The 51,029-nt window shown below is 68.4% G+C and carries 51 protein-coding genes; 18 read left to right on the top strand and 33 right to left on the bottom strand.

Features of this window, described 5'->3' with window-relative positions; all coding sequences use genetic code 11:
* Positions 1 to 75: 75 nt before the first annotated feature.
* From AC1DGE_RS15415 to AC1DGE_RS15395, 5 genes are all read right to left on the bottom strand, one after another.
* Positions 76 to 1,770: an ABC transporter family substrate-binding protein gene (locus tag AC1DGE_RS15415; protein WP_476909661.1), complete on the bottom strand. Its 1,695-nt coding sequence runs from the start codon at positions 1,768 to 1,770 to the stop codon at positions 76 to 78.
* 53 nt (positions 1,771 to 1,823) lie between these two features.
* On the bottom strand, positions 1,824 to 4,076 hold the full coding sequence (locus tag AC1DGE_RS15410; protein WP_441419231.1) for an ABC transporter ATP-binding protein: 2,253 nt from the start codon (positions 4,074 to 4,076) through the stop codon (positions 1,824 to 1,826).
* On the bottom strand, positions 4,073 to 5,038 hold the full coding sequence (locus tag AC1DGE_RS15405; RefSeq protein ID WP_476893399.1) for an ABC transporter permease: 966 nt from the start codon (positions 5,036 to 5,038) through the stop codon (positions 4,073 to 4,075). The genes AC1DGE_RS15410 and AC1DGE_RS15405 overlap by 4 nt, the downstream gene beginning before the upstream one ends.
* Positions 5,039 to 5,040: 2 nt before the next feature.
* Positions 5,041 to 6,027 carry an ABC transporter permease gene (locus AC1DGE_RS15400; RefSeq protein ID WP_441419229.1) on the bottom strand — a complete coding sequence of 329 codons (987 nt, stop codon included), beginning with the start codon at positions 6,025 to 6,027 and terminating at the stop codon, positions 5,041 to 5,043.
* A 365-nt stretch (positions 6,028 to 6,392) separates the two neighbouring features.
* A complete protein-coding gene (locus AC1DGE_RS15395; RefSeq protein WP_476917744.1) occupies positions 6,393 to 7,046 on the bottom strand; it encodes a TetR/AcrR family transcriptional regulator in 654 nt (217 codons plus the stop codon).
* 126 nt (positions 7,047 to 7,172) lie between these two features.
* Here AC1DGE_RS15395 and AC1DGE_RS15390 point away from each other — a divergent pair, with 126 nt between their 5' ends.
* From AC1DGE_RS15390 to AC1DGE_RS15380, 3 genes are all read left to right on the top strand, one after another.
* Positions 7,173 to 7,736: an NAD(P)H-dependent oxidoreductase gene (locus AC1DGE_RS15390; RefSeq protein ID WP_175323502.1), complete on the top strand. Its 564-nt coding sequence runs from the start codon at positions 7,173 to 7,175 to the stop codon at positions 7,734 to 7,736.
* A gap of 131 nt (positions 7,737 to 7,867) precedes the next feature.
* A complete protein-coding gene (locus tag AC1DGE_RS15385; RefSeq protein WP_476917743.1) occupies positions 7,868 to 9,160 on the top strand; it encodes an aminotransferase-like domain-containing protein in 1,293 nt (430 codons plus the stop codon).
* A 64-nt stretch (positions 9,161 to 9,224) separates the two neighbouring features.
* Positions 9,225 to 9,656, top strand: coding sequence for a universal stress protein (locus AC1DGE_RS15380; RefSeq protein ID WP_175323500.1), 432 nt, complete (start codon positions 9,225 to 9,227; stop codon positions 9,654 to 9,656).
* A gap of 59 nt (positions 9,657 to 9,715) precedes the next feature.
* On the opposite strand, the gene AC1DGE_RS15375 is transcribed toward AC1DGE_RS15380, so the two are convergent.
* On the bottom strand, positions 9,716 to 11,305 hold the full coding sequence (locus AC1DGE_RS15375; protein WP_476917742.1) for an AMP-binding protein: 1,590 nt from the start codon (positions 11,303 to 11,305) through the stop codon (positions 9,716 to 9,718).
* Between the two features lie 225 nt (positions 11,306 to 11,530).
* Here AC1DGE_RS15375 and AC1DGE_RS15370 point away from each other — a divergent pair, with 225 nt between their 5' ends.
* Positions 11,531 to 11,878 (top strand): hypothetical protein, encoded by a 348-nt coding sequence (locus AC1DGE_RS15370; RefSeq protein WP_441419224.1) that lies wholly within the window; start codon positions 11,531 to 11,533, stop codon positions 11,876 to 11,878.
* 195 nt (positions 11,879 to 12,073) lie between these two features.
* Here AC1DGE_RS15370 and AC1DGE_RS15365 read toward each other — a convergent pair whose 3' ends face one another.
* From AC1DGE_RS15365 to AC1DGE_RS15350, 4 genes are all read right to left on the bottom strand, one after another.
* The gene (locus AC1DGE_RS15365; RefSeq protein WP_476917741.1) at positions 12,074 to 13,609 is read right to left on the bottom strand and encodes a dihydrolipoamide acetyltransferase family protein; all 1,536 of its coding nucleotides are present in this window, start codon (positions 13,607 to 13,609) and stop codon (positions 12,074 to 12,076) included.
* Positions 13,610 to 13,620: 11 nt separating this feature from the next.
* Positions 13,621 to 14,601 carry an alpha-ketoacid dehydrogenase subunit beta gene (locus tag AC1DGE_RS15360; RefSeq protein ID WP_476917740.1) on the bottom strand — a complete coding sequence of 327 codons (981 nt, stop codon included), beginning with the start codon at positions 14,599 to 14,601 and terminating at the stop codon, positions 13,621 to 13,623.
* Positions 14,598 to 15,887 carry a thiamine pyrophosphate-dependent dehydrogenase E1 component subunit alpha gene (locus AC1DGE_RS15355; protein ID WP_476917739.1) on the bottom strand — a complete coding sequence of 430 codons (1,290 nt, stop codon included), beginning with the start codon at positions 15,885 to 15,887 and terminating at the stop codon, positions 14,598 to 14,600. The genes AC1DGE_RS15360 and AC1DGE_RS15355 overlap by 4 nt, the downstream gene beginning before the upstream one ends.
* Before the next feature lie 147 nt (positions 15,888 to 16,034).
* Complete coding sequence (locus tag AC1DGE_RS15350) at positions 16,035 to 17,153, bottom strand: histidinol-phosphate transaminase (RefSeq protein WP_476917738.1); 1,119 nt, start codon at positions 17,151 to 17,153, stop codon at positions 16,035 to 16,037.
* 59 nt (positions 17,154 to 17,212) lie between these two features.
* On the opposite strand from AC1DGE_RS15350, the gene AC1DGE_RS15345 reads away from it, so the two are divergent.
* Positions 17,213 to 17,641: a phage holin family protein gene (locus AC1DGE_RS15345; RefSeq protein WP_441419219.1), complete on the top strand. Its 429-nt coding sequence runs from the start codon at positions 17,213 to 17,215 to the stop codon at positions 17,639 to 17,641.
* A 44-nt stretch (positions 17,642 to 17,685) separates the two neighbouring features.
* Here AC1DGE_RS15345 and AC1DGE_RS15340 read toward each other — a convergent pair whose 3' ends face one another.
* Positions 17,686 to 19,155 (bottom strand): hypothetical protein, encoded by a 1,470-nt coding sequence (locus AC1DGE_RS15340; protein ID WP_476917737.1) that lies wholly within the window; start codon positions 19,153 to 19,155, stop codon positions 17,686 to 17,688.
* Complete coding sequence (locus AC1DGE_RS15335) at positions 19,155 to 19,451, bottom strand: hypothetical protein (protein WP_441419217.1); 297 nt, start codon at positions 19,449 to 19,451, stop codon at positions 19,155 to 19,157. The genes AC1DGE_RS15340 and AC1DGE_RS15335 overlap by 1 nt, the downstream gene beginning before the upstream one ends.
* A gap of 198 nt (positions 19,452 to 19,649) precedes the next feature.
* On the opposite strand from AC1DGE_RS15335, the gene purB reads away from it, so the two are divergent.
* From purB to AC1DGE_RS15315, 4 genes are all read left to right on the top strand, one after another.
* Complete coding sequence (gene purB / locus AC1DGE_RS15330; protein WP_476917736.1) at positions 19,650 to 21,092, top strand: adenylosuccinate lyase; 1,443 nt, start codon at positions 19,650 to 19,652, stop codon at positions 21,090 to 21,092.
* A gap of 109 nt (positions 21,093 to 21,201) precedes the next feature.
* On the top strand, positions 21,202 to 22,116 hold the full coding sequence (locus tag AC1DGE_RS15325) for an endonuclease/exonuclease/phosphatase family protein (protein ID WP_441419215.1): 915 nt from the start codon (positions 21,202 to 21,204) through the stop codon (positions 22,114 to 22,116).
* A gap of 66 nt (positions 22,117 to 22,182) precedes the next feature.
* Positions 22,183 to 22,863 (top strand): histidine phosphatase family protein, encoded by a 681-nt coding sequence (locus AC1DGE_RS15320; RefSeq protein ID WP_476917735.1) that lies wholly within the window; start codon positions 22,183 to 22,185, stop codon positions 22,861 to 22,863.
* Between the two features lie 160 nt (positions 22,864 to 23,023).
* Positions 23,024 to 23,527: a GNAT family N-acetyltransferase gene (locus tag AC1DGE_RS15315; RefSeq protein WP_476917734.1), complete on the top strand. Its 504-nt coding sequence runs from the start codon at positions 23,024 to 23,026 to the stop codon at positions 23,525 to 23,527.
* Positions 23,528 to 23,596: 69 nt separating this feature from the next.
* On the opposite strand, the gene AC1DGE_RS15310 is transcribed toward AC1DGE_RS15315, so the two are convergent.
* The 4 genes from AC1DGE_RS15310 to AC1DGE_RS15295 form a co-directional block, all read right to left on the bottom strand.
* Entirely contained in the window at positions 23,597 to 23,989 is a 393-nt protein-coding gene (locus AC1DGE_RS15310) for a nuclear transport factor 2 family protein (protein WP_441419212.1), read from the bottom strand.
* A gap of 116 nt (positions 23,990 to 24,105) precedes the next feature.
* Complete coding sequence (locus AC1DGE_RS15305) at positions 24,106 to 25,296, bottom strand: 4-hydroxybenzoate 3-monooxygenase (protein ID WP_476909668.1); 1,191 nt, start codon at positions 25,294 to 25,296, stop codon at positions 24,106 to 24,108.
* A gap of 118 nt (positions 25,297 to 25,414) precedes the next feature.
* Positions 25,415 to 26,194 carry an IclR family transcriptional regulator gene (locus AC1DGE_RS15300; protein WP_476917733.1) on the bottom strand — a complete coding sequence of 260 codons (780 nt, stop codon included), beginning with the start codon at positions 26,192 to 26,194 and terminating at the stop codon, positions 25,415 to 25,417.
* Positions 26,195 to 26,229: 35 nt separating this feature from the next.
* Positions 26,230 to 27,282 (bottom strand): FUSC family protein, encoded by a 1,053-nt coding sequence (locus AC1DGE_RS15295; protein ID WP_476917746.1) that lies wholly within the window; start codon positions 27,280 to 27,282, stop codon positions 26,230 to 26,232.
* A gap of 210 nt (positions 27,283 to 27,492) precedes the next feature.
* Between AC1DGE_RS15295 and mscL the strand changes: the two genes are divergently transcribed.
* Positions 27,493 to 28,020 (top strand): large conductance mechanosensitive channel protein MscL, encoded by a 528-nt coding sequence (gene mscL / locus AC1DGE_RS15290; protein ID WP_476917732.1) that lies wholly within the window; start codon positions 27,493 to 27,495, stop codon positions 28,018 to 28,020.
* A gap of 107 nt (positions 28,021 to 28,127) precedes the next feature.
* Here mscL and AC1DGE_RS15285 read toward each other — a convergent pair whose 3' ends face one another.
* Positions 28,128 to 29,087 carry a diacylglycerol/lipid kinase family protein gene (locus AC1DGE_RS15285; RefSeq protein WP_476917731.1) on the bottom strand — a complete coding sequence of 320 codons (960 nt, stop codon included), beginning with the start codon at positions 29,085 to 29,087 and terminating at the stop codon, positions 28,128 to 28,130.
* A gap of 212 nt (positions 29,088 to 29,299) precedes the next feature.
* Here AC1DGE_RS15285 and AC1DGE_RS15280 point away from each other — a divergent pair, with 212 nt between their 5' ends.
* Positions 29,300 to 29,533, top strand: coding sequence for a hypothetical protein (locus AC1DGE_RS15280; RefSeq protein WP_476917730.1), 234 nt, complete (start codon positions 29,300 to 29,302; stop codon positions 29,531 to 29,533).
* 295 nt (positions 29,534 to 29,828) lie between these two features.
* A complete protein-coding gene (locus AC1DGE_RS15275; protein ID WP_476917729.1) occupies positions 29,829 to 30,272 on the top strand; it encodes a hypothetical protein in 444 nt (147 codons plus the stop codon).
* Between the two features lie 22 nt (positions 30,273 to 30,294).
* On the opposite strand, the gene AC1DGE_RS15270 is transcribed toward AC1DGE_RS15275, so the two are convergent.
* From AC1DGE_RS15270 to AC1DGE_RS15215, 12 genes are all read right to left on the bottom strand, one after another.
* Entirely contained in the window at positions 30,295 to 31,113 is an 819-nt protein-coding gene (locus tag AC1DGE_RS15270) for an IclR family transcriptional regulator domain-containing protein (RefSeq protein ID WP_476909673.1), read from the bottom strand.
* A gap of 105 nt (positions 31,114 to 31,218) precedes the next feature.
* Positions 31,219 to 31,893 (bottom strand): 3-oxoacid CoA-transferase subunit B, encoded by a 675-nt coding sequence (locus AC1DGE_RS15265; protein ID WP_476917728.1) that lies wholly within the window; start codon positions 31,891 to 31,893, stop codon positions 31,219 to 31,221.
* On the bottom strand, positions 31,893 to 32,552 hold the full coding sequence (locus AC1DGE_RS15260; protein WP_175323478.1) for a 3-oxoacid CoA-transferase subunit A: 660 nt from the start codon (positions 32,550 to 32,552) through the stop codon (positions 31,893 to 31,895). The genes AC1DGE_RS15265 and AC1DGE_RS15260 overlap by 1 nt, the downstream gene beginning before the upstream one ends.
* A 4-nt stretch (positions 32,553 to 32,556) precedes the next feature.
* The gene (locus tag AC1DGE_RS15255; protein WP_476917727.1) at positions 32,557 to 33,768 is read right to left on the bottom strand and encodes a thiolase family protein; all 1,212 of its coding nucleotides are present in this window, start codon (positions 33,766 to 33,768) and stop codon (positions 32,557 to 32,559) included.
* An 82-nt stretch (positions 33,769 to 33,850) separates the two neighbouring features.
* Positions 33,851 to 34,312, bottom strand: a complete 462-nt coding sequence (pcaC, locus tag AC1DGE_RS15250; RefSeq protein WP_476909675.1) for a 4-carboxymuconolactone decarboxylase — start codon at positions 34,310 to 34,312, stop codon at positions 33,851 to 33,853.
* Positions 34,309 to 35,127, bottom strand: coding sequence for an alpha/beta fold hydrolase (locus AC1DGE_RS15245; RefSeq protein WP_441419201.1), 819 nt, complete (start codon positions 35,125 to 35,127; stop codon positions 34,309 to 34,311). Before AC1DGE_RS15245 ends, pcaC begins: the two co-directional genes overlap by 4 nt.
* Entirely contained in the window at positions 35,120 to 36,604 is a 1,485-nt protein-coding gene (locus AC1DGE_RS15240; protein WP_441419200.1) for a lyase family protein, read from the bottom strand. The genes AC1DGE_RS15245 and AC1DGE_RS15240 overlap by 8 nt, the downstream gene beginning before the upstream one ends.
* Positions 36,601 to 37,212, bottom strand: coding sequence for a protocatechuate 3,4-dioxygenase subunit alpha (gene pcaG, locus AC1DGE_RS15235; RefSeq protein WP_441419199.1), 612 nt, complete (start codon positions 37,210 to 37,212; stop codon positions 36,601 to 36,603). The genes AC1DGE_RS15240 and pcaG overlap by 4 nt, the downstream gene beginning before the upstream one ends.
* On the bottom strand, positions 37,205 to 38,113 hold the full coding sequence (gene pcaH / locus AC1DGE_RS15230; protein ID WP_441419198.1) for a protocatechuate 3,4-dioxygenase subunit beta: 909 nt from the start codon (positions 38,111 to 38,113) through the stop codon (positions 37,205 to 37,207). Before pcaH ends, pcaG begins: the two co-directional genes overlap by 8 nt.
* A 45-nt stretch (positions 38,114 to 38,158) precedes the next feature.
* Entirely contained in the window at positions 38,159 to 40,129 is a 1,971-nt protein-coding gene (locus tag AC1DGE_RS15225; protein ID WP_441419197.1) for a sugar phosphate isomerase/epimerase and 4-hydroxyphenylpyruvate domain-containing protein, read from the bottom strand.
* A complete protein-coding gene (locus AC1DGE_RS15220) occupies positions 40,129 to 41,010 on the bottom strand; it encodes a shikimate dehydrogenase (protein WP_441419196.1) in 882 nt (293 codons plus the stop codon). Before AC1DGE_RS15220 ends, AC1DGE_RS15225 begins: the two co-directional genes overlap by 1 nt.
* Positions 41,011 to 41,136: 126 nt before the next feature.
* Positions 41,137 to 41,979, bottom strand: a complete 843-nt coding sequence (locus tag AC1DGE_RS15215; protein ID WP_441419195.1) for an IclR family transcriptional regulator — start codon at positions 41,977 to 41,979, stop codon at positions 41,137 to 41,139.
* A 226-nt stretch (positions 41,980 to 42,205) separates the two neighbouring features.
* Between AC1DGE_RS15215 and AC1DGE_RS15210 the strand changes: the two genes are divergently transcribed.
* Positions 42,206 to 43,525: an MFS transporter gene (locus AC1DGE_RS15210; RefSeq protein WP_441419194.1), complete on the top strand. Its 1,320-nt coding sequence runs from the start codon at positions 42,206 to 42,208 to the stop codon at positions 43,523 to 43,525.
* Positions 43,526 to 43,684: 159 nt separating this feature from the next.
* Here AC1DGE_RS15210 and AC1DGE_RS15205 read toward each other — a convergent pair whose 3' ends face one another.
* On the bottom strand, positions 43,685 to 44,761 hold the full coding sequence (locus tag AC1DGE_RS15205) for an ATP-dependent DNA ligase (protein ID WP_476893378.1): 1,077 nt from the start codon (positions 44,759 to 44,761) through the stop codon (positions 43,685 to 43,687).
* Between the two features lie 270 nt (positions 44,762 to 45,031).
* Between AC1DGE_RS15205 and AC1DGE_RS15200 the strand changes: the two genes are divergently transcribed.
* On the top strand, positions 45,032 to 45,268 hold the full coding sequence (locus AC1DGE_RS15200) for a hypothetical protein (RefSeq protein ID WP_441419192.1): 237 nt from the start codon (positions 45,032 to 45,034) through the stop codon (positions 45,266 to 45,268).
* Between the two features lie 4 nt (positions 45,269 to 45,272).
* On the opposite strand, the gene AC1DGE_RS15195 is transcribed toward AC1DGE_RS15200, so the two are convergent.
* The 3 genes from AC1DGE_RS15195 to AC1DGE_RS15185 are packed head-to-tail and all read right to left on the bottom strand — an operon-like array spanning position 45,273 to position 46,953.
* Positions 45,273 to 45,560: a MoaD/ThiS family protein gene (locus AC1DGE_RS15195; RefSeq protein WP_441419191.1), complete on the bottom strand. Its 288-nt coding sequence runs from the start codon at positions 45,558 to 45,560 to the stop codon at positions 45,273 to 45,275.
* 8 nt (positions 45,561 to 45,568) lie between these two features.
* Positions 45,569 to 46,702 carry a WD40/YVTN/BNR-like repeat-containing protein gene (locus tag AC1DGE_RS15190; RefSeq protein WP_476917726.1) on the bottom strand — a complete coding sequence of 378 codons (1,134 nt, stop codon included), beginning with the start codon at positions 46,700 to 46,702 and terminating at the stop codon, positions 45,569 to 45,571.
* A 50-nt stretch (positions 46,703 to 46,752) separates the two neighbouring features.
* Positions 46,753 to 46,953, bottom strand: coding sequence for a hypothetical protein (locus AC1DGE_RS15185; protein ID WP_441419189.1), 201 nt, complete (start codon positions 46,951 to 46,953; stop codon positions 46,753 to 46,755).
* Between the two features lie 102 nt (positions 46,954 to 47,055).
* Between AC1DGE_RS15185 and AC1DGE_RS15180 the strand changes: the two genes are divergently transcribed.
* From AC1DGE_RS15180 to AC1DGE_RS15165, 4 genes are all read left to right on the top strand, one after another.
* Positions 47,056 to 47,565, top strand: coding sequence for a universal stress protein (locus AC1DGE_RS15180; RefSeq protein ID WP_476917725.1), 510 nt, complete (start codon positions 47,056 to 47,058; stop codon positions 47,563 to 47,565).
* Positions 47,566 to 47,799: 234 nt separating this feature from the next.
* Positions 47,800 to 48,147: a metal-sensitive transcriptional regulator gene (locus AC1DGE_RS15175; RefSeq protein WP_476909681.1), complete on the top strand. Its 348-nt coding sequence runs from the start codon at positions 47,800 to 47,802 to the stop codon at positions 48,145 to 48,147.
* 73 nt (positions 48,148 to 48,220) lie between these two features.
* Positions 48,221 to 48,451 carry a heavy-metal-associated domain-containing protein gene (locus tag AC1DGE_RS15170; RefSeq protein WP_175323461.1) on the top strand — a complete coding sequence of 77 codons (231 nt, stop codon included), beginning with the start codon at positions 48,221 to 48,223 and terminating at the stop codon, positions 48,449 to 48,451.
* Between the two features lie 137 nt (positions 48,452 to 48,588).
* Positions 48,589 to 50,796, top strand: coding sequence for a heavy metal translocating P-type ATPase (locus AC1DGE_RS15165; protein WP_476917745.1), 2,208 nt, complete (start codon positions 48,589 to 48,591; stop codon positions 50,794 to 50,796).
* The last annotated feature ends 233 nt before the right edge of the window (positions 50,797 to 51,029 follow it).

The raw sequence follows: 51,029 nt of genomic DNA, 5'->3' as shown, positions 1-51,029 counted from the left end.
GGCGACCCTCCCCCGCAKAGTGGGGAGGGTCGCCTGGATTGCTGCCCTAGGTGAGGGAGCGTCGGAAGGGAAGGCTTACTTCTGCCAGCCGACGAGGCTCCAGTCCGGGGTCTGGAACAGGGACGCGCCATAGTTGGCAAGGCCCGTGCGTGCGAAGTAGATCTGCGGGCCGTTCATGATGACGCCCATGGAGAAGTACTTCGCCATGTGCTTCTTCTCGACCTCCATGGCGGCCTTGTTGCGCTGGGCATCGTCCTGGATGGAAGCGAGGTCCTTGATTTCCTTGTCCAGTTCGGCGTCGCCGAGCTGGTTTTCGTTGGTCTTGGAATCGTAGAACTGCTTCACACCTGAGGTTGCGTCCGAGCCCACGGTGTAGCCGCTGATGGTGAGCTGGAAGTCGCGGCTGCCCACAACCTTGCCGAAGTCGGCGTCGCCGCGCTGGTCGATGCCGACGTCCATGCCGGCGGCCTGGAGCTGCTTCTGCAGGGTCTGCACGGTGGCGAGCGAGGTGGGGTCGTCACCGAAGTTGGTGATCTTGAAGGAGACGGGCTTTCCGGCCTTCTCCATGATGCCCTTGGCGTTGGGGGCGTAGCCGGCCTCGGTCAGGGCCTTCTTCGCCGCGTCGGCGCCAACATCCTTGACCGGGTAGTTGTCCTGGTAGTACTTGGAGAACGGCATCAGCATCATCGATCCTGAGCTTTCCTCTTCCCAGTTCAAGCCACCGAAGCGCACGGCGCGGATGGCCGGGCGGTCGACGGCGGTGAAGATCGCCTTGCGGACGGCGACGTCGGTCAGCGGGGCCTTCAGGGCGTTGAGGTTCAGGCCGCCGGCGAACAGACGCTGGCCGCGGCGGACCTCGGAGTTCTTGGAGCCTTCGAGCTGCTTGTACTTGGTCAGCGTGCGGCCGTCAGCCATGTCGATCTCGCCGTTCTTGAACGCTGCAATCTCGGCGCTGGCCTCGAGCTGGCGGAAGACCACCTTTTCCAGAACCGGCTTTTCGCCCCACCACTTGTCGTTCGGGACCATGGTGACGGTCTTCGCCGCGGAGTCGAACTTGTCGACCTTGAACGGGCCGGCCATCCACTCGGGGTGCATCTGGCCGGAGAACCCGGTGTTGAAGAGCTCCGGCGTGTTGACGGTCTGCGGGATGAAGCCGCCGAAGATGTCGCTCAGCGGGTAGACCGGCTGGGTGGTGGTGGCAATGACTTCCTTGTCGCTGCTGCCGGCCTTGACGGAGTCGATGAACTCGTAGGCACCGGACGAGACAATGTCGATGTCCTTGTTCTTGCCGTTGAGCATCTTCCAGGTGTTGACGAAGGTAGCGGCGTTGATGGGGGTGCCATCGTTGTACACGGCCTTCGGGTTGATCTTGATGGTGATGGTCTGCTTGCCATCCTTGACCTCACTCTTGAAGTCTTCGCAGAAGTTTTTGTTCAGGTTCGCGGTGCCGTCGAAGTCGAGCTTCCAGCAGCCCACGTAACCGGCTTCGTCGATCGGGTAGTGCAGCTCGGTGTTGTCCGCGGAGTTACCCGCATTGGAGAAGCCGTTGAAGTCCGGGCCGATGTTGCCGACCGGCAGGGTCACGGTGCCGCCCTGCTTCAGTTCGTCGGCCTTCTTGGCGTTGACGCTGACGAGCTTGTTGAGGTCGCCGTTGGCGTCCTGGGCCTTGGCGCTCTCGGCGGTCGTGGTGGCGCCGCCTCCGCCGCATCCGGTCAGCGCGAGGGCTGCCACTACGGCGGCCACCCCGCCGATCTTGGTCAGATTCTTCATAATGATCCCCTTCATTTTTGGTGCGAGTTGTGGTTCAGGTGCGGTTTGGTGCGTCAGAGGGACTCGTGGACAACCAACATGTCCGCGTCCAGTTCGCCGTCCGGGTAGAAACAGGCGAATTGCTGGTCTGTGGAGGCCGACGGCGAGGCGTCGGTCCGGGGGCCGGTGGCCGGGGCAGGCGCCGTCGCGGTTTCCAGCGGCGGCTCCAGGGTCAGGCACTTTTCCTGCTTGGCGGCCGGGAGTGCGGCGAAGACCGGGCAGCGGGTGGCGAAGTTGCAGCCCTTCGGCGCATCGAGCGGCGACGGCAGGTCGCCCTGCAGGATAATGCGTTCGCGGGTGCGCTCCAGCTGCGGGTCCGGCACCGGGATGGCGGAGAGCAGGGCGCGGGTGTAGGGGTGGCGCGGGTTGTCGAAGACGCTGTCGACGTCCCCGATTTCCACGATTTTGCCCAGGTACATCACGGCCACACGGTTGGAGATGTGGCGCACCACGGACAGGTCGTGGGCCACCATCAGGTAGCTCAGCCCGAGTTCGGCGCGGAGTTGGTCGAGCAGGTTGATGACGCCGGCCTGGACGGAGACATCCAGCGCGGACACCGGTTCGTCCAGGACCACGAGTTTGGGGTTCACCGCCAGGGCGCGGGCGATGCCGATGCGCTGGCGCTGGCCGCCGGAGAACTGGTTCGGGAAGCGGTTGACGTGGTCCGGCTGGAGGCCCACGAGCTCCATCAGCTCCATGATCCGCTTCCGGATCGCAGGCTTGGCCATCCCGGAGTTCTCCAGCGGCTCGGCCAGCACCTCGTAGACGGTGAAGCGCGGATCCAGGGCGCCGGTGGGGTCCTGGAACACCATCTGGAGTTCCTTGCGCATGGCGGCCTTGGTCTTGGCGTCCGAGGCGGCTTTGTTGCTCAGGCCGCCGATCGTCACCTCGCCGTCCTGGTCGCGGTGGAATTCCATGATTTCCAGCAGCGTGGTGGTCTTGCCGCAGCCGGACTCGCCCACGATCGAGAAGCATTCGCCCTCGCGGATGTCGAAGCTCAGGCCGTCCACGGCCTTGACCGTGCCGATCCGGCGCTTGAGCAGGGCGCCCTTCATCAGCGGGAAGTGCTTCTTGACGTCCTTGAGCTCCAGGACAGCCTTGCGCTCGGCCCGGGGCACCGCGTCGAACCGGGAGACGGGCACCGCGGGGGCGTGGAAGATTTCGTGGACGTCCACCTCGGTGGCAAGGGAATCGGTTTTGATGCAGGCGGCCTTGTGCTCCAGGGTGCCGTCGCCGGTGCCGCTGACCGGCCAGAGCTCGGGTTCGCCCTGCAGGCAGGCCTCGCTGACCAGCGGGCAGCGCGGGGCGAAGGAGCAGCCGGTGGGCGCGTGGATGAGGTTCGGCGGGATGCCCTCGATCGGCACCAGCGAGGTCTTCTCGGCCACGTCGACGCGGGGAACGGCGCCCAGCAGCCCCATGGTGTAGGGCATCCTGGGGTTGTAGTAGATGTCGTCGACGCTGCCGGTCTCCACCGGCTTGCCGGCGTACATCACCATGATGTCGTCGGCCATTCCGGCCACGACGCCCAGGTCGTGCGTGATCATCACGACGGCGGCGCCGGTTTCCTCCTGCGCGGTGTGCAGCACCTCGAGCACCTGCGCCTGGATGGTGACGTCGAGCGCCGTCGTCGGCTCATCCGCGATCAGAACGCGCGGGTTGTTGGCAATCGCGATGGCGATCATCACCCGCTGGCGCATACCGCCGGAGAATTCGTGCGGGAAGGCCTTGAGCCGGTCCTTGGGGCTGGGAATGCCCACCATGCCCAGGAGTTCGACGGCGCGGGCCTCCTTGGCCTGCTTGCTCATGGTCGGGTTGTGCACCGTGAGCGCCTCGATGATCTGGTTGCCTACGGTGTAGACCGGGGTCAGCGAGGACAACGGGTCCTGGAAGACCATGGCCAGCTCGTTGCCGCGGTAGCGGCACATGGCCTTGTCGCTGAGCCCCAACAGTTCCTGGCCCTTGAGCCGGACGGAGCCGGTGACCTCGGCGGTATCCGGCAGCAGGCCCATGATGGCCATCGAGGTGACGGACTTGCCCGAGCCGGATTCGCCGACGATCCCGAGGGTCTTTCCCGGCATCAGGTCGAAGTCGATGCCGCGCACAGCGTGCACCACGCCGTTCTCGGTGTTGAAGCGGACGTTGAGGTCGCGGACGGAGAGCACGGCACCCGCCGGCGCATCTGCGTAGTGCCCGCCGGCGGTGTGCAGGCCGGCCACGTGCAGCCGTTCGGCGGTGCTGAGGTCGGTGGCGGTGGTATCGCTGCTCATGAGGTCTTCTTCTTTTCCTTGGCGCTGCCAATGGAGCTGGAGCTGGGATCGAACGCGTCACGGAGACCGTCGTTCATCATGGCGAGCGAACCGGTCAGCAGGAACATCACGGTCAGCGGCACCCAGAACATCCACGGGAAGGTGGAGACCTGGGAGGTCGCCTGGCCGATCAGCACGCCCAGGCTCACATCCGGGACCTTGATGCCGATGCCGATGAAGGAGAACGCGACCTCGGCGAGGATGGCGCCGGTCACGCCGCGGGTGATGTCCAGGACCAGCAGCGAACCGATATTCGGCACGAGGTGGCGCCAGACGATGCGGCGCGCGGGGATGCCCATGTACTGGGCGGCTTTGACGAAGTCGCGCTGCATGAGCGACATCGAGAGCGAGCGGATCAGGCGGGCGGTGCCCATCCAGTTGAAGATCAGCAGGACGATGATCAGCAGCAGCCAGCTGGGGAGGTTCTGCTGCAGCCCGTTGCCGCCGCCGCTCGTGGCCACGGCCACGACCAGGAGGGCCGGCATCATGATCAGGGCTTCCAGGATGAACAGCATCACCTTGTCGACCTTGCCGCCGAAGTAGGCCATGGTGCAGCCGTACACCGCGGCGATCAGCACTGACACGAGGCCGACGACCAGGCCGATCAGGATCGAGACCCGGGTCCCTTCCACGGTCAGGGCGTACAGGTCGATGCCGGCCTGGGAGGTGCCCAGCAGGTGCTCCGAGGAAGGGCCCATGCCGATGTTGAAGGGGTCGATCGTCTCCTTGTCCCAGCTGGAGAAAATCCCGCCGATCAGGGACAGCACGGTGAGCAGGACGAAGATCGCCAGGCCGGTCACGGCGGTCTTGTTGCGCAGGAAGCGCCGCACGATGATCCGCGACTTCGCGATCACGACGTCGTTGTTCTCGATCTTGGCTTCTTCCGCGACGGCGGCCGGATCGATGGCGTTCAAGTTCGTCATGGCTACTGCACCCGCACTCTCGGGTCGACAAGGGTGGTGGCGAAGTCGGCGAGGATCGCCCCGATCGCGAAGATCACGGAGCCGTAGGCGAGTGTCGCCGTGGCCGCGTTGACATCCTGCAGCGCGATCGCGTCGATGCTCCAGGAGCCGACGCCGTGCCAGGCGAAGATCTTCTCGGCGAAGAAGCCGCCGGCGAAGATGGCCGGGATGGTGAAGGCGATGCTCTGCGCCACCGGGATGAACGAGACCCGCAGGGCGTGCCGGCTGATGGCCTGGTTGCGGGTGAGGCCCTTGGCCCGGGCGGTGCGGACGAAGTCGGCGTTGACGTTGTCCAGCAGGTACTGGCGCTGGGCGATCTGGTAGGCGCCCCAGCCCACGATCGTGATCGCGAAGGTCGGCACGGCGTAGTGGGCCATCATGTCGACGAACTGCACCCAGCCGTCACCGTCCAGCCCGGGTGTGGAGATGCCGGTGACGAAAAAGATCCGGTCGCCCACGGTTTCGTTGATGTTGATGGCGCCGAGCTGTACCAGGAAGTAGGCGATCGGGGCCGGCACGATGTACACGAGGTAGCTGTACGAGGTGATCGCGCGGTCGGAGAACTTGTACTGCCGGGCCGCGGTGTAGACGCCGAGGGCGACGCCGATGATCAGGGTGAGGATGATCGAAGCCAGGAACAGCCGGGTGGAGATCCAGACCCGGTCGCCGAACTCGGCGTTCACGAAGGCGCCGTTGGGGCTGCGTCCCCAGTCCCAGCGCGTGACGATTCCGGTGAGCCAGTCCACGTAGCGTTCCCAAGGGCTCAGGGCCGGGTCCAGTCCTTTGAGCCGGAAGGAGTTGGCAACCTGTTCCGGCGTGGGGCGCGGAATTTTTTCCTGCTCCAGCAGCGCCGGCTGCAGGCTGGTGACCGCCAGGAAATACCCGGCGCTGGTGGTCAGGAAAATCATGAATGCATACGTGACGGCACGTTTGGCAAGGTATCGGAGCATGGGGCTAGTTCAGGATCGCCGTGGTCTGCGCGGTTCCGGAGGCCACCGCACGGGCTGGGCCAGCCTGTCCGCAGGCCGGGGTCGTTACAACATTCACAGCGTGGATCCTTCCGTCGTCCCCCCCATAAGGCAGCGGGGTGTCCGCTGCCGATCCGGGATCTCGGCCAGCGGGTGCCTGGCCCCCCGCAGGCCTTGCGGCCAGCCCAGCCGGGCTATGTTGCGGGTCACATTCCAGAGGAAACTACCACATAGAAATTGCGGGGAGGCGCGCGAAAGGGGGCGAAACGGTATGCCCACTACCAGATYGTTATGAATAACTCATTTGAATTGATTTGACTTGGCAGTCTCCGCGCGGGTCGGCTAGCCTACGCGCCGCGCACCACCCGGGTGGCCAGCTCCCGCCAGGACTCAACCAGCCGGTCCGGGGCGACCCCGTGGACCCGCACCGCATGCAGGATGCGCTCCGGCTCGAGGGTCACGCTCAGGGCGCCCGCCATCAGCCAGGGATCCGCGCTGACCCCGGCTTCGCGCAGCAGCAGTTCCAGATGCCGGTGCCAGAGCACGGCGGCGGGCACATCGAACCGGTTGTGGGCGGACGCATCCGCGGCGCGGGCGAGTTCACCAAATTCCAGCACCCAGGCAATCCGTTCCGCGCCACAGGCAATCAGCCGTTCCGGGGGCGGCGCACCGGGCCCCAGCGGCGGCGGCCCGAACATGAACCGGCCCTGGAACTGCGCCTCGGCATCACTGAGCAGGCTCATCATGAGTCCCGCCCGACTGCCGAAGCGCCGGAAGACGGTCCCCTTGCCCACGCCGGCGCGCCCGGCCAGGGACGCCATGGTGAGGCCGTCCGCCCCGCACTCCTCAATCAATTCCCGGGCGGCCCGGAGCAACAATTCACGGTTGCGGGCGGCATCCCGGCGTTCAGACTCGGCCGCGCCCCGGACGCCGGGACGATTACCGGAGTGGGCCGGGGGGTCGTCTGCTTGCCCGCCGGGCCGAATTGGGATGAGGCTCACAACGCCCATTCTAGCCCCGGGGGAATAATAAGCGGACCGCAGTCCGTTTAGCTTTGGTGAAGGCCATCAAAGCCTCCGCGACCATCCAGCCGCCGGAATCTCCGCGGCGCGTTTCAAGGAGTTCACATGACTACCAACACCGTTCTCACCCTGGTCGGCAGCCTGCGCGCCGGCTCCACGAATGCCCAGCTGGCCGAAGCCATCCAGCTCAACGCTCCCGAGCAGGTCGACGTCGTCATCCACGAGAGCCTCGGCAACATTCCGTTCTACAACGAGGACATCGACGTCGAGGGCCAGGTTCCCGCCGCCGCCGCAGCGCTGCGTGCCGCCGCAAACGACGCCGACACCCTGCTCCTGGTCACCCCGGAATACAACGGCACCGTTCCCGCACCGCTGAAGAACGCCATCGACTGGCTCTCCCGGCCCTTCGGCGCCGGCGCCCTGAGCGGCAAGCCCACCGCCGTCGTCGGCACCGCGTTCGGCCAGTACGGCGGCGTCTGGGCCCAGGACGAGGCCCGAAAGGCCGTCGGCATCGCCGGCGCCAAGGTGCTCGAAGACGTCAAGCTTGCCGTCCCCGGTTCGATGGTCCGCTTCGCCGAGGTCCACCCGAAGGACGACGCCGAGGTCGTGGAGCAGATCAAGGGCGTGTTCGAAGCCTTGGCCGAAGCCCGTACCGCCGACGCCGCCTAAGCAGGCTCATCACAGACCGACACCCCCGGCAGCGCCCCCCACTGCCGGGGGTGTCCTGTGTCCGGGATCCCCTTGCCGTTCTTGTGAACAAAAGTTTTCCCCGTGACAACGCGGGCCTGTATCCTAGGATTGTGACCCACGAAACACTTGATGCCGCCGCAGAGCTCCTTCCGGCCGAGGCAATTGACGCAATCGAACGTGCGGCTACGTCCGCCCACCGCCACGAGAGGCTTTTCTCGGAGCGCGCAGCAAATATCAAGCAGTCGGCCGTCCGGGACGTCTTCGACATCTCCCTGCGTCCGGGCCTGGTCTCCCTCGCCGGCGGCAGCCCCTACCTCCAGTCCCTTCCACTGGAGCGGCTGGGCCAGTCCGCCGCGAAAATCATCGCCGAACACGGCCTGACGGCGTTGCAGTACGGCGGCGGGCAGGGTACCGAAGAGCTCCGCGCGCAGATCTGCGAGGTCATGGCCGCCGAGGGGATCCTCGACGCGAAGCCCGAAAACGTCGTCATCACCGCAGGCTCGCAGTCCGCCCAGGACGTCGCGACCAAGGTCTTCTGCAACCCGGGCGACGTCGTCCTCGTGGAGGATCCCACCTACGTCGGTGCACTGAACACCTTCGAGGCCTACCAGGTCGAGGTGGGCACGGTGCCGATGGACGAGCACGGGATCATCCCGGACCTCCTCGAGGCCAGGATCGCGGCCCTGCAGACCGCGGGCAAGAACGTCAAATTCCTCTACACGATCCCAAGCTTCAACAATCCGTCCGGTATCACGCTCGCCGCCGAACGCCGGCAGCAGGTAGTCGATATATGCCGCAACGCGAATATTCTGGTCCTGGAGGACAATCCGTACGGCCTGCTGCGCTTCGACGGCCAACCGCTGACCCCGCTGCGGGCCGGCAACCCGGACGATGTGATCTACATGGGCTCCTTCTCCAAGATCTTCGCCCCGGGACTGCGGATCGGCTGGGCCCTGGTCCCGGCGCACCTGCAGCGCCGCTACTACCTCGCCTCGGAAGCCGTCACCCTGTGCCCGCCGACGCTCAACCAGATGCTGGTCTCCGCGTACCTGCGCGACTACGACTGGCGCGGCCAGATTGCCACCTACCGCGGGCTGTACCAGGAGCGGTGCGAGGCCATGCTCGCAGCCCTCGAGAAGTACATGCCCGAGGGGCTGAGCTGGACACGCCCGCAGGGCGGCTTCTTCATTTGGGTCACGCTGCCCGAGGGCATCGACACCTACCCGCTGTTGCAGAAGGCCATCGATGCCGGAGTGGTCTTCATTCCCGGTGCAGCATTTACCCACTCGGACGAGCCCTCCAACAAGCTGCGGCTCGCTTTCAGTGCGGTGCCGCCGGACGCAATCGAGGAAGGCGTCCGGCGTCTGGCGCCGGTACTGCGGGAAGCAGTCGCGGCGTTGTAGCCTGAACTATTGCTGTTGACTGAACGTCGCCTGACGTATTCATGCCTGACCAGAGGAGTCCCCTATGACCGGAATCATCGTTGTCGGCGTCGATGGCAGCGAGACTGCCCTGAAGGCGGCCCAAACGGCCCGGGACCTGGCTGTCTCGCTCGGCGCGACGCTGCACGTGGTCAGCGCGTTCGATAGCGACCGGACCGAGGTGTTCGGCAGCGGCAGCGACCGGTGGATTGTTTCCGACGCCGACGACGCCGAGAAGGTGGCCAAGGGTGTAGCCGACAGTCTCCGGACGGCCGGGATCAACGTCACCTACGCGGCAGCCCGGGGCAAGCCCGCGGAAGCGCTGATCCACGAGGCGGAACGTTCCGACGCGCAGATGATCGTGGTCGGCAACCGCCGGATGCGCGGCCTGGGGCGCGTCCTCGGCAGCGTTGCCAACAGCGTGGCCCACGGCGCCCCCTGCGACGTCTACATCGCCAAGACCGACAGCCCCGAGTAGCGGCGCAACTGCAGATGCCGGCGCAGCAGCCCTAGGGCTGCTGCGCCGGCTTTGCCGTCCTAGGCATCCACTGCCTTCAGCATCCGGCGCAGGATCTTGCCGGACGAGGACTTCGGCACCGCCTCGATGAATTCCACGCGCCGGATCTTCTTGAACGGCGCCACCCGGGCGGCTACGAATTCCTGCACCCCGGCTTCGTCCAGCAGCTCGCCCTCGGCGTTCGGCTGGCGCACCACGAAAGCCATCGGCACCTCCTGGCCGTCGGCGTCGGCGGTTCCGACCACGGCGGCGTCGGCGATGCCGGGGTGGGTAAGCAGCAGCGCCTCAAGCTCGGCCGGCGCAATCTGGTACCCCTTGTACTTGATCAATTCCTTGAGCCGGTCCACGATCGACACCACGCCATCCGCCCGCACCGTGGCGATGTCCCCGGTGTGCAGGAAGCCGTCCGCGTCGAGGGTGTCAGCCGTCTCATCCGGCCGGTTCAGGTAACCGAGCATCACGTTGGGCCCCCGGCACAGCAGGTGGCCCGGGGCGCTTGTTCCCTCCGCGGGGACCTCGATTTCCTCGCCCGTGGCCGGATCCACCAGCCGGCAGTCCATGTTGGGGACGGTGTAGCCCACCGAGCTGACCGGAACGTCCGTCGCGTCGACCGGGATCAGGTGGGAAACGGGACTCATCTCGGTCATGCCGTAACCCTGGAGCACCCGGCAGCCCAGCCGCTCGGCCAGCCGCGCCCCCAGTTCGCCGTCCAGCGGCGCCGCGCCGGACAACGCGGTGTGCACGGAGCTGAGGTCGTATTCCGCCACCAGCGGGTGCTTGGACAGTGCCACGGCAACCGGCGGGGCAATGAAGAGATAGCTGCACTTGTGGTCCTGGACCATCCGCAGGAATTCCGCGAGGTCGAACTTCGGGATGGTGACCAGCCTTGCGCGTTCCCGGAGGGCCAGGTTCAGCAGCACCGTGAGTCCGTAGATGTGGAAGAACGGCAGCAGTGCCAGCAGCCGGTCGTCCGGCCGGACCTTGAGCAGCCCGCGCGACTGTTCCACGTTCGCCACGAGGTTGCGGTGGCTCAGCATCACGCCCTTGGGCCGTCCGGTGGTGCCCGAGGAGTACGGCAGCACGGCGAGGTGGGTGGCAGGGTCGAAGCTGACATCCGGGGCGGGTGCGCCGCTGGCGAGCAGCTCCGTCAGCGAGGGGTGACCCTCGGCGCCGTCGAGCACCACCAGCCGCTCCGCGGGGATGCCCACCTGGCCGGCCGCTTCCCGGGCGGCGGGCAGCAGGGCCGAGATCGTAAAGAGCCAGCTGGCTCCGGCGTCGGTGAGTTGTTTCGCGATCTCATCGGCCGTGTACAGCGAATTGACGGGAGTGACGGTGGCGCCGGCCCGCAGCAGGCCGTGGAACACGACAGTGAACGCCGGGATGTTCGGGCATAGGATGGCGGCGACGCCGTGGATGCCCAGCCCCTTGGCGGCGACGGCGCCCGCGAGAGCGTTGATCCGGTCGCGCAGCTCGCGGTAGCTGGTTTCGGCTCCGCTGCTGCCGTCGACGACGGCGACCCGGTCCAGGTCCGCCTCCTCCAGGCCGCCGAAGAGGTACTCGTAAAGGCTGACGTCGGGAATTTCTACAGCGGGGAACGGGCTCGAGAACACGCAAAATCTCCTTTGATCGGCGTTCGCCGGCTCGGCGGCGGCTGGTGCCACTCTAGTGCCGCCGCGCGGTTCCGGGACAGGATTCGCCTGGATTTGACCGCGGTCACCCTCTGTCGTGGGCAGCCTCACCCGGAATTACCGGCGACGGCGCGGCGCGCGGCGGTAAAATTGGAGGTGCCCCCGATGGTGCGGACAGACCTATCCGCCACCTCCCGGGGAGAAACCATGCCTGTTCTTCAGCGCCGCCAGCTCGTCGGCCACGACATTCTGCTGGCCCGCCATGGAAACCACATCAGCACGATGCGGGTCGACCGTGCCGCCGGCCGGGTGGTCGCGTACCTCGACGACGGCTCGGTGGACAGCGCCCCCAATTTGATCTCCCCGGCGCTGCGGATGCCCGATACGGTCCGGAGCATCCTGCGCGAGGACTGGAAGTTCCTGGGCGCGGTCACGGCCGGCAGTTTCGGTTTCGCCGGCGTGGTGTTTGCCGCAGCGGCCGCCGTTGCCGGCTGGGGCAGCGACCCGGGCATGACCGAGCTGCTCTCGACCTTCGCCGCCTACGGGTCGAACTAGGCGCAACACGCCCGGACCCCGAGTTCCCGCCCGGTTTTTGGGCATCTCTACTGCAGCGGGGTCCGCCCCGGCGCCGGAGAACCGCGGGATCCCGCCGCCCGGCCGGGTACTGGCCAGGAACTGGCCGGGAACAACTGGGCAGGAGCGTCGGCGGCCAGCGCCCCGGAGCGGGGGCCGGACCGGCGGCCGCCCGGCTCAGTCCAGCAGCAGTGCTGGCTCTTCGAGGATGGCTGCGACGTCGGCCATGAAGCGGGCCGACAGGTCTCCATCCACCACCCGGTGGTCGAACGAACCGCCGAGCGTGGTGATCCAGCGCGGGATCACCTCGCCGTCGAGCACCCAGGGCTTCTGCTTGATGGTGCCGAAAGCCACGATCGCCACCTCGCCGGGATTGATGATCGGCGTTCCGGTGTCGATGCCCAGGGCGCCGATGTTGGTGACCGTGAGGGTGCCGCCCTGCATCTGCGCCGGCTGGGTCTTGCCCGCCCGGGCGGTGGTGGCCAGCTCATTGAGGGCCAGCGCCAGTTCCTTCAGCGAGAGATCCTGGGCGTTCTTGATGTTGGGCACCATCAGCCCGCGCGGGGTCGCGGCCGCGATGCCGAGGTTCATGAAGTGCTTGACGTGGATCTCGGCTGAGTCGCTGCCGTCCTCGGCATCCACCCAGCTCGCGTTGACGCTGGGGTTCCGCGCCGCGGCCCAGATGACGGCTTTGGCGAGGATCAGCAGCGGCGAAACCTTGATGCCCTCGAAATCGCGGGAAGCCTTGAGCCGCTTGACGAACTCCATGGTGCGGCTGGCGTCCACGTCCACGAAGATGCTCACATGCGGGGCAGCGAAGGCGGACTCGACCATCGCCCGTGCGGTGGCCTTGCGGACGCCCTTGACCGGAATGCGCTCGATCCGCTGCTCCTGGGGGCGGCCGGTCTTGCCCCAGAACGAATCCGCCTGGTCCAGCTCGGCGTCGCGCTGGGCCTGATAGCTGACGAGGTCCTCACGGGTCACTTCGCCGCGCGCGCCGGTGGGAACGACGTCGGCCAGGTCGATGCCGAGGTCGCGGGCAATCTTCCGGACCGGGGGTTTGGCCAGGACGCGGTTGACGAGGCCGGTGATGGCCCCGCCCAGCGTCGGGCGCTGGTCGACAGCTTCGGCTTCCGCCGCGACGGGCGGTTCAGCCTGGGTGGCCGCGGACGGGCTGATCCAGATGTCGTGCGCCTCGATCCCGGCCCGTTCGACGGCGGGGGCGGAGGCCGCCGCAACCGGCGCGGAGATCCGGCGGCGCCGTTTGACGGCGTCGGCCTTCGGACCGGAACCGACCAGCGGGCCGCCGGCCGGGGGCCCGGCCGGCTCGGCGGTGTCGTACGCGTCGTGCTCCAGCTTTCCGTACATCGGCGCCTCGGGCGCCGGCGCAGCGGCAGCAGGAGTAGCCGCCGGAGTTGTTGTGGCAGCGGCGGCAACCGCCGGGGTTGCGGCCGGCGCGGCGGGTTCGGCGGCGGCGTCGGAAACGCTGATGATCGGCGTTCCGACGTCGACCGTCACGCCCTCCGGGACTAACAGCTCGGTGACAGTTCCGGCGTAGGGGGAAGGAAGCTCCACGAGGGACTTGGCGGTCTCGATTTCGCACAGCACGTCGTTGACGGCCACGGTGTCACCGGCCTTGACCTTCCAGGACACGATTTCGGCCTCGGTCAGGCCCTCGCCCACGTCAGGAAGGTTGAACTTGTTCACGGTCATGGAGGTCCCCGTCAGTAGGCGAGGGCGCGTTCCAGCGCCTCAAGGATGCGGTCGATGTCCGGGAGGTAGTCTTCTTCCACCTTGGCGACCGGGTAGGGCATGTGGAAGCCGCCGACGCGGATGACCGGGGCTTCGAGGGAATGGAAGGCCCGCTCGCTGACCCGCGCCGCGATCTCGCCGCCGATACCGCCGAAGGTCGGCGCCTCATGCGCCACGATCAGCCGGCCCGTTTTCCGGACCGAGGCCGTGACGGTGTCGAAATCGATCGGCGAAATGGAGCGCAGGTCGATCACCTCGACGCTGTGGCCGTCCTCGGCCGCCGCAGAGGCGGCCGCGAGGGCCACGGGAACCAGCGGGCCATAGGCCACGACGGTAGCGTCCGACCCCTCACGCAGCACATGGGCCCTGAAGGGGTCCGCGGACTGGCCCGGGGAGTCGGTGTCGACCTCGCCTTTGAGCCAGTAGCGCCGCTTCGGCTCGAAGACGATCACGGGGTCCAGGCAGTCGACCGCCTGCTGGATCATCCAGTAGGCGTCGTGCGGGTTGGACGGGGTGATGATGCGCAGCCCGGCGGTATGGGCGAACAGCGCCTCGGGGGACTCGGAATGGTGTTCAATCGAGCCGATGCCGCCGCCGTAGGGGATCCGGATGACGACGGGGACGGTGAGGTTGCCGTTGCTGCGCGAATGCATCTTCGCCAGCTGCGTGGTGATCTGGTTGAAGCCGGGAAAGACGAAGCCGTCGAACTGGATCTCGCAGACCGGCAAGTAGCCGCTGAGCGCCAGGCCGATCGCGGTGCCGATGATGCCGGACTCGGCGAGCGGGGTGTCCACGACGCGGTCGGCGCCGAACTCCCCGATCAGGCCGTCGGTGACGCGGTAGACGCCGCCGAGCGGGCCGATGTCCTCGCCCATCAGCAGGGTCCGGGGGTTGCTGCTCAGCGTCGCGCGCAGGCCCTCGTTGATGGCCTTGGCAATGGTCATGGCGGTCATCGGCGCACCGCCCCCTCTGTGTGTGCCGCGGCCGTTTCGGACCCGGCAGCGCCTGCCTCGGCTCCGTCTACCTCGTCGGCGAAGCCCGCACTGTATTCCTCGAACCACGCCAGCTCCTCGGCCACCAGGGGGTGTGCCTCGGCGTAGGTGTTGGCAAAGGCTGTCCGGATGTCCGGGGTTCCCAGGTCGTGGATGGTGCTGCGGACGTACGCCGCCAGTTCGTCGCCGTCGGCCTTGACCTGCTCGAAGAAGGCGTCGTCGGCGAGGCCTTCGGCGCGCAGGTACTTCTCGAGCCGCTCCAGCGGATCCTTCGCCCGCCATTGCGCCTCTTCATCCGAGCCGCGGTACTTCGTCGGATCGTCGGCGGTGGTGTGCGCGCCGACGCGGTAGGTGAAGGCCTCGATCAGCACCGGGCTCTCGCCTTCGCGGGCGCGTTCGAGGGCCCACTCGGTGACGGCGTGGACCGCGATCACGTCGTTGCCGTCCACCCGGATGCCCGGGAAGCCGTAGCCCTTGGCGCGGTTGGAGAGCGGAATGCGGGTCTGGACGGCGGTGGGAACCGAGATGGCCCAGTGGTTGTTCTGGCAGAAGAACACCACGGGGGCGTTGTAGGAGGCGGCGAAGACCATGGACTCGTGGACATCGCCCTCGGAGCTGGCACCGTCGCCGAAATAGACCATAACGGCGGCCTTGGGCGCCTGGGAACCGGCCGGCGCCTCCCCAGCTGCCGCCTGGGCCGCGGCGAGCTTCTGGTCGCGCTGGATGCCCATTGCGTAACCGACCGCGTGCGGCGTCTGGGCGGCGAGGACCAGCGTGTAGAGGTGGAAGTTGGTGTCCTTGGGGTTCCAGCCGCCGTTGGACACCCCGCGGAACTGCCGCAGCAGCTCGGCCAGGTCGACGTTGCGGGTCAGCGCGACGCCGTGCTCCCGGTAGGTCGGGAAGATGTAATCCTGCGGCTGGCTCGCCCGGCCGGACCCGATTTGCGCCGCTTCCTGGCCGGTGAGCGGGACCCACAGGGCCAGCTGGCCCTGCCGCTGCAGCGCGGTGGCCTCGACGTCGAAACGGCGGATCTTTGCCATGTCCGCGTAGAAACCGCGGAGCTTCCCGGCGTCGAGCCGCGCGGCGTACTCGGAAAACACCGGATCCGAACCCAGGGTGCCGTCCGGACCCAGCAGCTGGACCATCGGGACAGCGGGGTCGCCCAGCACCGCCTCGGCCTGCGCCTCGAGCTGGTCATCCACGTCGGTTCCGTCGAACTCGGTAGAGGGCAGATGTGTGGCGCCCATACCGTCTCCTTGCCTGCCGCATCCGAATGCGCCGCAATCGCTGGGATATATGCCGGACCGGGCATGCATTCCAGGTCCGGCATATATTTTGGCTTACTCGTCCCTACTTTATCCGCAGCGTACCTTCGGCGGACTTCGTGTTAAGCGCTAGGAACGCTGTGGGGGTTTTGTATAGATCGCACACAATTCGAGGAAACGGGTGTTGGCTTCGGCCTCGCCGATGCTCACCCGCACCCCCTCGTTGCCGAAGGCCCGGACGGACAGTGCCCGCTCCCCCGCCAGTGCGGCAAATTCCGCACTGTTGGTACCCAGATTAAGCCAGACGAAGTTGCCCTGGGCGTCCGGTACGAACCAGCCGAGCTCACGCAGGCCCTCGGTCACGCGGTCCCGCTCATCGACCAGGCTTTGTACCCTTTCTACAACCTCGCCAAAGTGCTGCAGCGAGGCGACAGCCGCCGCCTCCGCGATTTGGGAAACCGCGAAGGGCGTCGCGGTGACGCGCAGGTGCTGGGTGAGGTCCGGCTGGGACACGCTGTAACCCACGCGCAGTCCGGCCAGGCCGTGCGCCTTGGAGAAGGTCCTCAGGACGACGACGTTCGGGTACTTGCGGTACATCTCGATGCCGTCGACGGCATCCTCGGCCCGGACGAACTCCTGGTAGGCCTCGTCGATGACCACCACGATGTCCGAGGGGACGGCCTTGAGGAACCGCTCGGTCTCCTCGGTCGTGAGAATGGGGCCGGTGGGGTTGTTCGGGGTGCACAGCAGGATCATCCGGGTGCGGGCCGTCACCGCGGCAGCCATCGCGTCCAGGTCGTGCCGGCCGTCGGCCGTCAGCGGGATCTGCACGCTCTCGGCGCCGGCCAGGCCCGCGCTGATGGGATACGCCTCGAAGGAGCGCCACGCGTAGATGACCTCGTCGGCCTTGCCGTCGTCGTTCTGGCCGGCAAAGGTGGCCAGCAGCTGGTTGAGCGCACCGAGGCTGCCGGCGCCGGTCACGATGTCCTCGGCGGGGACGTCCAGGAAGCCCGCGAGCGCACCGCGCAGCTTGCTGCTCAACGGGTCCGGGTAGCGGTTGAAGTCGGTCTGCGCCGCGATGGCCTGCTGCACTGCAGGGATCGGAGCCAGCGGGTTCTCGTTGGAGGAAAGCTTGTAGCTCACGAGCCCCTCGACCGGGACCGGCGGTTTTCCGGCTGCGTAACGGGGAAGGAGGTCTACTACCGGCCGCGGGCGGATCCCTCCGGCCTGCTTGTCTGATGAAGTCATGCGTCTTAGCCTACTTCGCCCTCCTGCCGGTACGACCGGTGATGTGACAGCATGGGGCCATGCGCTCACTCTTCGTGCGGGTCATCGTCAATGCTCTGGCCCTCTGGATCGCCAGCTGGATCCTCCCCGGGCTGGATATTTCCACGTCCGCCACCACCGGGGCCGTGGCCAATAGCGGCGTCACGCAGGGCACGGACACGATCGGGATCATCCTGGCGTACCTGTTTATCGGGCTGATCTTCGGCCTCGTCAACGCCCTCGTCAAGCCGCTGGTAAGCCTGCTGTCGCTGCCACTGACCATCCTCACGCTGGGGCTGTTCACGATCGTCATCAACGCCGCGATGCTGTACCTCACCTCCTGGCTGAGCTCTTACACGCCGGTGCACTTCACCATCGATTCCTTCTTCTGGACCGCGGTATTCGCAGCCATCATCATCACCGTGGTGTCCCTCGTCGCCGGGCGGCTCCCGGGCGGCCGGCGCCGCTAGCCGGCCCTCCGCGGACACTCCCGCCGGCACTCCCCGCCCAGCCCCTAGCCGGACATCCCCGCCGCAGCCGGTGCCGCAGCGGGTCGTGCGTCCGTCGCGACGCGGGCTGAGGGCAATACGCCGGTCGAGCGGTTGGGCCCCGGAGCCGTGACCACGCCCTGCGCCGGCTGCGGTTCGCGCCGCAGGGAAAATCGGGTCACCGTTGCGGCGCCCCCGGCACCGACCACGGCGGCCAGTGCGGCGGTGGATGCCCGCAGCGAGGGATCCCGGCTCGCCGCGACCGCCTCCGCACCGGCCGTGTAGTTTTCCAGCCGATGGCCGGGACCGAGACCGAAATCCTGCGGCGGCGGCATGACCAGGTCATTGGTCAAGGTCACGGTCACGCGGTCCCTGGTGTCCGCATTGGCCAGTCCGTCGGCTCCCGGCACCCAGTCGTGCTGGTGCTCCAGGTGCAGGCTGCCGATGCCCGGCTCAGGGGTGATGCCGCCCACCGGGGAACCGGCGGTCAGTACGAACTTCAGGTCGAATTCGGCCAGGAAGGCTTTGTCCCTGCTGAGGTTCATGGCGTGGATGCCGCCCTGGCTGTAGCCGACGACGGCGAGCTGCTCGCCCGCCTCCACACCGGCCTCGCGCAGTGCCTGCCTGATGGCCCCTGTGGTTGCCTGCGAATCGTAGCCGAGCCCCTCGGCGATGCCTGCCGTATCGAAGGGGTTGGTTCCCGCGGGCAGCCCGCCGAGCTGGGTTCCCGGGATGATGACCACCCAAGCGCGCCGGCTGCCGCCCTCGACCCGGATGACTTCAATGTCGCCGCTGTTCCGGCCCACCGCGTCCGCCCGCCGCAACAGGCCCGCCGGGGAGAGGTCCACGTCCGCGGCGGCTGTTTCGCTGCCGACCACTGTGACCGGCCGCGGTTTCAGGAACCCCAGTCCCGGCGCGGCCGCCAGGTCCCGGATTGCGCGCCGGACGTCAGTGGGCCCGCTGAGCGCGCCGACGGCCCCGGCCAGGGGAACGGGCAGGCCCAACAGGAGCGCCAGGCTGCGCGGAGCCATGGCCACGCCGTGTTCGACCTGGTCGCGGATCCCGGGAAGCGCGAAGAGACTTTGCGGGGAGCCGTACCCGGGGGCGGAGAGCCCCATCCGAAGCAGCAAGGCGTTCCGGGCTTCGGTGAATTCGTACTCCCGGTGGCTGGCCCGGACCTGGGCGGCGATGTGTTCCAATTCGGCCCTGACGCGGCTGACGTCACGGCCGGCCTCCCCCACCGCGATGATGGCGTCGCTGCCGCTGCGGTAAGAGTCGGGCTGGTAGTCGAACAGAGCGCGGCGGACGCCGTCGGCCTCCGCCTCCAGGGCGTAGAGCTGGCGCACCACCCCATCCAGGGCCGCCGCGCCCGCCAGCAGTTCCTCGAACTGGAAGCTGAGGCCGCCGATCCCGCCACGGATCCGGAGCATCCCGTCCGGGGGCGGCGCGGAGGGGCGGGGGRCGCCTCCGGAGCCCGCCGGGGTCGCCTCCGCCATCAGTACCCCGGCCGTCCCGACGAAAGCGTCACGTTCTGGGCGTGCCGCAGGACCACCGCTGCCGCGTCCTGCAGCCCGTCCCGGCCCCGCCGCAAGGCTGCGGACTGAAGCGACAGCGTAGAGCGGTAGGCGCGGCCGGCCGGGGACTGCCAGCCGTGGAGTTCCAGCCGGCTCAGTGCGGCCAAGGCGGCACCGCCCTGGTCCGCACATGACGCGACTCTGGCAGCCAGCTGCTGGACCTCGTAGCTGCGTGAGGCGCACGCCGCCGCCTCCGCCGCTGTCAACGTGCCGCTCATGGTCCGGGCCCCTTTCATTCGCAGTTCAGTCCCGGGTTCGACGCTAGGGGCCGGCCAGCGGCGCCGGAAGCGGCCGGGACAGCTATGTGGAAAAGCAGCCGCCCGCGCAGGGGGCGGAACGGTCCCGTCCGCGGGGGGGAAATGTCATAAGGAACTGCCCGCTTAAGGCCCGGCGGCACTTCGTGAAAGAATCGGACCATGCCTGAAACTGCCGCCACAGCTGAGACCCGCACGCCGTCCGGACGCCTGGCCCTCGCCGCGTCCGACCACCAGATCGCGCTCGGCCCGCTCGACGGCCGCTACCAGTCGGCGGTCGCGCCGCTGGTGGACTACCTCTCCGAGGCCGCGCTCAACCGTGACCGGGTCGCCGTCGAGGTTGAGTGGTTGATCCACCTGACCAACAACAACGTCCTGCCGGGGGCCGGACCGCTGAGCGCGAGGCAGCAGGAGCAGCTGCGCGCCATCGTCACCGAGTTCGACGCCGCGTCGGTCGCCGAACTGGCCGAAATCGAGGCCGTCACCGTGCACGACGTCAAGGCCGTGGAGTACTACATCGGCCGCCGGCTGCCGGGCATCGGAATCGAGCACCTGACCGCCATGGTGCACTTCGGCTGCACCTCGGAAGACATCAACAACCTCTCTTACGCGCTCGGCGTCAAGGGCGCCGTGGAGGACGTCTGGCTGCCCGCGGCCCGCAAGCTGGTCGCGCAGATCAGCGCGATGGCCGAGGCCAACCGCGCGGTCCCGATGCTGTCCCGCACGCACGGCCAGCCCGCCACCCCCACCACGCTCGGCAAGGAACTGGCCGTGATCGCCCACCGGCTGACCCGCCAGTTGGACCGCATTGCCCGGACCGAGTACCTCGGCAAGATCAACGGCGCGACCGGCACCTACGCCGCCCACGTCGCCTCCGTGCCGGGGGCGGACTGGGAGCAGGTCGCCAAGAGCTTCGTAGAAGGCCTGGGCCTGGGCTGGAACCCGCTGACCACGCAGATCGAAAGCCACGACTGGCAGGCCGAGCTGTACGCCGACGTCGCGCGCTTCAACCGGATTCTGCACAACGTGTGCACCGATATCTGGAGCTACATCTCGATCGGCTACTTCGCGCAGGTCCCGGTTGCCGGCGCCACGGGGTCCTCCACGATGCCGCACAAGGTCAACCCGATCCGCTTCGAGAACGCCGAGGCCAACCTGGAAATCTCCTCGGGCCTGCTGGACGTACTGGGCTCCACGCTGGTCACCTCCCGCTGGCAGCGCGACCTCACCGACTCCTCCTCGCAGCGCAACATCGGCGTGGCCTTCGGCCATTCCCTGCTGGCCATCTCCAACGTGGCCAAGGGACTGGACCGCCTGGACGTGGCGGAGGACGTGCTCGCCAGGGACCTGGACACCAACTGGGAGGTCCTCGGCGAGGCGATCCAGATGGTCATGCGGGCCGAGGCGATCGCCGGCGTCGCGGGCATGGAAAACCCGTACGAGCGGCTCAAGGACCTGACCCGCGGCCAGCGGGTGGACGCCGCCCGGATGCGGGAATTCGTCCAGGGCCTGGGCCTGTCAGCCGATGCCGAAGCCCGCCTCCTGGCGCTGACCCCGGGCAAGTACACCGGCATCGCGGACAAGCTGGTCGGCCACCTGGCCTAGCCGTGCTCGCCCCGAATTCACCTTCCGGCAGGCCGCCGTTTACGCGGCCGTCGAGGACTGGCCAGCTTCAGAAAGGAAGCTGGGGCTGTTACCGACCCGAGGAGACCCCTTGCCGAGCGACGCACCGTCGACAGCACGGACCGTTCTGACCGACCCCGGCCCAGCGGCCGGTCCCGACGCCGACCCCGGCCCAGGAGCCGGCGCGGCTGCTGACGCCGCGGCCGACCCGGCTGCCTTGAGCCTGATGAGCTTCAACATCCGCTGCGACATCGCGGCGACGTTGCCGGGCCAGGCCGACTACTGGCCGGAGCGCGTTCCGGCGTTGCAGGCCGTACTGGCCGAGGAGCTGCCCGAGGTGCTGGGCATCCAGGAGGGCCTGGAGCACCAGCTGGCCGTGATCGGCGAGGCCCTTCCGGACCATTACCGGATGATCGGCCACGGCCGCGAAGGTGGCCGCCGGGGCGAGCACTCCTGCATCTTCTACGACGCCCGCCGCCTGAAGCTGCGGACGTGGGACCAGTTCTGGCTCTCTGACACGCCCACGGTGGCCGGCTCGGCGACGTGGGGCAACCACGTCACCCGGATCGCCACCTGGGGCCGGTTCGAAGACAACCACACCGGACGTGAGCTGATGGTGGTCAACACCCACTTCGACCACGAGTCCGAGAACGCGCAGCTGCGCAGCGCCGAGGCCATCGTGGAGCACGCAACACGCTTCGAGCCGGGGCTGCCGACCGTGCTGATGGGCGACTTCAACGCCGACGCCGGTGCCTCCGGCGCGTACAGCACCCTGGTGGGGAGCGGCACCTTCCGGGACTCCTGGACCGCGGCCAAGCAGCGGCTGACTCCGGAGTACGGGACGTTCCCGAACTACAAGGACCCGGTCATCGGCGAAAGCCGCATCGACTGGATCGCCGTCACGCCGGAGATCCAGGTCGCGGAGGCCGCGGTCAACACCTTCCGGCTGGACGACCGGTACCCCAGCGACCACGCCCCGATCCAGGCCACGGTCCGGATCCCTTGACCGCCGGAATCACGGGCGGCAAGCGGGGCCGCGCCGGGCCCCGGCCCAGCCGGTAAAATCGCTGCCATGAGGCTTCTGCTGATCCGTCACGGCCAGACCCCGGGCAACGTCCTGGGACAGCTGGACACCGCCCATCCGGGCCCCGGACTGACCGAACTGGGCGAACGCCAGGCGGCCGCGCTGGCCCGCTCCCTGGCGAACGAAAAGATCGGACTGCTCTACGCGTCCACCCTGGTCCGCACCCAGCTCACGGCCGCACCGCTCGCCACCACCCGCGGGCTGGAGATTGAGGTGCTGGGAGGGCTGCGGGAAATCGAAGCCGGGGCGCTGGAGAAGCTCACCGACCGCGAATCCCACCTGCGCTACCTCGGCACAGTGTTCGCCTGGACGGCGGGCGAACTGGACCGGCGGATGCCCTCCGGCCCCAACGGCCACGACTTCTTCGAACGCTACGACGACTCGATCGCGAGGATCGCCGCCGCTGCCTCCGCCGCCGGGGACGCCGCCGTCGCCGTCGTCAGCCACGGCGCCGCGATCCGGGTCTGGACCGGCCTGCGTGCCGCCAATGTCGAGGCGGAGTTCGCYGCGCGGCACGTGCTCGCCAACACCGGCATCGTGGCGCTGGAAGGCGATCCCGACGCCGGCTGGCGGCTGATCCACTGGGACGACAGCCCGGTGGGCGGACTGGCCCTGGCGGACCCGACGGCGGAGGACCCCACCGGCCGCCCCGCCGAACCCTCCGCTTAGACGTTTCCCTGCCGGACGGGCGTTTCCGGACGCCGAATGTGCGCCGACTCGTCGAAATCGCGGAAACCGAGTTCTCGAAGCCCTTACGTGGCCGAAACACCACGGAAACCGCCGCTCAATAGCCTTGGTCTGCATAACCCTTCGGCGAATCGAGGCAGCGATGCAGACCAACCCGCGGCTCAACATCCGGCAGGTCCCCTGGTCCAACCCGGTGGGAGCCGACCTGCGGGCAGCCCAGCAGGCGGAACTGGACGCCCGCTTCGGCCACCGCGGGCACGAGTCCGGGCCACCGCCGTCGGAAGTCGACACCGCGGTGTTCCTGGTGGCGCACGACAAGGCGTCGGGCCAGCCGGTGGGCTGCGGCGGGTTGCGCCTGCTGGACGAGCACACCGCCGAGATCAAGCGGCTCTACGTGCTGCCGTACACGCGAGGTTCGGGCGTGGCCAGTTCCATCCTGGCGGCGCTAGAGGGGCACGCCCAGGCCCTCGGCGTCACCACCCTGACCGCTGAGGCGGGGTCGGCGCAGACCGACGGGCGGCAGTTCTACCAGAACTCGGGCTTTGTGGCCGTGCCCAACTTCGGCCCATACATCGGCGTGGAGCATTCGTACTGCTACGCGAAGCCGATCGATTCGCACAGCGCCGCGCACACCGCCATGGCGTGAGGCCGCGCGTCGCTGCGTGCCGCCTGCGCTGTCAGTGCCTGCGTTGCCAGTGCCGCCGGGCCCGGACCGTCAGGTCCAGAAATCGTCTGACTTGGCCGTGTCCTCGAAGTACTCCCGGCCCTCGGCGATCTTGCCGTCGCGGACCACGAAAGTGATGACGGTGCCCATGTCCAGGGTCTTGCCGTTGCCCTCCCCGTGGGTTTGCTGGATCGCGACCGTGTGGCTTTCCCCGCCCACGATGTCCTGGACCTTGGCTTGGAAATTTCCCTGCGTGCGCGCTCCCAGTTCGCCGAAATACGCCAGGATGGCGTCGCGGCCCTGTTTCGTCCCCGATAGCACGCCACTTCCGGCCACGTGCCAGACTGCGTCCTCCGCGAACAGCTCGCTGAGGGTCGCCATATCCCCTGCGTTGAAGGCCTCGTACCCCCGCCGGACCAGTTCAACATTCTCTGCGTTTCCCATGATCGGACACCTCTCCGTCGTCCTTGTCGGGTCATGCTGGGACGGTTAAAGGCTAGTCCTGGCCCGGGGTGCTGTCGATGGAAAGATGCGGAGCTGCCGGAGTCCCGGAGGACGTCCTAGTTCCCTGCCGGCCAGCCCGTGTAGGCCTCGGCAAGGTAAGCGCGGCCGTGCCGCGAGGACACCACCGAATTGAGTTCGCCGAGCTGGCGGGCGCGGGCGAAGTCGTCGGCTCCGGTCGGGGTGTGCAGCATGGAGGTCATCCAGTAGGAGAAGTGCTGCGCTTTCCAGACCCGGTCCAGGGCGCGGTCGCTGTACAGGTCGAGGAGCTTCGTGGAGCCGGTCTTGTAGAAGCTGTCCAGGCCTTCGAACAGCACCTTGACGTCGTGGATGGCCAGGTTCAGGCCCTTGGCTCCGGTGGGCGGGACGGTGTGGGCGGCGTCCCCGGCCAGGAACAGCTTGCCGTGCCGCATCGGGGCGTGCACGAAGCTGCGGAACTTCAGGACCGTCTTGTCGATGACCGGGCCCTCCTTGAGTTCGAAGCCGTTGCCGTTCACGCGGCTGCGGAACGCCTCCCAGATCCGCTCGTCGTCCCAGTTGTTGACGTCCTCGCCGGGGTCGCACTGGAAGTACATCCGCTGCACCGTCTCGGTCCGCTGGCTGATCAGGGCGAAGCCGTTCTCCGAGTTGGCATAGATCAGCTCGTCGGAGCTGCGCGGCGCCTCGGCCAGGATGCCGAACCAGGCAAAGGGGTACTCGTGGAAGTACCACTTACGGTCAGCCTCGGGAATCTGGACACGGCAGTGGCTGCGCGAGCCGTCCGCGCCCGCAATGAAGTCGGCCTGAAGCTCGAACTCGGTGCCGTCCGCGTCCGTGAACCACACCTTCGGCGAACCCTCGATGTCATGGACGCTGGTGTCCGTGACGCTGTACCGGACGTCGCCGCCGTCGGCCTCCCGGCGCGCGGCGAGGTCCATGAAGACGTCGGTTTGCGGGTAGAGCCAGACCGACTCGCCAACCAGGTCCTGGAAGTCGATGCGGTGGCTTTCCCCGTTGAACCGCAGCTCGATCCCGTCGTGCCGGTCGCCGTCGCGCAGCACGCGATCGGAGACGTCGGTGTCCACGAGGAGGTTGACGGTGCCGTGCTCGAGGATGCCGGCACGGACGGTTTCCGAGATTTCGCGCCGGCTGCGCAGTTCGACCACGGTGGACTCGATGCCCTCTTTGGCCAGCAGGTGGGAGAGCATGAGCCCGGCGGGGCCCCCGCCCACGATGGCCACCTGGGTGGTGATGACTTTTCGGGCTGCCATGTTGTCCTCGCTTCGTTGCGGGGCCCGGAGCGGCGCGCCAAGCTGTCGGCCGCACGCCGCGGCTCCGGACCGGATCGGTCTTCTGGCTAACAGTGTGCGCCCGGAGCAGTGATCTGCGTTACAGGTCTTCCGTTGAACGGAATTCGGCCGCCGTGCGGGAGTCCCCGAGCCGGCGTCCGATGCCCCGCGCCGCGGTCTGCAGCGCCGGCACCAGCGCCTGCAGCCGCATCTCCCGCAGCGGAACCACGACGCCGAGGGCAGCGACGGTCCGCTTCCTCGTGTCCCGCACCGGGACGGCGATCCCCCAGGTGTCGGGGTCCACGACGCCGGCCAGCTGGGCGTAGCCTTCCTCGGCGGCCTCGGCCAGGAGCGAGCGGAGGTCCCCGGCGCGGAGCCTGCCTGCGGGGTCGTTGAACTGGCGCAGGTATGCCGCCTGCACCGAGGCCGGCTGGTGGGCCATCAACACCAGCCCGGCCGAGGACAGGTGCACCGGCATCCGCCCGGCGACTTTCGCCCGGTTGGCGACCGAGCCGCGGCGCGACAGACGCTCCACGAACAAGGCGTCCCAGCCGTCCAGGACAGCCAGGTTCACGTTCTGGTTGAGCACCTGCTGGATGTCCTCCATGAACGGCATCGCCGCCTGCCGCAGGGCCAGGGTCGGCGAATTGCGGTTGACCAGCTCCCACAGCCGCAGCCCCAGCCGGACCGACCCCCCGCTGCCGAGCTCCAGGAGCCCGTGCCCGGCCAGCTGCCGGACCAATCGGTGGGCGGTGGTCAGGGGCAGTCCGGCCCGGTCCGCGAGTTCGGAGAGCTGCAGGGCGGCAGAGCCCTCGGGGAAGGCCTCGATCAGGCGCACCACGCGGTCCACCACGGAGTCCCCCGACCCGGAATTGGCCACGCTTCCCGCTTCCCCGAACTGTTGACTGCCTGGGATCAGTCTTCCATTGAACGGTGGCCGGCGGCCACCCGGCGCCAGAGGGCCGGCGCCAGCACGACGGCGACGCCGACGGCGGCTCCGATGACCGTCTCCAGGAACCGGTCGCGCAGCAGGGTCCCCGCGGGCACCGGCGCCACCAGCAGGGTCGAGATCAGCGCCAGCGGGGTGACGAAGACCTGGGCCAGCATGTACTGGCGGGCGATGAACATCTCGGCGCCGAACTGGCAGGCGGCAATCACCAGCACGGTCTGCCAGGGGGCCGGCTGCAGCAGCAGGATGGCGGCCAGCAGCACCAGCCCGAGCGCGGTGCCGATGATGCGCTGAACGCCGCGGCTGACGCGGTGACGCGTGCTGTGCCCCACGAGCGGCACGACGGCGGCCACCATGGCCCAGTAGTTGTGGCCGAAGCCGAGCCATTCGCCGGCCAGGGTCGCGAGGGTGCCGGCCAGGCCGGCCGCCACGAGGTAGCCCACGGCTTCGAGCTTGGCAACGCGGCGCTCCGCTGTGGTCAGCCGGACCGGCCGGGGCCACGACCACGGCTTCCGGCGGCTCGGGGCGACCCGGGCGGACAAGCCGATCACGAGCGAGAGCGCGACGGTCAGGACGGCCACCAGCATGCCCTGCCAGAGCGGTGGCTGGCTGGGGATGGAGGCGATGGCAGCGAAGGCGAAAATGTGGAAAAGCGATCCTGCCGGGCGGAGCCGCCACCAGGCGACGATCAGGGAGCAGCCGCCGGCCACCACTGTGGTCGCGAGGACCTGCAGCCAGACGGTGCCCGACGGCGTGAGCGCCAACGCCGCCCCGGCGCGGGCCGCCAAGGCGCCGAGCAGGATCACCGCGAGCATGAGGGTGCCGGCGCGCAACTGCAGCACGAAGCGGCGGCCGTGGGGCTCGTTCCGGCCGTAGATCCCGGCGAAGGCCCCAAAGGAGGCGAAGATGGCCAGATCCAGCCGGCCCAGCAGCACGAGGGTGATCAGCGGGACGAAGACGCCGACGGCGCAACGGACCGCGGCCTGGTGGTCCTTGTTGGCTGGAGCCATGGTGAACATCTCGCCGAACAATGTCGCGGGTTTCACAGGTGGAATGGGTCTTCCTTTGCAGTCGGTTGAGAACGACGGCGGCACTGGCATCCAGCTGAATCGTACGCCGGCAACCGCGGCCGGCAGGCTTCGAATTCCATTCAACGGAACAAGCGGGGGATCGGCATGGTGGTAGCGTCTATCGGTTGAACCACCCACACGGCATCTTCCGGAGGACCCATGCTCAAAGGATTCAAGGACTTCATCCTGCGCGGCAACGTGATCGAACTGTCCATCGCCGTCGTCGTCGGTACGGCGTTCACCGCCCTGGTCACGGCGTTCACCACGAACATCGTGAACCCGATCATCGCGGCAGCCGGCGGCGTCGAAACCCAGGGGCTCGGTTTTTACGTCTGGCCCGGAAATGCGAAGACCTTCGTCAATATCGGTGCCGTCCTCACGGCATTCGTGACTTTCCTCATCACCGCGGCGGTGGTGTACTTCATCTTTGTGGCTCCGATGAACCGGATCAACAGGATGGTCAAGCACCGGCTGGCCGCCGCGGAGCCGGAGGAGAACCCGGTCCCGGCCGACACCGCACTGCTGGCGGAGATCCGCGACCTGCTGGCCGGGCTGGCCGGCACCGGCGGGACCGCCGGGCATCCCGACGCCGACGGCGGGACCGCCGGGCATCCCGACCGCGGCGAAGACACATCCGGGCTCCCCGGCGGTCGCACGGTCGAGCTCTCGGGGAAACACGGCCGCTAATTCGGGCGGCCGCACCGGCCGGCCGAACCCGCCGAGGCCTTCACCCAACGGCCTGGCACGGCCCGGATACTACCTGGCGGTAGCTCCGGGTCCCGGGCCCGGAACGGTTAGGCCGCCTTCGTCATCCGGATGGTCAGCGCCTCGTGCTCCACCGCGACCTTGAGGTGCTTGGCCTTGCCAATGTGGTCGCCGTCGAGCTGGAATTCCTGCTCATGGTCGAGGGTGATTTCCGCGGATTTGCCGGCGAAATACTCGACCGACTTGTTCTTGGCGTTCTTACGGCCGAACATGCCGGCGAGCACGCTGAACCAGCCGAGCTTGCCTTTCGGGGCCAGAACCACGACGTCGAGAATGTTGTCATCGATTTTGGCGTCGGGGAATACTTCCACTCCTCCCGTGATCTGGCCGCAGTTTCCCACCATCACGCTGCGGATCCGGCGCCGGACCGGGTGCTGCCCGTCGATGCTGATCTGCGCCTTCACCGGCTTGCCGGGCAGGTGCCGGATGCCGGCCTCGACGTAGGCGAGCCAGCCCACCCGGTCCTTGAGTTCGTCCACGGTGTTCGCCATGATCGCCGCGTCGTAGCCAAGGCCGGCCATGACCAGGAAAAGCTGTTCGTCCCGGGCGTGGTCCAGGCTTGCCTTCACCACGTCGACCTTGATGTCTGAGCCGTTCAGGATGTCGTAGCTGGCGGCCACCGGGTCAGTGATGTCGACGCCGATATTGCGGGCCAGCAGGTTGCCGGTGCCCATCGGGACCAGGCCCATCGGCGTGCCTGTGCCGGCGAGGACCTCGGCCACGCAGCGGACTGTTCCGTCACCTCCGGCGGCAATCACGACGTCGACCCCCGCTTCGAGCGCTTCACGCGCCTGGCCCAGTCCGGTGTCCTCGGCCGTGGTTTCGAGCCAGAGGGGCTCCTTCCAGCCCTGCGTCTCGCAGAGCCGGTAGAACGCAGCCTTGAAATCCTCGCCGGAGGACTTCATGGGGTTGATGATCACGGCGGCGCGCTTGGCCTGCACGGAACTGTCCTGGGCGGCATTGTCTTGGGCGGCATTGGTCTGGGGCATGGCGTCCTTCGGGCATGTGGCGGGATAGGCCCCGCAAGGAAATCTTATCGGGGTGGGGCGGCATAACTTGCGCGCCATGGCAGCGAATCATGGACGCGCTGTCCGGCGGGTCACTACACTGGCCATGTTTAGGAACTGAAGCGTGCCGGCCTGGCCGGATGCCGTCCCGGAACCGCCGGGGTGGCCGCGTTCCAGGCGCGGAAGGCGGCCACATGACCGAACCAGAGGAAAACTACTCAGCCGAAGCCGAGGCCTCGAGCAGGGATCCGCACGACTGGGGCCGGGCGATGGCGCTGGCCCTGACCCGGCTGGCGGAGCAACTTGCCCCGGAAGACAGCGAAGACATGCACGCCAGCCTCGTGGACCGGCCGCTGCACCTCAGAATCCGTGACGACGCGGCGGGGGTCACGATCACGGTGTCGACGGCGGCGGAGTCCGCCGGCTGACGCCCGGGCGGAAATAAAGCCGCTCAAATCATCAATTCCCTCCCTTTGTGTGCCAGACTAAGCGGGATTTACCGGCATACAGTGGGCCGGGACACTCATCTCATTTGGGGGAATGATGACAGAGCGCGCAAATTCTGACGCCAGAAAAGAATCCGAATCCTTCGGCAGGGCCGAGCCGTCTTACAGTCAGCGCTGGCCGGACGGGGCCCCTTGGCCGGATTCCTCCGAACGCCGGCAGGCGCAGCTGCCACCGCTGCCCCTTCCCCGGATCCGGACGGAGTCCCTGGAACACTCGGTGCGGGGCGCAGTCTTTGCCCTGGCCGTGATCCCGGTCGGCGTCGGACTGTGGCTGATCCTGTGGAAGCTTGGCTGGATGGCCTCGATTGTGGCCTTCGTGACGGCGGCCGGCGCCGCCCGGCTGTATGTCGCCGGCAGCACCGTGGGCAGCGGCGGCACCATGACGAGGCGCGGCGCATGGGTTGTCGTGGCCGTGACAGTGGCGACGGTGCTGCTCTCGTTCCTCGGCACCATTTGGCTGGATCTGGCCGACTACCTTGGAGGCTCACCGCTGGCACTGCTGGTCGAACCGCAGGCCTGGGACCTGCTGGGCTACAATCTCGCCAACAACACGGACCTGGTCGAGGGCCTAAAGGGCGAGTTCCTGATGGCGCTGTTGTTCAGCGCCCTGGGTTGCTTCTTCACGCTGCGGCAACTGTTCGCCCAGTCCCGCCGAAGCTAGGACCAGTCAGCGTCCGGCAGCGTCAGCGTCCGGCGGAGAGGTCCGCGGAGATGAGCTCCGCGGTGGCGACGGCGGCCTCGCGCACCGAATCCAAATACGCCTCCGGGTCCGGCTGCGCCGCAACGGCCTGCGCCTGCAGGGAGACGTTAATGGCGGCGACCACCTTGTCCGGCCCGTCGTAGATCGGCGCCGCCAGGGACATCAGCCCGAGCTCCAGTTCCTGGTTCAGCAGGCACCAGCCCTGGGCCCGGACGGTAGCCAGCTCCGCCAGCAGTTCTTCGCGGGTGCCGATGGCGCGCGGGGTGAGCGGCCGGATCCGGGCCGCGTCCAGGTAGTCCTGGAGCTCCGCGGGCGGCAGGGCGGCCAGCAGGACCCGGCCCATGGAGGTGGCGTAGGCCGGAAAGCGGGTTCCCACGGTAATGCCGACGGTCATGATCCGCCGCGTCGCCACCCGGGCAATGTAGGCGATGTCCGTCCCGTCCAGCACGGCGGCCGACGTCGACTCCCCGAGCTTCAGGGACAGCTCCTCCAGGTGCGGCTGGGCGATTTGCGGCAGCGACAGCCCGGAGAGGTAGGCGTAACCGAGCTGCAGCACCTTGGCGGTCAGCGCGAACGCCTTGCCGTCGGTCCGGACGTAGCCGAGCTCGACGAGCGTGTGCAGGAAACGCCGCGCAGTGGCACGGGTGAGGTCGGTCCGGGCCGCGACCTCGGTCAGGGTCATCAGCGGGTGCTCCGCGTCGAAGGACCGGATCACCGCCAGTCCCCTCGCCAGCGACTGCACGTACTGGTCGCTGGCTGCGGGCGCCCCGTCGGCACGGGTGGCCTTTGCTGCCTCAGTCATTTCACGCCTCTCGATCACGCATCACTTTATACGCGCGAACGTACACTTGAGGCCCCGAAACGGCTCTCCGGCCGGGGCCCCAAGCGTTCGTTCGCACGTGGGTGGTCAGGCTGAGGCGGCGGCGGCGAGCGGCACCGGCACGAGCGCTTGGAGTTCCTCGAGGGTGCAGCCGAAGGTCTCCCGGACCTGGACGCCGTCGGGGCCGGTCAGGAAGACGGCTTTGTCGGTGTAGACCCGCGTGACGCAGCCGATCCCGGTCAGCGGGTAGCTGCAGGACTCCACCAGCTTGGACACACCCTCGCGGGTCAGCAGCGTCATCATCACGAAGACGTCCTTGGCTCCGGTCGCCAAGTCCATGGCGCCGCCGACGGCGGGAATTGCGTCCGGTGCGCCGGTGTGCCAGTTGGCGAGGTCACCGGTTGCGGAGACCTGGAAGGCGCCCAGCACACAGATGTCCAGGTGGCCGCCGCGCATGATCGCGAAGGAGTCGGCGTGGTGGAAGTAGGAGGCGCCGGGCAGTTCGGTCACGGGGATCTTGCCCGCGTTGATGAGGTCGCCGTCGACCTGGTCGCCGGTGGCTTCCGGGCCCATGCCGAGCATGCCGTTCTCGGTGTGGAGCGTGATGTTCTGCTCCGGTTCGAGATAGTTGGACACCAGCGTGGGCTGGCCGATGCCGAGGTTCACGAAGGAGCCGGGGCTGATGTCCCGGGCCACCAGGCGGGCGAGGTCGTCGCGGCCCAGCGGCTTGTCGGACGTCTGGATACTCGTCGCGCTGCTCATCAGGCCACCTTCACGATGCTGTTGACGTAAATACCGGGGGTCACGATGACCTCCGGGTCCAGGCCGCCCGTCGGGACGATCTCGGAGACCTGGACGATGCTGTGTTTGGCCGCGGCGGCCATGATCGGGCCGAAGTTGCGGGCCGTCTTGCGGTAGACGAGGTTGCCCTTGCCGTCGGCCGTGAGCGCCTTGATGAGCGCGACGTCGGCGTGGATGGGGGTCTCGAACACTTGCCATTTTCCGTCCAGGAAGCGGGTTTCCTTGCCCTCGGCCAGCATGGTGCCGTAGCCCGTGGGGGTGAAGAAGCCGCCGATCCCGGCGCCGGCGGCGCGGATCCGTTCGGCGAGGTTGCCCTGCGGCACGAGTTCGAGTTCAATCTCCCCGGCCCGGAACTTGGCGTCGAAGTGCCAGGAGTCGGACTGACGCGGGAAGGAGCAGATCATCTTCTTCACCCGCCCCTCCTTGATCAGCAGCGCAAGGCCCTGGTCGCCCTGGCCGGCATTGTTGTTGACCACTGTGAGGTCCGTGGCCCCGCAGTCCATCAGGGCGTCAATGAGTTCGAACGGCTGCCCGGCGTTGCCGAAACCGCCGATCATCACGGTGGAACCGTCCTGGATCCCGGCGACGGCCTCGCCGACGGTATCTACGAAGTTGAGCATTCCCTTAGGCCTTTCCTGTGTTGGTTCCGGCAACGGTCATGTTTTCGAGGACGACGGCGAGGCCCTGGCCGACGCCGATGCAGATCGCGGCGACGCCCCAGCGTTCGCTGGAGGCCTGCAGGGACCGGGCCAGGGTGCCGAGGATGCGTCCGCCGGAGGCGCCGAGCGGGTGGCCCATCGCGATCGCCCCGCCGTGCCGGTTCACGATTGCGGGGTCGATGCCCCAGGCGTTGATGCAGGCCAGGGACTGCGCGGCGAACGCCTCGTTGAGCTCGACGGCGCCGACCTGGTCCCAGCCGATCCCGGCCTTGGCGAGAGCCTTGTTCGCGGCCTCCACCGGGGCGTAGCCGAAGAACTGCGGATCGTTCGCATGCACGCCGCGCCCGGCGATCCGGGCCAGCGGCTCCAGGCCCAGGAGCTCGGCGGCGTCCTCGGACCCGAGCCACGCCGCGGAGGCGCCGTCCGAAAGCGGCGACGCGTTCCCGGCCGTCACCGTCCCGGCCTCACTCCGGAACACGGTCTTGAGCGAGGCGAGCTTCTCCGCCGAGGATCCGGGCCGGATGCCCTCGTCCCGGACCAGGTCCGTGCCCGGGACCGCGGTGACGAGCCGGTCGTAGAAACCCTCGTTCCAGGCCGCGGCGGCCAGGTTGTGCGAGGCCGCCGCGAACTCATCCTGCGCCTCGCGGGTGATCCCGTATTTCTCGGCCAGCCGTTCGGTCGCCTCGCCCAGCGAGATGGTCCAGTCCGGGCGCATGTCCTTGTTCACCAGCCGCCAGCCCAGCGTGGTGGAGACCAGGGTCAGATCCCCGGCCGGGTAGGGCTTCTCGGTCTTCGGCAGCACCCACGGCGCCCGCGACATCGATTCGACCCCGCCGACCAGCATCAGCTCCGCGTCCCCGGTGTTGATCTGCCGGGACGCGATGATCGCCGCATCCAGCGAGGAACCGCACAGCCGGTTGACCGTGGTCCCCGGGACCGAGACCGGCAACCCGGCCAGCAGGGTGCCCATCCGGGCCACGTTGCGGTTCTCCTCGCCGGCGCCGTTCGCGTTGCCGAACACCACCTCGTCGATCCGCGCTGCGTCCAGGCCCGGGGCGCGCCTGACCGCCTCGCCGATCACGTGCGCGGCCAGATCATCCGGGCGCACGCCGGCAAGTCCGCCGCCGAACTTGCCGAACGGGGTCCGCACGGCGTCGTAAACAAAAGCCTGAATCATGATTTCCTCTGAATTCTCGGTGGGGCCCAAGTAGCTGGCAGTTGTTGTCGTTTTCAGCCCTCAAAACGACAACTATTGCGAGCTAGTTGGGTGGGGTGGCCTCGTCCATGGAGTGGAAGACCTGCTGCGCGGTCTTGAAGGCGGTGTTGGCGGAGGGAACGCCGCAGTAGATGGCGGTCTGCAGCAGGATTTCCTTGATCTCGTCCCTGCTCAGGCCGTTGGTGATGGCGGCACGGATGTGCATCGCGAGTTCTTCCCAGTGGCCGTGGGCCACCATCGCGGTGATGGTGACGGCGGAGCGCATCTGGCGGCTGATCCCGGGCCGGGTCCAGATCCCGCCCCAGGCGATCCGGGTGATCATGTCCTGGAAGTCCTCGGTGAAGGAATCCTTGTTGGCGTTGGCCCGGTCCACGTGGGCCGCGCCGAGCACCTCGCGGCGGACCTTCATGCCGCCGTCGTAGATCTCCTGGCTGGTGGCGTCCGGCTGCACGACGCCGTTCCGTTCCGGGCCGGCCTGCGGGCCGCCGGGCCGGGGGCCGGTCACTTTGCGGCTCCGCGGGATTCGGTCCAGCTGATCAGGCTGCGCAGCAGTTCGGCCACGTGCCCCGGGGCCTCGAAGGGTGCCAGGTGGGATACGCCCTCCAGCGTCGCGGCGCTGGCCGTGCCCCCGCCGGCGGTGATGCCGGCGGCGATCTCCTCGGCGAACGAGGGCGGGGCGACGGTGTCCTCGGCGCCGGCCAGGGCCTGGGTGGGGACCCGGATGCTGCCGAGTTCGTCCCGCACGTCGAAGCCGGCCAGGGCCTCGCAGCAGAAGGCGTAGCTGAACCGGTCCGCGTCCCGCAGGGTGTGCAGCAGTCGGCTGCTGAGCTCGGGCTGACGCTCCATGAAGCCCTGCGCGAACCAGCGCTGGGCGGAGCCCTCGATCATCACTCCGGTGCCCTGGTTGCGGACGGTTTCGGCCCGTTCCAGCCAGCCTTCCGGGGTGCCGATCTTCGCGCCGCTGCACTGCACGGACAGGCTCTTGAGCCGTTCGCCGTGCCTGATGCCCAGCTGCAGGCCAGTGGCCCCGCCGAGGGAGACTCCGGCGTAGTGGAACCGCGCGCCGGGCGCGATCGAGTCGACCAGTTCGATGACGGCGTCGGCCAGTTCGGCGACGGAAAAGGATTCGGCGGCGGCCGGGGAGACGCCGTGGCCGGGCAGGTCCCAGGCGACGACGTCGACGTCGTTGCCTAGCAGTGCGCCGGCCTGGCTCCAGAGCAGCGTGGAGGTGCCCAGCGACGGGCCCACCACGAGGAGGGGCTTATCGCCGAGCTCGCGCACGGGCGAGAGCAGTACGGCCTTGACGGTTGGTCTAGCCACGGTGGGCTCCGTTCTCTTCGGTCGCTTGGTTCGGTTCGATATGAGGGGGCAGGGCCGCCGCGAAGTCGGGCCACGCCGCGAGGATGCGTCGTGAGATTTCGGCGGCCTGGCCGAGGTAGTTGGCCGGGTCCAGCAACTCCTCAAGCCGCTCGTCGGAGAGCAGTTCGGCCGGGACGGCCGCGCGGAGCAGCTTGCGGTAGGTGCTTGGCTGTTCGGCCGCCGGCGCCTGCAGGGTCTGGTCCACCACGTCCTGGAGCCGTCGTGGGCCGTCCGCGCCCAGCAGCGGGCCGACGGCGGCAGTCACCGCCTCGGAGAGCAGCAGCGGGCCGGACAGGTCCAGGTTCCGGCGCATCGCCGACGGGAAGACCTGCAGGCCCTCGGCCAGTTCGCGGAGCTGTCCGGCGGCGCCCAGGCCCAGCCGGAGCAGGGAACGCAGCGCGGGCCACTCGCTGTGCCAGGCGCCGTCGGCACGTTCGTCGTTGAAATTGGCCGCCGCGAGGTGCAGCTGCGCCGCCAGCGCCGGTGCCTGCAGCGCGGCGCTGCGGACCAGCACGGACAGCACCGGGTTTTGCTTTTGTGGCATGGCCGAGGAGCCTCCCCGGCCCGCGGCCCGCGGTTCGGCGAGTTCGGCCACCTCCGGGCGGCTCAGGAAGAGCACGTCGGCGGCGATTTTGCCAGCGGCGTCCGTCACGGCTGCCAGGGCGTCGCCGAGCGCGGTGACCGCGAGCCGGTTGGTGTGCCAGGGCGCCGGGGCAGCGGCCAGTCCCAGCCGGGCGGCCAGGCGGTCGGCCAGGTCGAGCGGCGCGAGGGCCGAGCCTTCGGTCAGCACGGTGCCGGCCGCCAGGGTTCCGGCGGCTCCCCCGGTCTGCACCGGCAGCTCCAGTGCCTCGAGCCGGCGCGCGGCAGCGGCGAGCCCGTGGAACCACTGCGCGGCTTTGAGCCCGAAGCTGAACGGCAGCGAGTGCTGGGTCAGGCTCCGGCCCACGCACAGCGTCTGCTGGTGCCGCTCCGCGAGGGCGGCGAGGGCCGCCGTCGTGCGTTTGACGTCGGTGAGCAGTTCCCCAACGGTTCCGGCTGCCAGCAGCATCAGGGCGGAGTCGAGCACGTCCTGGCTGGTCAGCGAGGTGTGCACGGCGCGTCCGGCGCCGATGCCGGCCGTGTCGAGGGCCGTGACCTGCTTGCGGAGGTCGGCAAGCAGCGGGATCACCGGATTGGCGCCGCCCTGGGCTCGGACGGCGATTGAAGCGATGTCGTAGCGTCCGACGTCGGCGGCCTCCGCCACGAGGGCGGCGGACCCGGCCGGGGCCAGGGACGCTTCCTCGAGGACCGCGGCCCAGCCGGCTTCGACCCGGAGGATGGCGGCGAGCACCGCGCGGTCCCCGGTCAGCGCCGCCACCCGGGGCGACGCCGACACGGGGCTTAGCAGGCCGAAATCGCCGTCCCGGCCGGCAGCTGCGTCACCGTTGGGAATCGTCACTGCGAAGCGTCCTGAACGCCGGCATCCTCGATGCTACTGGCTTCAGCGCCGTCGCCTTCAAAATCGAGGAACACCGTCTCGCCCTCGCCCTGCAGCCGGATGTCCCAGCTGAGGCCGCCGTCGGGATCGCGCCGGGCGATCAGGGTGCGGCGGCGTGCCGGCTCCAGGGCGGACAGCAGCGGGTCGGCGGCGAGGGCCTCCTCGTTCTCCGGCAGGTAGACGCGGGTGAAGAGCCGGTTCATCAGGCCGCGGGCGAACACGACCACGGAGATGAACGGTGCGGCGCCGGGCGCGGTGGGGCCCGGGTTGACGGTGGTGAAGGTGAAGACGCCGGTGTTGCCGACGGCACTGCGGCCGAAGCCGGTGAAGGTGTAGCCGTCACGGACCAGGGAGCCGGTGCGCTGCGGGACCTGGCCCTCGGCGTCGGCCTGCCAGATCTCCAGGATGGCGTCCGGGACCGGATGGCCGGCGCCGTCGAACACGGTGCCCTGCAGGCGGATCGAGCCGGCGGACCCGGGGGCCAGCAGCTCCCGGTCCTTCGCGTAGGGCAGTGCGTAGCCGTAGAACGGGCCCACCGTCTGGCCGGGTGTGGGGGTCAATTTACTCATGGTCGTCTCCTTCTGCGCCCAGCGCCTCGTTCTCGGTCCAGGTCCGCTTCGAACCGGTCAGGACAATGTCCCAGTTGTAGGCCAGCGCCCACTCCGGCTTGGTCTGATCATGGTTGTAGCTGGCGACCAGGCGGTCCCGCGCGTCCTGGTCCACGATCGACTGGTAGATCGGGTCCAGGGCGAAGAGCGGGTCGCCGGGGAAGTACATCTGCGTGACGATCCGCTGCGTGAACTCCTGGCCGAAGAGGGAGAAGTGGATGTGGGCCGGCCGCCAGGCGTTCAGGTGGTTCTTCCACGGGTAAGCGCCGGGCTTGATCGTGGTGAAGCTGTAGGACCCGTCCGCGCCCGTGATGCAGCGGCCGACGCCGGTGAAGTTCGGGTCGAGCGGGGCCGGGTGCTGGTCGCGCTTGTGGATGTAGCGGCCCGAGGAGTTGGCCTGCCAGATTTCCACCAGCTGGCCCGCCACCGGCCGGCCGTCGCCGTCGAGCACCCGGCCGGAGACGATGATCCGCTCGCCCATCGGTTCGCCGTTGTGCTGGATGGTGAGGTCGGATTCGAGGGCGTGCACGTCCATGTGTCCGAAGGCCGGCGAGTACAGCTCAATGGTCTCGGGGTCCGCGTGCTGCAGGCTCTTGGTCGGGTGCCGGAGGATGCTGCTGCGGTACGGGGGGTAGTCCAGCCGCGGCTGGGTTTCCGCCGCGGCGCCGTTGAGGCGGGCCTGCGCGTAGGCGTCGCCCAGTGCCTTCATCTCGTCGCTGAGGATCTGCTGCGATTCCGCGGCAGTGTCCAGGGCCGGAACAGCCTGCGCGGCGGCCTGCGGTGTAGCCTCGGGTGCTGCGTCGGACACGTCTTCGGTGATCGGGTCCGCGTTGAAAATTTCGAGGTTGATTTCTTCAGGCACAGCAGCCTCCTTTCGTTGGGGTGGGTCGAACCTGGCCGGGAGCGGTCAGGCGGTGAGTTTGAGCTGGTGCAGATGGTCGTACTGCACGGCATGCCGGACCGGGGCGTTGGGGGCCCCGTAGCCGTCGTAGGAGCCGCGGCGTTCCACCATTTCGAAGAACACGCTGCCGACGGTCGCGGTGTAGAAGTGCAGGAATTCGCCGTCGGCGTCACGGTCGTAGAGCAGGTTCAGCTCGCGGAGGGTGGCGAGGAACCCCGGATCCAGGTCGAAACGCGCGTCCAGGTCCTCGTAGTAGTTCGCCGGGATGCGCAGGAAGTCCAGGCCGCGGCCGCGGGCGGCCCGGGCCGCGGCCACAAGGTCATCCACCGCGAACGCGATGTGTTCCTGGTAGGTCCGGCGCTGGATTCCGGTGGGTGCGCCGCCGGCTGCGTCCTGGCCGCCCTCCTGCTGGTGCAGCGGGGCCAGGTTCAGCACCAGCCGCACTCCGCGGTCCCGGGTGGTCATCACCTGGGAGCGGACCAGCCCGGTGGGACTGGCCACTTCGGCGTACGGCTGCGGCTCGAGGGCCAGGGCGCTGGTGTAGAAGAGCACGGCCTCGTCGAAGTGCTGCCACGGCTGGGCGAGGTTGACGTGGTCGATCACGGCCTGCGGCCCCGCAGCCCTGCCTGCGGCTGCGCCGGCAGCGCCGTCTCCAGTGCCGTTTCCAGTTCCGGCGGGCGTGCCGAACTCGTTGACCCAGGCGGCGGTCCCGTCCGGACTGCCCTGGCACAGGAAGATTTCGGTGGAGTCCGGGGCGGCGAAGCCCTGGAAGATTTCCTCGTTCGCCTGGCTCTTGCGCGGCACTGCGGGGGCCTTGAGCTGCTGCGCCCTGGCGGCGGCGATCACGGGTGAGTCGACGTCGAAGCCGACCGCGGCAATGGCGGTCTCCGCCGCGGCGGGGGCTTCCTCGTTGATGATCACGCGCGCGTGGCCCATGGTCCACAATTGCACATTCTTGGTCCGGTGCCGGCCGTTGAACGCGAAGCCGAGCTGGCCCAGCAGGGTCTCCAGGGCGGCGGTGTCGGCGGCCCGCACCTCGGCGAAGTTGAAGCCCGCCGGTTCGGCCACCTGCGGCAGCGTGGCCAGTTCCATCGGATGACGACGGCGGCCGGCGGTCCCGGCGGCCGTTTCGGCCGCCTCTGGCGCCGAGGGGTGCGCCTCCAGCCACTGTGCGCTTTGTTCCTCGAGCCAGATCAGCGAACGCATGGCATCCACCGCAGTGCGCTCGACGTCGGACTGCCGGAAGACGTCGTTGAACACCTCCAGCGAGACCGGGCCGGAGTAGCCGGCACGGACCACATGGCCCATGAACTTGGCGAGCTCGAACTGCCCCTCGCCCGGGAAGACCCGGTAGTGCCGGCTCCAGGACAGCACGTCCATGGACAGCTTCGGGGCGTCCGCCACCTGGACGAAGAAAATCTTCTCGGGGTTGAACCGCTCGATCGGGGCCGTGTCCCAGTCCCGGGACAGGATGTGGAACGAGTCGAGGCAGGTGCCCAGGTTCGGGTGGTCCACCAGTTCCACGAGGCGGTGGGCGTGCTCGTAGTCGTTGACGTATTTGCCCCATGCCAGGGCCTCGTAGGCGACCTTCACACCGTGCTCGCCGGCGAGCGAGGCGAGCCGGGACAGCTGCCCGGCGCGGAGCTCGTCGTCGTCGATGCTGGCGGTGGCCACGTTGGAGCAGACCAGGATGGTGTCCATGCCCAGCCGGGACATCAGCCGGAACTTGGCCTCCGCCCGGCGCAGGTTGGCGGCGAGCAGCTCCTCCGGCACGCTGTCGAAGTCGCGGAACGGCTGGTACAGGTCGAGGCCGAGGCCCAGGTCCGCGGCCATCGATCGGATCTCCTCCGGGCTCAGCGAGGACGTCACGAGGTCCTGCTCGAAGATCTCGATCCCGTCGAACCCGGCGACGGCGCAGGCGTGCATCTTCTCCTTCAGGGTGCCGGAGAGGCAGACGGTGGCGATTCCGGTGCGCATCAGGCGGCCACCTCCTCGGCAGCCACGAGCTCCAGGAAGTGGGCCCGCATCCGGTCCGCGTCCGCTTCGAGGCCGGTGAAAATCCGGAACGCGTCGGCTGCCTGGCCCACGGCCATCCGGCCGCCGTCGAGCACCTCGCAGCCCTTGGCGCGGGCTTCGCGGACCAGTTCGGTCTCGATCGGCCGGTAGACGATGTCCGCGACCCAGTGCCGGGGTTCCAGCAGGGACATGTCCAGCGGGACACCGGGGTGGGCGGCCATGCCCACCGGGGTGCAGTGCACCAGCCCGTCGGCGAGCGGCATGAGCCCGGGAAGCTCCGCCGTCGTCCGGGCCGTGACCTGGCTGTGCGGGAAGAACCCGGCCAGTTCGGCCGCCCGGTCCGCGCAGCGGGCCGCGTCGGTGTCCACGAGGTCCAGCCGCCGGACCCCGGCAGTCAACAGTGCGTAGGCGACAGCGGACCCGGCGCCGCCGGCGCCGAGCTGCACGACGCGGTCCAGCTTCGCCCCGGGCAGGCCGGAGGCGAGGGCGGAGGCAAAGCCGGAGAAATCGGTGTTGTGGCCGATGAAGCGGCCGTCGCGGATGGTCACGGTGTTGACGGCACCGAGGCGCCGGGCGTCCGGCGAGATCTCGTCGAGGTGTTCCAGCACCAACTGCTTGCACGGGTGGGTGATGTTCAATCCGTTGAAGCCGAGCCGCTGGGCGCCGGTCAGGAGTTCCCCGACGGCCTGGCCGGGGAGGCCCAGTTCGGTGAGGTCAATGGGGCGGTAAAGATACCGGAGGCCCTGCACATCGCCTTCGCGTTCATGCATGGGGGGCGTGAGGGACGGCGTCACGCCATCGCCTACGAGGCCCACGAGGAAGGACTCTGCTCGATTGCTCATCCGTCTAGCTCCTTTGACAACGGCACTCGGCGGCCGCAATGTGGGCGGCAGGCCGGGTGGTAGGGATTACATTACCGCAAGTGTTCACATATTGCACTGATGTTCTTATTACGAACATATATTTCTTCACTGCTGGGGCAGCCGGGCAGAGAGCTCGGCCGCGGCGGATTGGAGCAGCGGCACGAGGGCCACAAGGGCCTCCATGCTCATCCGGAAGACGGGCACAGCGGTGGCCAGCGAGGCGAAGGCATGGCCTTGGGAGTTGAAGACCGGGACGGCGACGGCGCGCATGCCCAGCTCGTTTTCCTCGTCCATGGTGGCGTAGCCCCGCTTCCGGACCAGCTCGATTTCGGCCCGGAACGCATCCCGGTCCGTGATGGAGAGTTCCGTCAGGGGCTCCAGTTCGAGGTCCTGCACCAGACGGTCCCGGGTGGCATCGTCGGCAAACGCAACCAGCGCCTTGCCCACCGAGGTAGTGTGCAGCGCGCCGAGGTGGCCCGGATCGGAGGTGACGCGGAAGGTCTGCGGACCGTCGACCTTGTTGACGGTGAGGTGGTGGTTTCCGTCACGCACCGAAAGGATGGTGGCCTCGCCGGTCTCCTCGGTGACGCGCCGCAGGATGGGAAGCGCCGTGCCGGCGAAGCCATGGTGGTTGGATACCCGCTGGCCGAGCTGGAAGACGCGCAGGCCCAGATGATAGCGGCGGCCGTCCGGCTCGTAGTCCACAAAGCCGTCCCTGGTCAGCGAACCGAGCAGGCGGTACGTGGTGCTGAAGGGCAGTTCCGCCCGGCGCGAGAGCTCCGCGGCACTGGCTCCGCGGGGTTCATCGCCGAGCAGGACCAGCAGGCCCAGAGCCTTGCCCACCATATCGGTGCGCGAGTCCTCCCTGGCCGGGCGCGCAGGCTTCGCGGTCTCTTCATCGGGGGCCCCGGCAGCGAGGTCCGGCTCTGTGTCTTGATTCACACTCATGCATCGATGTTCTCACATAGTGAGAGCTATTGCTAGATCGTGATTATTTTTCTTGACAAGTGACCGCGCTCACAGCCATGCTTGCTACATCGCACAAGTAGCTCCCACCATGTGGCTACTAGTCCGGGTCTTTCCTCGGTCCACCGGCTGCCGCACACTTGAAGCCACCGGCCGGCAGGACCCTCCCGATCCATCCGCGACAACGTCGTCACATTAAAGGAACACCATGAGCCAGACACTCCCGTCTACGACGCCGGGCACTGCCGCACCGGCCGGGACGCCTAAGAAGGCGGCCCTCGCCAGCTTCCTGGGCAGCGCCGTCGAGTACTACGACTTCTTCATTTTCGGGTCCGCCGCCGCCCTGATTTTTCCGAAGGTCTTCTTCCCGGACGCGGACGCCAACGCCGCCATCATGTCCTTCGCGACCTTCGGCTTCGCCTATGTGGCCCGTCCCGTCGGCGCCGTCATCCTGGGCCACTTCGGTGACCGGGTGGGCCGCCGGAAGGTCCTGATGTTCACGCTGCTGCTGATGGGCGCCTCCACCTTTGTGATCGGCTGCCTGCCGGACTTCAAGACCGTCGGCTGGTGGGCCCCCGTGCTGTTGGTGATTGCCCGGCTCTGCCAGGGCCTCTCCGCCGCCGGTGAGCAGGCCGGCGCCTCCTCCATGACCCTGGAGCACGCACCGGACAACCGCCGTTCGTTCTTCACCTCCTGGACCCTGACCGGCACCCAGGGCGGCCAGATCCTTGCCGCCCTCGTCTTTATCCCCGTCCTTGCCCTGCCTGACGAGGTCAAGTACGGCATCGGCTGGCGCATCCCGTTCTGGCTCAGCGCCGTCGTCGTCGTGGTTGCTTTCTTCATCCGCCGCACCCTGCACGAGCCGCCGGCCTTCGAGGAGGCCCAGAAGAGCGCCCAGATTTCCAAGCTCCCGGTCGCCGACCTGCTGAAGCACCACTGGCGCGACGTGCTCCGCGTTGTCGCATGCGCCTTCATCGCCGCCGTCTCCACCGTGTTCGGTACCCTGGCCATCAGCTACGCGAAGAATGTCGCCAACGTGGACGGCACCGTCACGCTGTGGCTGGTCGTGGGCGCCAACCTCGTGGCACTCGGTACCCAGCCGCTCTTCGGCAAGCTGGCCGACCGGATCGGACGCAAGCCGGTCTTCATCTACGGCGCTCTCTCCAGCGCGCTGCTGACCCCGGTATTCCTGCTCAGCCTCGAATCCGGCAGCGTCCCGCTGATGTTCCTGGCCGCAATCGGCTTCTTCTCCTTCGGCTACGCGGCCTCCAACGCCGTCTGGCCGTCCTTCTACGCCGAAATGTTCAGCACCAGGGTCCGCTTCTCCGGCCTGGCGATCGGCACCCAGCTCGGCTTCCTGATGGCAGGCTTCGCCCCGGCAATCGTGGCGGCCATGGGCGGCATCAAGCCCGGTGGCTGGGTTCAGATCACCATCTTCACCGGGATCATCTGCGCCATCGCCGCCATCTCCGCGCTGACCGCCAAGGAAACCTTCAAGGTTCCCACCAAGGAGCTCGGCCTGCGCTAAGGCCCCCGACGGGCAAGGGCATCCGCGACGCTCCCGCCCAGTTCTTATTGGAAAAGCCCGGCGTGTTCGGTGAGCACGCCGGGCTTTTCCGCGTGTCGGCGGTGTTGCGGGCGGAAGAACCGGGCGGGAGCGTCGTGTGGACCGCCCGACGGCGGGAGTTCAGCCCTGGCCGGCGCCCAGCACGGCGGCCAGGTCGTAGCTGACCGGCTCCTCCAGCTGGGCGTAGGTGCAGGACCCCGGCTCCCGGTCCGGCCGCCAGCGGACGAACTGGGTGGTGTGCCGGAAACGCGCGCCCTCCATGTGGTCATACTTCACCTCCACCACCCGCTCCGGGCGCAGTGGCGTGAAGCCCAGGTCCTTGCCCCCGCTCCACCGGCTGCCCTCGGCGTTGCGCGGCGTCCGGGCCCCCTCCTCCTGCCTGGCCCACGCCCACGGGTGGTCGGCAAAATCGGTGACGAGTGGCTGGAGTTCCTCGAACAGCTCCTTGCGGCGCTGCATCGGGAACGCACCCACCACACCCACGTTGGCGAGCACGCCGTCGTCGTCGTAGAGCCCCAGCAGCAGCGAACCGATCCGGTCCGGGCCGGAGGTGTGCACCCGGTAACCGGCGAGGACACAGTCAGCGGTGCGTTCGTGCTTGACCTTGAACATGGTGCGCTTGTCCGGCTGGTAGCTGGAGTCAAGCGCCTTGGCCACGATCCCGTCCAGGCCGGCGCCTTCGAACTGCCGGAACCACGTCGCCGCGGTGTCCCGGTCCGCGGTGGCGGCGGTTAAGTGCACCGGCGCGGAGCTGTCCGCGAGCACCCGCTCGAGGGCCGCCCGGCGCTCCCCGAAGGGCCGGGCGGTGAGATCCTCGTCGTCGAGGGCCAGCAGGTCGAAGGCAACGAAACTTGCGGGGGTCTGGGCGGCGAGCAGCCGGACGCGGCTCGCCGCCGGGTGGATCCGCTGCTGGAGGGCATCGAAGTCCAGGCGGTCCCCCGCGGCGCCGACCAGGACGATCTCGCCGTCGAGAACGCAGCGCGGCGGGAGGTTTGCCTTGAGTGACTCCACGAGCTCCGGGAAGTACCGGGTCAGGGGTTTGCCGTTGCGGCTGCCGATCTCCACCTCGTCACCGTCGCGGAAGATGATGGAACGGAATCCGTCCCACTTGGGCTCAAAACTCATCGAACCCTCCGGCAGGGCGCTTACGGCTTTCGCCAGCATCGGCGCGATCGGGGGCATCAGCGGCAGTCGCATACGGCCCATTCTGTCCGGGCCGGCCGCCGACGTCGACCCCCGGGCGGCCAGCCGGGGGCTAGCGGCCGACCGGGGGCTAGCGGCCGACCGTCGTGCGGATTTCCACGACAGAGCCTGCGTGCCCCTGGGCCGGCGGCCCTGGCGCGGAAATCAGGACGGCCCGGAAAACTAACCCACCGCTTACCGGGCCGAAACGCAGCGGCAACAATGGCGCAGGACACTGGAAGTGCCGGCAAGAGCAGGCACCAGCTCCAGTCCAGGAGGCCCGCCATGTTGAAGGAAGCCAAAGCCCAGACCACCCGCATCCGCGCCCTCGACCAGTTGCACCGCGGCGACGAGATCGAGGCCCGCCTGCGCGTCGGCCCCAACTACGACGACGTCGTGATCCGCCGCGGCAGCGTGCAGGAAACGGCGCCGGGGATCGGCGTCGTCTGGATCCTGGACCGGCAATCGGGCACGCGCAAGGCGGTCAACGCCGACGAGTGCACCCTCTGGCGTGTGGCCTAACGAGCTAGCCGCCGGCGACGGACTGGATGATCAGGACCTCCTGGCCGGGCGCCACTTCCGTGCCGAGGCCCTGCAGCCGCCGGATTTCATTCCCGTTGACGTATATATTCACGTAGCGGCGGACGGCTCCGGTTTCGTCCCGCAGCCGCCGGGACAGGGCGGGGAAGTCCCCGGCCACAGTATCCAGCACCCATTGGACCGTTACGGCCCCGTCCGCGGGCGCAGTCAGGATGGACTGCCCGCCGGCCAGCGGTTGCAGGACGCTGGGAAGCAGCACACTGATCTCAGGCACAGTTAGCCTCAAGCGGAAGCCGCGGCAACGCGCGCCGCAGGCGCCGGGGCGCCGACAACAGCCGCGGCCCGCACGCACAGCACGTCGGGCAGGTGCGAGGCGACCTCGGTGAAGTGTTCGCCTTCGTCGGCGCTGGCGTAGACGCTGCCGCCGCGGGTCCCAAAGTAGACTCCGGCGGGTTCGGCGGCGTCGACGCAGGCCGCGTCGCGGAGCACGGAATTGAACTCTGCCCCGGGCAGGCCGGCATCCAGCCGCTTCCAGCTCCCGCCGGCGTCGTCGGTCCGGTGCACGGCAAGCTTTCCGCCGGGCGGGATCCGTTCGCCGTCGGCCTTCAGCGGGATGACCCAGGCTGTGCCCGCGCGGCGCGGGTGCGTCAGCATGACAAAGCCGAAGTCCGCCGGCAAGCCCTCGGCAATCGATTCCCAGTTCTCGGCGTCGTCATCGCTGCGGTAGACGCCGTGGTGGTTCTGCGCGTACAGGCGCCCGTCCACCGCGGCGTCGGCGGCAATCTTGTGGACGCACTGGCCGAATTCGGGGTTGGGATCGGGCATGAAGTAAGCCGAGATCCCCTTGTTCCGCGGCTCCCAGGACGTCCCGCCGTCGAGCGAGCGGTAGACACCGCCGGTGCTCATGGCGACGTGTACCTTCTCCCCGTCCGGGTTGACGACGATCGAATGTGCCGCCGCCCCGCCGTAGCCGGCCCCCCATTCACTGCGGTGCGGGTGGTCCCAGAGGCCGCGGTTGAGCTCGAAGTGTTCGCCGCCGTCGGTGGATTTCCAGACCGAGATCGGCTCGCACCCGGCCCAGACGACGCCGGGGCGCGACTCCGCGTCGGGGTGGATCTGCCAGACGCGCTCCAGCGCGGCGTCGGTGTCCTCGGGAAAGCGGATGGCTCCGTTTTCCGGCTCGTTCCAGGTTTCGCCAAGGTCGTCGGAGTGGAAGACGGTGGGACCCCAGTGTTCCGAGCGGACGCCGACGAGGATGCGGGTCCGGCCTTCGCGCGTGTCGATTCCGATGCTTGGGATCTCGCTCATCAGGAAATGCGGGCCGGAGAGGGACCAGTTTTGCCGGTCCGGGCTGCTGGCCAGCCAGAGCCCTTTCTTGGTGCCGATCGCCAGGACATAACTTTCTGCGGTAGCCATGCCCTACATGCAACCACCGCGGCCCGGCTGCCGCAATGGTTTTTCGGGGGTCAATCGACGAATTCAGACTGGGTTTCGACGAAGTCCCAGTCGGCGGCGCTCAGGACGCCGGTGGCCTTGTCCGGATGCGGGCCGCCGGCCTCGGCAATGCCCTGCAGCACCGGGAGCGGTAACTCCTCGGCCCGCAGGTTCCCGCGCAGCCATTCCTTGCTGGCAAGGTCCAGGTCCAGCCACCACATGAAGATTTCCACCGCTGCCGCCCTTCCCGTGTCCTCCAACCGTAGGCCCGGCGCCGGAGTCGATCAAGGGAGGAAGGCCCTAGCCGGGCCGGAAGAGCGGGGCAAGAATTGGGTATGCCCGCAGAGCGCATGAGCCCAGCACCTCTGGTTGTCGGCGTCCTCCCGGGCCAGCCCCCGGAGGTGCTTGAAACGGCGGTGACACTGGCGAGAAGCCTTTCCGCCCCGCTGGTCTGTGCCTACGTGGACGAGGCCAGCTACCTCGTGGAGTGGGATCCGGCCCGGTCCGCGCACCGGCTCTCGCTCCACCCGGAGGCCGACAATGCGGAGATCCGGGCAGCCATCGAGCGGCTGCGGTCCGAGATCGCCGCCGTCTGCGATGTCCCGGGGGTGGAATGGAACCTGCGGACCCTGGCCGGGGATCCCGCCCGGGCGCTCGGCCGGCTGGCGGCGGACGCCGGTGCGGCCATGATCATCGTCGGTACTCCCGAACCCGGACTCGGGCACCGGCTCACTGCTGCACTCAACGGATCGGTGGCCGCCTGGCTCAGCCATCATCAGGACCGCCCGGTCCTCATCGTCCCGGTGCGGTCCAGCGGGGCGGGCAGGCCCCGCCGCGGCTCCTGACCGGCCCGGGAAAATAAAGCGAAAGTAGTTATTCGAGGTGCTGGCGCATCGTCTCTACTGCCAAGTAAGGTTGTATTCGTAGGCGGGAAACCCCTACCCCATAGCTGCTCCGGAGTGCGTATCCCCCAATAACGCACTCCGGAGCTCTTTAATTTCCGGACAGAATTCCTCTTCCCGTCACGGTACCCCCGGAGGGTACTTGCCATATACCCCTGGGGGGTATAACTTGATGGGATGAACGAGTCCGACGCCTCCATCGTGGCGCCCCTGGAGGGCGCACCGCCCCAGCAGCACGGCTACACCGCCAACAAGGACGCCTACCTCAAGCGGCTCAAACGGATCGAGGGCCAGGTCCGCGGCATTGCCCGGATGGTCGATGAGGACAAGTACTGCATCGACATCCTGACCCAGGTCGCCGCCGTCACCAAGGCCCTGCACGCCGTCAGCCTCGGTCTGGTGGAAGAACACATCGGCCACTGCGTGGTCGGGGCGGCCGCGGAACCGGATCCGGAACTTCGCGCCGAAGCCATCGACTTCAAAGTGAAGGAGGCCACCGATGCCATCGGGCGCCTGCTGCGGTAGCGGCAACACCACTCACCACACCTCCCACAACACGACCGGACTGGTAAACCAGTCCCCCACCAAGGAGCAAGCCATGAGCACCGTTTCCACCACCGTCGAGGTATCCGGGATGACCTGCGGGCACTGCGTGTCCTCCGTCTCCGAAGAACTTGAAGCGCTGGCGGGCGTCGAAAGCGTCGATGTCGACCTCAACGCGGGCGGGATCTCCACCGTCACCATCACCTCCGACAAGGCACTCTCGCCCGCCGAAATCGGCGAAGCGGTCGCCGAGGCGGGCTACCTGGTGGTCGCGAACGAGGCCTGAGCCCGGCGCCGGGCGGCCTCCCGAAAGCGGGACCTGAGCAGGACTTCACCGAGCACGACCGAGGAGAACATACCGTGAGCAACGCGCAACTGCTGGACCAGTCCGGAAGCCGGGTGATTGAACTCGACATCGAGGGCATGACCTGCGCCTCCTGCGTCGGCCGGGTCGAGCGCAAGTTGGGAAAGCTCGACGGCGTGCAGGCTTCGGTTAACCTCCCGCTGGAGTCCGCCCGGGTCACCGTCCCGGCCAACATCTCAGACGAGCAGATCGCTGCGACAGTGAACGCCGCCGGTTACAAGGCCACAGTGCGGACCCTGCGGGAGCCTGCCTCCCCGGCCGAGGAGACTGCCGCAGGACCTGCGGCGACGCTGAAGCCCCGGCTGGTTGTCGCGGCCGCCCTCACCGTCCCGGTTTTCGTGCTCTCGATGCTCCCGGCCGTCCAGTTCCCGAACTGGGGCTGGGTTGCCGCCGCGCTGGCGTTGCCGGTGGTCAGCTGGGCGGCGTGGCCGTTCCACCGGGCCGCGGCAGTGAACGCCCGGCACCTGTCATCCACCATGGACACGCTGGTGTCGATCGGCGTATCGGCTGCCTATATCTTCTCGGCCTGGCAGCTCCTGGCCGATCCCCGCCTGACCGAGCACCCGGGCATGGAGGGCATGGGTTCGGCCGGCCTGTACTTCGAGGTCGCCTCGGTCGTCACGACCTTCCTGCTGCTCGGCCGCTATCTGGAGGCGAACGCCAAGCGCAAGGCCGGTGACGCGCTCAAGGCCCTGCTGGATCTGGGCGCCAAGGATGCCACCGTGCTCCGCGACGGCACCGAGTTCCCGGTGCCCGCGGACCGGCTCCGGGTCGGGGACGTCGTCGTGGTCCGCCCGGGCGAGAAGATCCCCACCGACGGCGTGGTCATCGAGGGCGCGTCCGCCGTTGACGCCTCCCTGGTGACGGGGGAATCGGTGCCGGTTGAAGTCGGTCCGGACAGCCCCGTCACGGGGGCCACCATCAACACCTCCGGCCGGATCCTGGTCCGCGCCACGCGGGTCGGCGCCGACACCACCCTGGCCCAGATGGGCCGGCTGGTCTCCCAGGCGCAGTCGGGGAAGGCCCCGATCGCCCGGCTCGCAGACCGCATCAGCGCCGTCTTCGTCCCCGTGGTCCTCGCCATCGCCGCGCTCACCTTCGGTGCGTGGCTGCTCTTGGCCGGGCCGGAGGTCAGCGACGCCGAGCTTCGCGCCGCCTTCACGGCGGCCGTCGCGGTGCTGGTGATCGCGTGCCCGTGCGCCCTGGGGCTCGCCACCCCGGTCGGCCTGCTCACTGGCACAGGCCGCGGCGCCCAGCTGGGCATCCTGATCAAGGGCCCGCAGGTGCTCGAGGACACCCGCACCGTGGACACCATCCTGCTGGACAAGACCGGCACCGTCACCACCGGGCACCTTGCCGTCGCCGGCACCAGCGCGTTCGCCCCGTTCAGCGAAAACGAGGTCCTGCGGCTCGCCGGCGCAGCGGAGGCCGCGTCCGAACACCCCGTCGCCCGGGCCATCGCGGCAGCGGCGCTCAGCGCGGAGCGTGGGCGCGGCGACGACGCGCGGCTGCCCGCCGTCGTCGGCTTCCATTCGGCCCCGGGCGGCGGTGTCCGCGGCAGCGTGGAAGGCCGCCTCGTTACGGTGGGCCGGTCCGGCTGGCTGCAGGGGAACGGCGTTGCGGTCTCTGGAGCGCAGCGCGAAGCCTTGTCCGCCGCCGAGCAGTCCGGGGCCACCGCCATCTGGGTGGCCGTCGACGGCGAACCGGCCGGCATCGTCAGCCTGCGCGACACGCTGAAGCCCGGCTCCGCTGCGGCAATCGCCCGGCTGCGGGAGCTGGGGCTGCGGCCCATCCTGCTGACCGGCGACAACGCCGCGGTGGCCGGCCAGGTGGCCGCCGCCGTCGGCATCCCGCCGGAGGACGTCTTCGCGGGGGTCCTGCCGGAGGGCAAGGTCGACGCCGTGCGGAGGCTGCAGGCCGGCGGCGCCACGGTGGCCATGGCCGGCGACGGCGTGAACGACGCAGCAGCGCTGGCCCAGGCGGATCTGGGCATCGCGATGGGCTCCGGCACCGACGTCGCCATCGAAGCCGCGGACCTGACCGTGATGGGCAACGATCTGGGGCAGGTCGCGCAGGCCATCGAGCTGTCCCGCCGGACCCTGGCCACGATCAAGACGAACCTGTTCTGGGCCTTCTTCTACAACGCCATCGGCATTCCGGTTGCTGCGCTGGGCCTGCTCAACCCAATGATCGCCGGCGCGGCGATGGCGGCCAGCTCCGTGCTGGTGGTGGCCAACTCGCTGCGGCTGCGCAGCTTCGGCAAGTAACCCGATGGGGAGTGCTGCCCATCGACAGTTTTTTGCGCGGCAGGGTAGGTTCGAGGCATTGGATCTTCCGGATCAGCCGGGGGCCGCTGGGGATGCCGAGAGTTTCGGGTCCGGTGAACTAAGGAGTTTTTTCGAATGGCTATTTGGGGTGCAGATGTTGCTCAGCTCAAGACTCTTGGGACGAAGCTGCAGGCCGGTTCTCAGGAGATCGACAACCAGAGGTCGATGCTGAC

This window comes from Arthrobacter sp. 05N425 (assembly GCF_056397125.1).
Note: the sequence above shows the minus strand (reverse complement) of the source record. Positions and strands in the feature narration are given on the sequence as shown.

Excerpts from the sequence above, each read along its gene's own strand:
- AC1DGE_RS15270 (WP_476909673.1), bottom strand. The coding sequence starts at position 31,113 with ATGACTGAGGCAGCAAAGGCCACCCGTGCCGACGGGGCGCCCGCAGCC.
- AC1DGE_RS15170 (WP_175323461.1), top strand. The coding sequence starts at position 48,221 with ATGAGCACCGTTTCCACCACCGTCGAGGTATCCGGGATGACCTGCGGG.
- AC1DGE_RS15315 (WP_476917734.1), top strand. The coding sequence starts at position 23,024 with ATGCAGACCAACCCGCGGCTCAACATCCGGCAGGTCCCCTGGTCCAAC.
- AC1DGE_RS15415 (WP_476909661.1), bottom strand. The coding sequence starts at position 1,770 with ATGAAGAATCTGACCAAGATCGGCGGGGTGGCCGCCGTAGTGGCAGCC.
- AC1DGE_RS15380 (WP_175323500.1), top strand. The coding sequence starts at position 9,225 with ATGACCGGAATCATCGTTGTCGGCGTCGATGGCAGCGAGACTGCCCTG.
- AC1DGE_RS15210 (WP_441419194.1), top strand. The coding sequence starts at position 42,206 with ATGAGCCAGACACTCCCGTCTACGACGCCGGGCACTGCCGCACCGGCC.
- AC1DGE_RS15310 (WP_441419212.1), bottom strand. The coding sequence starts at position 23,989 with ATGGGAAACGCAGAGAATGTTGAACTGGTCCGGCGGGGGTACGAGGCC.
- AC1DGE_RS15215 (WP_441419195.1), bottom strand. The coding sequence starts at position 41,979 with ATGAGTGTGAATCAAGACACAGAGCCGGACCTCGCTGCCGGGGCCCCC.
- AC1DGE_RS15365 (WP_476917741.1), bottom strand. The coding sequence starts at position 13,609 with ATGACCGTGAACAAGTTCAACCTTCCTGACGTGGGCGAGGGCCTGACC.
- AC1DGE_RS15220 (WP_441419196.1), bottom strand. The coding sequence starts at position 41,010 with ATGAGCAATCGAGCAGAGTCCTTCCTCGTGGGCCTCGTAGGCGATGGC.
- AC1DGE_RS15355 (WP_476917739.1), bottom strand. The coding sequence starts at position 15,887 with ATGGGCGCCACACATCTGCCCTCTACCGAGTTCGACGGAACCGACGTG.
- AC1DGE_RS15335 (WP_441419217.1), bottom strand. The coding sequence starts at position 19,451 with ATGAGCGGCACGTTGACAGCGGCGGAGGCGGCGGCGTGCGCCTCACGC.
- AC1DGE_RS15350 (WP_476917738.1), bottom strand. The coding sequence starts at position 17,153 with ATGACTTCATCAGACAAGCAGGCCGGAGGGATCCGCCCGCGGCCGGTA.
- AC1DGE_RS15370 (WP_441419224.1), top strand. The coding sequence starts at position 11,531 with ATGCCTGTTCTTCAGCGCCGCCAGCTCGTCGGCCACGACATTCTGCTG.
- AC1DGE_RS15400 (WP_441419229.1), bottom strand. The coding sequence starts at position 6,027 with ATGCTCCGATACCTTGCCAAACGTGCCGTCACGTATGCATTCATGATT.
- AC1DGE_RS15305 (WP_476909668.1), bottom strand. The coding sequence starts at position 25,296 with ATGGCAGCCCGAAAAGTCATCACCACCCAGGTGGCCATCGTGGGCGGG.
- AC1DGE_RS15265 (WP_476917728.1), bottom strand. The coding sequence starts at position 31,893 with ATGAGCAGCGCGACGAGTATCCAGACGTCCGACAAGCCGCTGGGCCGC.
- AC1DGE_RS15410 (WP_441419231.1), bottom strand. The coding sequence starts at position 4,076 with ATGAGCAGCGATACCACCGCCACCGACCTCAGCACCGCCGAACGGCTG.
- AC1DGE_RS15390 (WP_175323502.1), top strand. The coding sequence starts at position 7,173 with ATGACTACCAACACCGTTCTCACCCTGGTCGGCAGCCTGCGCGCCGGC.
- AC1DGE_RS15180 (WP_476917725.1), top strand. The coding sequence starts at position 47,056 with ATGCCCGCAGAGCGCATGAGCCCAGCACCTCTGGTTGTCGGCGTCCTC.
- pcaG (WP_441419199.1), bottom strand. The coding sequence starts at position 37,212 with ATGAGTAAATTGACCCCCACACCCGGCCAGACGGTGGGCCCGTTCTAC.
- AC1DGE_RS15200 (WP_441419192.1), top strand. The coding sequence starts at position 45,032 with ATGTTGAAGGAAGCCAAAGCCCAGACCACCCGCATCCGCGCCCTCGAC.
- AC1DGE_RS15225 (WP_441419197.1), bottom strand. The coding sequence starts at position 40,129 with ATGCGCACCGGAATCGCCACCGTCTGCCTCTCCGGCACCCTGAAGGAG.
- AC1DGE_RS15205 (WP_476893378.1), bottom strand. The coding sequence starts at position 44,761 with ATGCGACTGCCGCTGATGCCCCCGATCGCGCCGATGCTGGCGAAAGCC.
- AC1DGE_RS15295 (WP_476917746.1), bottom strand. The coding sequence starts at position 27,282 with ATGTTCACCATGGCTCCAGCCAACAAGGACCACCAGGCCGCGGTCCGT.
- AC1DGE_RS15285 (WP_476917731.1), bottom strand. The coding sequence starts at position 29,087 with ATGCCCCAGACCAATGCCGCCCAAGACAATGCCGCCCAGGACAGTTCC.
- purB (WP_476917736.1), top strand. The coding sequence starts at position 19,650 with ATGCCTGAAACTGCCGCCACAGCTGAGACCCGCACGCCGTCCGGACGC.
- AC1DGE_RS15165 (WP_476917745.1), top strand. The coding sequence starts at position 48,589 with ATGACCTGCGCCTCCTGCGTCGGCCGGGTCGAGCGCAAGTTGGGAAAG.
- mscL (WP_476917732.1), top strand. The coding sequence starts at position 27,493 with ATGCTCAAAGGATTCAAGGACTTCATCCTGCGCGGCAACGTGATCGAA.
- AC1DGE_RS15260 (WP_175323478.1), bottom strand. The coding sequence starts at position 32,552 with ATGCTCAACTTCGTAGATACCGTCGGCGAGGCCGTCGCCGGGATCCAG.
- AC1DGE_RS15190 (WP_476917726.1), bottom strand. The coding sequence starts at position 46,702 with ATGGCTACCGCAGAAAGTTATGTCCTGGCGATCGGCACCAAGAAAGGG.
- AC1DGE_RS15345 (WP_441419219.1), top strand. The coding sequence starts at position 17,213 with ATGCGCTCACTCTTCGTGCGGGTCATCGTCAATGCTCTGGCCCTCTGG.
- AC1DGE_RS15405 (WP_476893399.1), bottom strand. The coding sequence starts at position 5,038 with ATGACGAACTTGAACGCCATCGATCCGGCCGCCGTCGCGGAAGAAGCC.
- AC1DGE_RS15175 (WP_476909681.1), top strand. The coding sequence starts at position 47,800 with ATGAACGAGTCCGACGCCTCCATCGTGGCGCCCCTGGAGGGCGCACCG.
- AC1DGE_RS15360 (WP_476917740.1), bottom strand. The coding sequence starts at position 14,601 with ATGACCGCCATGACCATTGCCAAGGCCATCAACGAGGGCCTGCGCGCG.
- AC1DGE_RS15280 (WP_476917730.1), top strand. The coding sequence starts at position 29,300 with ATGACCGAACCAGAGGAAAACTACTCAGCCGAAGCCGAGGCCTCGAGC.
- AC1DGE_RS15255 (WP_476917727.1), bottom strand. The coding sequence starts at position 33,768 with ATGATTCAGGCTTTTGTTTACGACGCCGTGCGGACCCCGTTCGGCAAG.